General features: G+C 63.8%; 48 protein-coding genes and 1 pseudogene (1 of these 49 only partly in view). 36 read left to right on the forward strand and 13 right to left on the reverse strand.

Features of this window, described 5'->3' with window-relative positions; translation table 11 throughout:
- The 3 genes and pseudogenes from ACFMO3_RS10825 to ACFMO3_RS10835 form a co-directional block, all read right to left on the reverse strand.
- Positions 1-546 (reverse strand): annotated as a pseudogene (locus ACFMO3_RS10825) (hypothetical protein); the annotation flags it as partial.
- A 54-nt stretch (positions 547-600) separates the two neighbouring features.
- On the reverse strand, positions 601-1,746 hold the full coding sequence (locus ACFMO3_RS10830) for a response regulator (protein ID WP_376790421.1): 1,146 nt from the start codon (positions 1,744-1,746) through the stop codon (positions 601-603).
- Between the two features lie 72 nt (positions 1,747-1,818).
- Positions 1,819-3,960 (reverse strand): GAF domain-containing protein, encoded by a 2,142-nt coding sequence (locus ACFMO3_RS10835; RefSeq protein ID WP_376790422.1) that lies wholly within the window; start codon positions 3,958-3,960, stop codon positions 1,819-1,821.
- Positions 3,961-4,227: 267 nt separating this feature from the next.
- On the opposite strand from ACFMO3_RS10835, the gene ACFMO3_RS10840 reads away from it, so the two are divergent.
- The 9 genes from ACFMO3_RS10840 (at position 4,228) to ACFMO3_RS10880 (ending at position 13,795) form a co-directional block, all read left to right on the forward strand.
- Positions 4,228-5,250: an NAD(P)/FAD-dependent oxidoreductase gene (locus ACFMO3_RS10840; protein ID WP_376790423.1), complete on the forward strand. Its 1,023-nt coding sequence runs from the start codon at positions 4,228-4,230 to the stop codon at positions 5,248-5,250.
- 18 nt (positions 5,251-5,268) lie between these two features.
- A complete protein-coding gene (locus tag ACFMO3_RS10845) occupies positions 5,269-5,799 on the forward strand; it encodes a DnaJ family domain-containing protein (RefSeq protein ID WP_376790424.1) in 531 nt (176 codons plus the stop codon).
- Positions 5,800-6,099: 300 nt separating this feature from the next.
- Positions 6,100-7,395: a branched-chain amino acid ABC transporter substrate-binding protein gene (locus ACFMO3_RS10850; protein ID WP_376790425.1), complete on the forward strand. Its 1,296-nt coding sequence runs from the start codon at positions 6,100-6,102 to the stop codon at positions 7,393-7,395.
- A gap of 243 nt (positions 7,396-7,638) precedes the next feature.
- On the forward strand, positions 7,639-8,637 hold the full coding sequence (locus tag ACFMO3_RS10855; RefSeq protein ID WP_376790475.1) for a branched-chain amino acid ABC transporter permease: 999 nt from the start codon (positions 7,639-7,641) through the stop codon (positions 8,635-8,637).
- A 53-nt stretch (positions 8,638-8,690) separates the two neighbouring features.
- Positions 8,691-10,115 carry a branched-chain amino acid ABC transporter permease gene (locus ACFMO3_RS10860; protein WP_376790426.1) on the forward strand — a complete coding sequence of 475 codons (1,425 nt, stop codon included), beginning with the start codon at positions 8,691-8,693 and terminating at the stop codon, positions 10,113-10,115.
- A 41-nt stretch (positions 10,116-10,156) separates the two neighbouring features.
- Positions 10,157-10,942: an ABC transporter ATP-binding protein gene (locus ACFMO3_RS10865; RefSeq protein ID WP_376790427.1), complete on the forward strand. Its 786-nt coding sequence runs from the start codon at positions 10,157-10,159 to the stop codon at positions 10,940-10,942.
- 178 nt (positions 10,943-11,120) lie between these two features.
- Positions 11,121-11,834, forward strand: a complete 714-nt coding sequence (locus tag ACFMO3_RS10870; RefSeq protein ID WP_376790428.1) for an ABC transporter ATP-binding protein — start codon at positions 11,121-11,123, stop codon at positions 11,832-11,834.
- A gap of 91 nt (positions 11,835-11,925) precedes the next feature.
- Positions 11,926-12,735 carry a basic amino acid ABC transporter substrate-binding protein gene (locus ACFMO3_RS10875; RefSeq protein WP_376790429.1) on the forward strand — a complete coding sequence of 270 codons (810 nt, stop codon included), beginning with the start codon at positions 11,926-11,928 and terminating at the stop codon, positions 12,733-12,735.
- A gap of 208 nt (positions 12,736-12,943) precedes the next feature.
- Complete coding sequence (locus ACFMO3_RS10880) at positions 12,944-13,795, forward strand: amino acid ABC transporter permease (RefSeq protein WP_376790430.1); 852 nt, start codon at positions 12,944-12,946, stop codon at positions 13,793-13,795.
- 337 nt (positions 13,796-14,132) lie between these two features.
- Here ACFMO3_RS10880 and ACFMO3_RS10885 read toward each other — a convergent pair whose 3' ends face one another.
- Positions 14,133-16,166, reverse strand: coding sequence for a hypothetical protein (locus ACFMO3_RS10885; RefSeq protein ID WP_376790431.1), 2,034 nt, complete (start codon positions 16,164-16,166; stop codon positions 14,133-14,135).
- Between the two features lie 331 nt (positions 16,167-16,497).
- Here ACFMO3_RS10885 and ftsY point away from each other — a divergent pair, with 331 nt between their 5' ends.
- The 17 genes from ftsY (at position 16,498) to ACFMO3_RS10970 (ending at position 33,620) form a co-directional block, all read left to right on the forward strand.
- Entirely contained in the window at positions 16,498-17,436 is a 939-nt protein-coding gene (ftsY, locus tag ACFMO3_RS10890; RefSeq protein WP_376790432.1) for a signal recognition particle-docking protein FtsY, read from the forward strand.
- Positions 17,429-18,536, forward strand: a protein-coding gene (gene prfB, locus ACFMO3_RS10895) for a peptide chain release factor 2 (RefSeq protein ID WP_376790433.1) whose coding sequence is annotated in 2 segments (ribosomal slippage) — positions 17,429-17,494 and positions 17,496-18,536 — 1,107 coding nt in all. Because the reading frame shifts where the segments join, the coding sequence is not laid out codon by codon here. The genes ftsY and prfB overlap by 8 nt, the downstream gene beginning before the upstream one ends.
- 60 nt (positions 18,537-18,596) lie before the next feature.
- Positions 18,597-19,256: a helix-turn-helix domain-containing protein gene (locus ACFMO3_RS10900; protein ID WP_376790434.1), complete on the forward strand. Its 660-nt coding sequence runs from the start codon at positions 18,597-18,599 to the stop codon at positions 19,254-19,256.
- A gap of 104 nt (positions 19,257-19,360) precedes the next feature.
- Positions 19,361-19,912, forward strand: a complete 552-nt coding sequence (locus tag ACFMO3_RS10905) for a sortase (RefSeq protein ID WP_376790435.1) — start codon at positions 19,361-19,363, stop codon at positions 19,910-19,912.
- 60 nt (positions 19,913-19,972) lie between these two features.
- Positions 19,973-20,476, forward strand: coding sequence for a DUF6391 domain-containing protein (locus ACFMO3_RS10910; protein WP_376790436.1), 504 nt, complete (start codon positions 19,973-19,975; stop codon positions 20,474-20,476).
- An 87-nt stretch (positions 20,477-20,563) separates the two neighbouring features.
- The gene (gene holA, locus ACFMO3_RS10915) at positions 20,564-21,532 is read left to right on the forward strand and encodes a DNA polymerase III subunit delta (protein WP_376790437.1); all 969 of its coding nucleotides are present in this window, start codon (positions 20,564-20,566) and stop codon (positions 21,530-21,532) included.
- Positions 21,533-21,704: 172 nt separating this feature from the next.
- The gene (locus tag ACFMO3_RS10920) at positions 21,705-22,934 is read left to right on the forward strand and encodes a class I SAM-dependent rRNA methyltransferase (RefSeq protein WP_376790438.1); all 1,230 of its coding nucleotides are present in this window, start codon (positions 21,705-21,707) and stop codon (positions 22,932-22,934) included.
- Positions 22,935-23,056: 122 nt separating this feature from the next.
- Positions 23,057-23,848, forward strand: coding sequence for a hypothetical protein (locus ACFMO3_RS10925; protein WP_376790439.1), 792 nt, complete (start codon positions 23,057-23,059; stop codon positions 23,846-23,848).
- Between the two features lie 265 nt (positions 23,849-24,113).
- Positions 24,114-25,064 carry an AAA family ATPase gene (locus ACFMO3_RS10930; protein WP_376790440.1) on the forward strand — a complete coding sequence of 317 codons (951 nt, stop codon included), beginning with the start codon at positions 24,114-24,116 and terminating at the stop codon, positions 25,062-25,064.
- 245 nt (positions 25,065-25,309) lie between these two features.
- Positions 25,310-25,441 carry a hypothetical protein gene (locus ACFMO3_RS10935; RefSeq protein ID WP_376790441.1) on the forward strand — a complete coding sequence of 44 codons (132 nt, stop codon included), beginning with the start codon at positions 25,310-25,312 and terminating at the stop codon, positions 25,439-25,441.
- A complete protein-coding gene (locus ACFMO3_RS10940; protein WP_376790442.1) occupies positions 25,438-26,151 on the forward strand; it encodes a DUF6754 domain-containing protein in 714 nt (237 codons plus the stop codon). Before ACFMO3_RS10935 ends, ACFMO3_RS10940 begins: the two co-directional genes overlap by 4 nt.
- Positions 26,152-26,236: 85 nt before the next feature.
- Positions 26,237-26,860 carry a hypothetical protein gene (locus tag ACFMO3_RS10945; protein WP_376790443.1) on the forward strand — a complete coding sequence of 208 codons (624 nt, stop codon included), beginning with the start codon at positions 26,237-26,239 and terminating at the stop codon, positions 26,858-26,860.
- A 113-nt stretch (positions 26,861-26,973) separates the two neighbouring features.
- Positions 26,974-29,133 carry a zinc ribbon domain-containing protein gene (locus ACFMO3_RS10950; RefSeq protein WP_376790444.1) on the forward strand — a complete coding sequence of 720 codons (2,160 nt, stop codon included), beginning with the start codon at positions 26,974-26,976 and terminating at the stop codon, positions 29,131-29,133.
- 110 nt (positions 29,134-29,243) lie between these two features.
- Positions 29,244-29,864: a hypothetical protein gene (locus tag ACFMO3_RS10955; protein ID WP_376790445.1), complete on the forward strand. Its 621-nt coding sequence runs from the start codon at positions 29,244-29,246 to the stop codon at positions 29,862-29,864.
- 88 nt (positions 29,865-29,952) lie between these two features.
- Positions 29,953-31,704: a glutamate mutase L gene (locus ACFMO3_RS10960; protein WP_376790446.1), complete on the forward strand. Its 1,752-nt coding sequence runs from the start codon at positions 29,953-29,955 to the stop codon at positions 31,702-31,704.
- Positions 31,705-31,856: 152 nt separating this feature from the next.
- The gene (locus ACFMO3_RS10965) at positions 31,857-32,948 is read left to right on the forward strand and encodes a hypothetical protein (protein WP_376790447.1); all 1,092 of its coding nucleotides are present in this window, start codon (positions 31,857-31,859) and stop codon (positions 32,946-32,948) included.
- A gap of 204 nt (positions 32,949-33,152) precedes the next feature.
- Positions 33,153-33,620 carry a hypothetical protein gene (locus tag ACFMO3_RS10970; RefSeq protein WP_376790448.1) on the forward strand — a complete coding sequence of 156 codons (468 nt, stop codon included), beginning with the start codon at positions 33,153-33,155 and terminating at the stop codon, positions 33,618-33,620.
- A 49-nt stretch (positions 33,621-33,669) separates the two neighbouring features.
- On the opposite strand, the gene ACFMO3_RS10975 is transcribed toward ACFMO3_RS10970, so the two are convergent.
- The 7 genes from ACFMO3_RS10975 to ACFMO3_RS11005 form a co-directional block, all read right to left on the reverse strand.
- Positions 33,670-34,443: a type III pantothenate kinase gene (locus tag ACFMO3_RS10975; RefSeq protein ID WP_376790449.1), complete on the reverse strand. Its 774-nt coding sequence runs from the start codon at positions 34,441-34,443 to the stop codon at positions 33,670-33,672.
- Between the two features lie 225 nt (positions 34,444-34,668).
- On the reverse strand, positions 34,669-35,505 hold the full coding sequence (panC, locus tag ACFMO3_RS10980; protein WP_376790450.1) for a pantoate--beta-alanine ligase: 837 nt from the start codon (positions 35,503-35,505) through the stop codon (positions 34,669-34,671).
- Between the two features lie 103 nt (positions 35,506-35,608).
- Entirely contained in the window at positions 35,609-36,574 is a 966-nt protein-coding gene (locus ACFMO3_RS10985) for a ketopantoate reductase family protein (protein WP_376790451.1), read from the reverse strand.
- Positions 36,571-37,455: a 3-methyl-2-oxobutanoate hydroxymethyltransferase gene (panB, locus tag ACFMO3_RS10990; protein WP_376790452.1), complete on the reverse strand. Its 885-nt coding sequence runs from the start codon at positions 37,453-37,455 to the stop codon at positions 36,571-36,573. Before panB ends, ACFMO3_RS10985 begins: the two co-directional genes overlap by 4 nt.
- Positions 37,456-37,864: 409 nt before the next feature.
- Positions 37,865-38,617 (reverse strand): hypothetical protein, encoded by a 753-nt coding sequence (locus ACFMO3_RS10995; protein ID WP_376790453.1) that lies wholly within the window; start codon positions 38,615-38,617, stop codon positions 37,865-37,867.
- Position 38,618: 1 nt separating this feature from the next.
- Positions 38,619-39,554, reverse strand: a complete 936-nt coding sequence (fmt, locus tag ACFMO3_RS11000; protein WP_376790454.1) for a methionyl-tRNA formyltransferase — start codon at positions 39,552-39,554, stop codon at positions 38,619-38,621.
- 53 nt (positions 39,555-39,607) lie between these two features.
- Positions 39,608-39,901, reverse strand: coding sequence for a gamma-butyrobetaine hydroxylase-like domain-containing protein (locus tag ACFMO3_RS11005; RefSeq protein WP_376790455.1), 294 nt, complete (start codon positions 39,899-39,901; stop codon positions 39,608-39,610).
- 504 nt (positions 39,902-40,405) lie between these two features.
- On the opposite strand from ACFMO3_RS11005, the gene ACFMO3_RS11010 reads away from it, so the two are divergent.
- The 9 genes from ACFMO3_RS11010 to ACFMO3_RS11050 all read left to right on the forward strand — a co-directional run bounded on the left by ACFMO3_RS11010 (position 40,406) and on the right by ACFMO3_RS11050 (position 52,707).
- Complete coding sequence (locus ACFMO3_RS11010) at positions 40,406-40,819, forward strand: hypothetical protein (protein ID WP_376790456.1); 414 nt, start codon at positions 40,406-40,408, stop codon at positions 40,817-40,819.
- Between the two features lie 135 nt (positions 40,820-40,954).
- Positions 40,955-42,637, forward strand: coding sequence for a hypothetical protein (locus ACFMO3_RS11015; protein WP_376790457.1), 1,683 nt, complete (start codon positions 40,955-40,957; stop codon positions 42,635-42,637).
- A 212-nt stretch (positions 42,638-42,849) separates the two neighbouring features.
- Positions 42,850-43,863 carry a LacI family DNA-binding transcriptional regulator gene (locus ACFMO3_RS11020; RefSeq protein WP_376790458.1) on the forward strand — a complete coding sequence of 338 codons (1,014 nt, stop codon included), beginning with the start codon at positions 42,850-42,852 and terminating at the stop codon, positions 43,861-43,863.
- A gap of 40 nt (positions 43,864-43,903) precedes the next feature.
- On the forward strand, positions 43,904-45,352 hold the full coding sequence (locus ACFMO3_RS11025; protein WP_376790459.1) for an extracellular solute-binding protein: 1,449 nt from the start codon (positions 43,904-43,906) through the stop codon (positions 45,350-45,352).
- Positions 45,353-45,450: 98 nt separating this feature from the next.
- Positions 45,451-46,359, forward strand: coding sequence for a carbohydrate ABC transporter permease (locus tag ACFMO3_RS11030; RefSeq protein WP_376790460.1), 909 nt, complete (start codon positions 45,451-45,453; stop codon positions 46,357-46,359).
- Positions 46,356-47,183, forward strand: a complete 828-nt coding sequence (locus ACFMO3_RS11035; RefSeq protein ID WP_376790461.1) for a carbohydrate ABC transporter permease — start codon at positions 46,356-46,358, stop codon at positions 47,181-47,183. Before ACFMO3_RS11030 ends, ACFMO3_RS11035 begins: the two co-directional genes overlap by 4 nt.
- A gap of 107 nt (positions 47,184-47,290) precedes the next feature.
- On the forward strand, positions 47,291-48,376 hold the full coding sequence (locus tag ACFMO3_RS11040) for an ABC transporter ATP-binding protein (RefSeq protein WP_376790462.1): 1,086 nt from the start codon (positions 47,291-47,293) through the stop codon (positions 48,374-48,376).
- A gap of 36 nt (positions 48,377-48,412) precedes the next feature.
- Positions 48,413-49,846, forward strand: a complete 1,434-nt coding sequence (locus ACFMO3_RS11045) for a CehA/McbA family metallohydrolase (RefSeq protein ID WP_376790463.1) — start codon at positions 48,413-48,415, stop codon at positions 49,844-49,846.
- A 26-nt stretch (positions 49,847-49,872) separates the two neighbouring features.
- The gene (locus ACFMO3_RS11050; protein ID WP_376790464.1) at positions 49,873-52,707 is read left to right on the forward strand and encodes an alpha-mannosidase; all 2,835 of its coding nucleotides are present in this window, start codon (positions 49,873-49,875) and stop codon (positions 52,705-52,707) included.
- A 300-nt stretch (positions 52,708-53,007) separates the two neighbouring features.
- Here ACFMO3_RS11050 and ACFMO3_RS11055 read toward each other — a convergent pair whose 3' ends face one another.
- A complete protein-coding gene (locus ACFMO3_RS11055; RefSeq protein WP_376790465.1) occupies positions 53,008-53,157 on the reverse strand; it encodes a hypothetical protein in 150 nt (49 codons plus the stop codon).
- Positions 53,158-53,263: 106 nt separating this feature from the next.
- The gene (nifJ, locus tag ACFMO3_RS11060) at positions 53,264-56,851 is read right to left on the reverse strand and encodes a pyruvate:ferredoxin (flavodoxin) oxidoreductase (RefSeq protein WP_376790466.1); all 3,588 of its coding nucleotides are present in this window, start codon (positions 56,849-56,851) and stop codon (positions 53,264-53,266) included.
- A 126-nt stretch (positions 56,852-56,977) separates the two neighbouring features.
- Between nifJ and ACFMO3_RS11065 the strand changes: the two genes are divergently transcribed.
- On the forward strand, positions 56,978-57,399 hold the beginning of the coding sequence (locus ACFMO3_RS11065) for a hypothetical protein (RefSeq protein ID WP_376790467.1). It continues 1,231 nt past the right edge of the window; the window shows 422 of its 1,653 coding nt (coding positions 1-422); the start codon lies at positions 56,978-56,980; its stop codon lies off the right edge, out of view.

A 57,399-nucleotide genomic window follows, 5' to 3' on the forward strand; every position in this document is an offset into this window, starting at 1 on the left:
GCGGTCGGTTTCGGCGCGGTGGGCGGCCAGGGATTCTTCGGTGCGGCGTTGGGCTTCGGCGAGCTCGGCGAAGCGGCGGTCGGTTTCGGCGCGGTGGGCGGCCAGGGATTCTTCGGTGCGGCGTTGGGCTTCGGCGAGCTCGGCGAAGCGGCGCTCGGTTTCGGCGCGGTGGGCGGCCAGGGATTCCTCGGTGCGGCGCTGGGCTTCGGCGAGCTCGGCGAAGCGGCGGTCGGTTTCGGCGCGGTGGGCGGCCAGGGATTCCTCGGTGCGGCGTTGGGCTTCGGCGAGCTCGGCGAAGCGGCGCTCGGTCTGTGCCTGGTGGGCCAGGAACTCCTGACGATGAGCAGTGAATGTCTTGCTCAGGTCGCGGATCGACCGGGCCAGCTCGGCGAAGCGACGGTTGACCTCCTTCCGGAGCTCCTGGACTGTATCAGGAAGATTCAATAACTCATCCGTCAGGAGCAGGCGGCGTAGCTCCTTCCGCCACTCCTCATGCTGTTCCAGCAGCCGCACCAGGTCATGGAAATCGGCAACCGTGAACGCCATTCAGATCCCTCAATGGGTTCTGAGAGGATTTTATCATATCTCCGGCGGATTCGATCATGGAAGCGAGGCACGAGGGTCGTCTATGGGATCTTCCAGCAACCCGCCCAGGATGGCCTTGCGCACCGCGGCGGCACGGGTGTGGACGCCCAGCTTGCTCAGGATGCTATCGACCTGTTTCTTCACGGTATTCGGCGAGACCACCAGTCGCTCCGCGATCTCCCGGTTAGTCAGTCCGTGGGCCATCCAGCGCAGCACCTCCCGTTCCCTGGGTGTCAGGGAGGCCAGGGCGGCCTGGTCTTCCGGTGAGAGGCTCCTTGCCGGACGGGGCGTCGGGGGGGTCGGCCGGCTGCTCATGGCCTGCTGGACGAACTGAAGAAAGGTCCGCCGGTTGAATGCCGCCTTATCAAAGAAGGCAAAAACCTTCAGGTTCTGATAAGCCATTTCCACTTCCTCCGCGGAGGCCGTGGCGCTCACCGCAATCGTCGGAAGCCCACGCCGCCGGGCGACCTGCAGCAGCCGGAGGCCGTCTCGATTCCCGAAGGGGTTCATGGAGCTGGCCAATTGCAGATCGACGATCAGCATCGCAAAGCTCTCCCGCTCGAGCCAAGCCAGCGCCTCCGCATAAGAAGGAGCCGTCTCGCATGAGAGACCCAGCTCGGCGAGGAGCTCTTGATAGAGATCCTGCCAGCCCGGGTCATCCTCTACCACCAGCACCCGGGGGCCTGTCGGGGAGGCTTGCGGACGGCAGGGAGGAGGAGTCGACAGGGCGCGGCCGGTCCAGGCCCGCTCCTGCTGGAGCAGGCGGGCGACGACCTCCACAAAGGCCCGGCGCTGGAACGTTTCCTTCCGCAGGAAATCCGCAGCCCGATGGCGGGTCAGGGCCTCCACCGCCATTTCTACCGTCGCGTAGCCCGTTAGTGCGATGGCGGGGATCGGCGGCTCATGGTTCGCCAGCGCATCCAGCACCTGAAAGCCGCCCCGGTGGCGATGATCCTCGGGATCCAGAGAGACATCTACGACCGCCAGGGCATATGTTCGTTCACGCAGCATCGCGATAGCGCTCCCCGCATCCGCAACGCAATCCACAGTGAGGCCCAGATCCTCGAACACCTCAGCGAGGAGCTTCCGCCAGGCCGCGTCGTCTTCCACGATCAGCACCCGTTTCCCGATCGGAAAATCCGCTGGGAAGGACACACCCATTTTGACCCCTTCCTCACGGAGTTAGGAGCTGTTCCGACTTCCCGGCGAAGGCCAGACATACTTGGACGATCCTCAGCGATCCGGAGCACGGGGCAATCGCACGTGGAAGGCAGTGCCCTGTCCGAGAATGCTCTCCACGCGGATCTCGCCGCCGAACCGCTGGATCAGCATCTTCACCCACCATAAACCGAAGCCCAGCTTCTTGGGCGATCGCTTGGTGGAGAAATCCAGTTCGAAGATCCGCTCCTGAAGCTCCGGGGGGATCCCCGGCCCGTTGTCCCGCACGGTGAAGTGCACCGCATCGGGACGGGCGACGCCCTCCACCCGGATCCACCCGTTTTCCCCCAGCGCCTCCACCGCATTCTCCAGGAGGTTAAAGAACACCAGGGCCAGTTGCGGCTCCCCTGCCATCACCGGGGGTAGATCCTCCATGCCCACGATCTCCAGGCGAATGCCAGGCGGAATCCGGAGGTCCCGCAGCGCCATCTCCAGGCAGGAGAGAAGGGAGATCGGGCGGGGCGCCATGGGCCGCAGGTACACCATCGCCTCCCGGACGGCGTCCAAGGCGGCCCGGGCCCGGCTCTCGATCTCCTGGAACACCGAAGCCAGATAAGGGTCCTGGAAAAGATCTGGTCGCTTCTCCTGGAGTCCTTCCAGGCGGACTGGGATCAGGCCGATGTGGTTGGTCAGGCGGTGAAGCAGGTTGGCCGCGATATCGCCCACCGCAGCGAAGGCCTCGGTGATTGCCTGGCGTTCGCGGGCTGCCTGGAGGGCCTGGACGTGCTCCGTCAGCTGCACGGCCAGGGCGGCATGGTTGGCCAGGATGATCAACAAGCGCTGATCCCGCTCCGTGAAAGCACGGGGTTGGGAGGAATGAACAACGAAGACGCCGCAGACGGTTCCATCCGGTTGCAGCATGGGGACCGCCAGGGCCCATCCGCCTGACTCGAAGGAGAGAGGCCGGCGGGATCGGCTCACCGCTTCCACCAGCCCGGCGGTTCCGGCCATCGCGGGGTGAGTGGCGAAGGCCAGCTGCGGGGGCCCGGCGGGCGGGATCAGCCAGATTGCCCCATCAGAGGCCTGGATCAGCTCGCAGGCCAGCGCGACCGCTCGGGCGAAGAGCGCCTCCCGGCCGCCGTGGAGGAGCTGGCCGGTGATCTCCTGCATGCCCCGCAGCAAGCGCATTTCCTGGAGCGCGATCATCGCGCGGGCAGCCAGCATCTCCAGCAACCGCTGGTCCCCTTCCGTGAAGGCGCCGGGCTCCGGGCTCTCCAGATTCAGCACGCCTTCCACCTCGCCGCCGGCGCCGATCAATGGCACGGCGAGCTCCGATCGGATCTCATAGCCAGCCAGCCATGGTCGATAGATCGAAGCCCAGGGGGAGGCATGGAGATCATCGATGCGCAACGAGCGGCGGTGCACCGCCACCCATCCCACAATGCTGGTCTCGTCCAGCTCCAGCTCCGGAGCGATGTTCGGGAGGAGGGGGCGGCCGATCAGCGCCCCCAGCACCAGGCGCTGGCGCTGTCGATCCACCAGCCGGAGCGTGCCGAAGCGGGCTCCGGTCAGCTCCAGGGCGATCCGCAGGATTGCTTCCAGGATCTCCTGGGGATCGGCCCGGGCGCTCAAAAGATGGTCCATTCGACGCAGCTCATCCAGCTCCCGGGTCGCCCGATGGAGGTTCTGCTGAAGCCGCTCCATCACCTGGGCGCGCCGGAGCAGCAGAGCGGCCACGCGCGTGAAGAGCTCCATGGCCTCCAGTTCAAGGGCCGTGAAGGATCGCTCCTGCTGGAAGGAGAGATAGAGCACCCCGACCGGTTCCCCAGCGGCAAGCAGCGGCCAACATCCGACCATCCGGGCCCCTGCCGCCTGCTTAGCCGGATGGATCGGCATGTCGGGTTCTTCCCAGGAGAGGATCCGCCGACCTCGGGCCAAGGCTCGAGCGGCCATCCCATCCGGTCGAGGCCAGTCCGGGGCTGTCCATCCTTCGATCTCCCCCACGGCGATCCGGGAGGACGGATCCAAGCCGCGCTGTTCTGGATTATAGGAGAAAAGGATGGCGGTGGCCGCTTCTTCGAGAGCCAGCAACCGGAGCGCCTCTTCCCCGATGCGTCGCAGACACTCGGAGATGGGAGTCTCGGGAGGGAGGCTTGCCAGCCGCTCCCCCATGGTTTGGAGGCGCTGGAGGAGCCCTTCGATCTCTGCTGCCATCATAACCGGTCCTCAGCGGGTCAATCGCCTTTTTAAATAAACAATTATATGCGGAGCTGGCGAGCTCGGTAGCCGCCCCTCTCGGTTCTCCGTTCAGTCGTTGTAGCCTCTCGAAGGGCGACGGCAAGGGGGTGGGGGCTCCCATGACCTCGCGGAATATCGGATCTTCGGATTTTCTTTCTCTGACTACAGGCCGAGGGTTGTTCCATAAACATCACAAGGCTTTATAATACCAACCGCCTGGGGAATTCTCTTTGCAAGGAGGAGCGGATGGCTGCCACCTCCAGCCTTGGGAATGCCGAACCTGTGGATCTGACGATCGTTGGAGCAGGGCCTACCGGTTTGTTTGGCGCCTTTTACGCTGGCCTGCGCGGGCTCAGCGTCCGGATCATCGATGCGCTCCCCCAACCTGGAGGGCAGCTGGCTGTCCTTTACCCGGAGAAGTTCATCTACGATGTCCCGGGGCATCCCAAGATCATGGCGAAAGACCTCGTGCGCCTTCTGGTCGAGCAGGCTTCCACCTTCAATCCGATCTTCTGCCTGGGAGAGCGTGCCCTCTCATTGCGACGGGAAGATGCGCTGTGGGTGGTGGAGACCGATAAGTCGGTTTATTCATCGCGGGCTGTCCTGATCGCAGCGGGCATCGGGGCCTTTCAACCGAACCGCATGGGGAAGCCGGAGATCGACCAGTATGAAGGGCGGGGGCTTTATTATGTGGTAACCGAGCGGCGGCCCTTCCACAACAAGCGGTTGCTCATCGTGGGCGGAGGCGATACGGCAGTGGACTGGGCGTTGAACCTCCGGGATTTCGCTGCGCATATCACATTGATCCACCGCCGCGACCAGTTCCGCGCTCATCCGGGTAGCGTCGCCGAGCTGATGCGGTCGAACGTCGATATCCGCCTTTTCCATGAATTAAAGGCAATCCACCCTGGTCCGGATGGATCCGTTCGCGAGGCGGTGATCTTCAACAATCAGACGGGGGAGGAGACCGTCATCCCGGTGGATGCGATCATCATGAGCCTGGGGTTCAAGGCGGATTTGGGGCCGATCAAGAGCTGGGGCCTGGAGACGGTAGGCAACCGGTATATCAAAGTGAACGCGCGGATGGAAACCAATTTGCCAGGGGTCTACGCAGCCGGAGACATCACCGCGCCGGAAGGCGTAGAGCCGCTAAACCTTATTGTGATCGGCTTCGCTCAGGCGGCAACCGCGGTGAACTATGCAGCCACCTATATCAACCCGCAAGCGAAGGTCTTCCCTGGACATTCCAGCGAGATGCGGCTCCGGTGAAAGGAAGCGCCAGCGCAGGTGAGGCCTGAGATGGTCTATTGGGGCGAATGGCTGGAGCAGAAGATCCTGGAGGCGATGCGCCAGGGGGTGTTCGACCATCTTTCGGGCAAAGGGAAGCCGCTGCCGGTGGAGGAGAATCCCTACCTGGAGCCAGGCCTGGCCATTGCCTATCATATCCTCCGCCAGAACGACGCCCGCCCCGAGTGGATTGAGGCAGATCTGGCGATCCGACGCGGGATTGAGCTCGCCCGCCAGGATTTGCGACGGACGATGCAGTGGCGGGAGGAAGCGTTGCGAGCTCTGGAAGGGAAAACCGATCCTCGAAGCCGGGCGGAGCGGGCATGGGTGGAGGCGGAGTGGGATCGAGCCCTGCGGGCCTTCGCCCGTCGGATCGCCGAGCTCAACGAACAGGTCTTTCTCTTTAACCTGAAGGTGCCCATCTACTGGCTCCAGCGGTTCAAGTTCGATCTCTGGGAGGAACTCCAAGCACTAGGTGTGCCCGAAGCAGATATCACACGCCTGAGGCAGGGAGATCCCACGAACGGATAGGATGTGCTGATTTCTGAGAACCATCAAACAACGGGAGAATAGAAGCGGTACAGGAAGATCTGTTTTTTGTGGAATTGGAGGATTGCCAGGCTGAATCGGGCCTTGACAGATGTCTGGGCGTTCCCTAAAATTTAAAGCAAGCCTTTGTTTGGGAAAGGAGGGATATGGGGCGGAAGCGAATCGTTGAGGCCTGACTCTGGGACTGAAGGGATCCGTCGAGGGCGGATGTTGCCCTCAGAGGGTTATTCCTTGCAGATACCCCGCTCCATCGATCCACTATCCTGCTAAAAGGAGGAGGTCATGAGGTTTCCCAGGATCCTGCTAGGTCTAACGGTGTTGAGCCTGCTGCTGGCCGCCTGTGCCATGCCGGCTACTCCGACTCCCACCGTGGCGCCGGCTGCTCCGGCGTCTCCCACGCCGGCTGCTCCGGCGGCGTCTCCCACGCCGGCGGTGAAGGGCACCATTAAGATCGCCACCCAGAGCCCGCTCTCTGGCGGTCAGGCGGCCCTGGGGGAAGGTATTAAGAACGGCGCCCAGCTGGCGATCGAGCAACTGAAAGGCCCCATTGAGGCCCTCGGTTTTAAGGTGGAGCTGGTGCCCTTCGATGATCAAGCCAAGCCGGATGTGGGGGTCGCCAATGCCAAGCAGCTGGTCAACGATCCCGATATCCTGGCGGTGATCGGCCATCTCAACTCCGGCGTGGCCATCCCCTCCTCGGAGACCTACAAGGATTACGACCTGGTGATGGTCTCGCCTGCGAACACGAACCCCTGCATCACGGACCGAGGCTATCTGGTGGTGAATCGGGTCTGTGGCCGTGATGATGTGCAGGGGGCAGTGGGCGCGGAGTTCGCTTTCAACGAGCTCAAGGTTAAGACCGCCTTCGTGATCCACGACAAGACGACCTATGGCCAGGGCGTGGCGGAGTTCTTCAAGAAGCGCTTTGAGGAGCTCGGCGGCAAAGTCCTGGGCTTTGAGGGAACGGAGGAGAAGGCCAACTTCGACCCGCTGATCACGGCGATCCAGGCGGCGAACCCTGAGCTGATTTACTTCGGCGGTATCTACGATCAGGCGGGCGTCTTTTTCAAGCAGGCCCGGGAGAAGGGAGTGAAGGCGATCTTCGTGGGGCCGGACGGGATGGACTCCTCGGAGCTGGCGAAGATCGCCGGGGATGCCGTGGTGGGCATGTATTACACGACCGTGGCCGCGCCGCCGACGGTCTATGAGGGAGCCAAGAAGTTTATTCAGGATTACAAGGCCAAGTTCGGAAAGGACCCTGAGCCGTTCTCGGCCCAGGCCTACGATGCCACTGCCATTGTGTTGAAGGCCATTGAGGCAGCCATCCGGGAGGCGGGAGGTCAGAAGCCCAGCCGGAAGGCGGTGGCGCAGAAGGTGCGGGCCACCAAGGACTTCCAGGGGATCACGGGCGTGATCACATTCGATGAGCGGGGCGACCCGGTGAAGGCCAAGTATTTCGTGATCAAAGTGATCTCCGGGAAGCCGGAGGATTGGGGCAAGAACCAGCTGGTGAAGACCCTGGAGCTGGCGCCGCCGCCCTTCACACCGGAGCTGCGGGCGAAGTGCGGTGTGAAGTAAGCGGGGGATCCAGCCGGGTGGGGAGGACCTCCTGGCCTCCCCACCCGATTGTTTATGGGGACCGCAAGAAATTCTGATGGCGAGTCGGGAGAAATGCGAAGCAAACTCTCCGAATCCCTCCTATATCAGGCGCTGGTGGTCCCGCTGATCCAGCTTTTCGTCTTCGTCACGATCAGCCTCATCGTCATCGGTTCAATCATTCTATTCCTGGCTGTTCTCTTCAACCGCCCCGTGGCCGGGGGGATGACCCTCCTCCAGTTCGTGGTTCGCACGCTGCCCCAGGTGGCCATCGATGGTCTGGTGATCGGCTTCCTCTATGCGATGATCGCCCTGGGTTACACCATGGTCTATGGGGTGCTGCAGTTCATCAACTTCGCTCATAGCGAGATCTTTATGGTCGGAGCCTTCATCGGTGTGGAGTTGATGCTCGCGCTGGCGATTCCATCCACGGCGCCACTGATGCTGATCATGGTCGGGATCCTGTTAGCGGTGGCGGCCGGGATGGCCGGTAGCGGGCTGCTGGCGGTGCTGATCGAACGGGTCGCCTACCGGCCGTTGCGGGGTGCCCCTCGCCTGGTGCCACTGATCTCAGCCATCGGGGTTTCGTTCTTCCTTCAGGATGCCGTTCGAGCAATTGAAGGATTGCTGAACAACGCGTTCTATCGAAATTATCCTTCTTTCCCCGTTCTGAATCAGCAGATCCCCATTGCTTCTTTTCAGATCGCCGACCAGTCGATCCAGATGCAGATCCAGGCGAAGGTAGTTTTCATTATTATCGCATCTCTGTTGATGCTGACGGGGCTGAACTTTGTGGTGAACGCCACTCGGATGGGTCGGGCCATTCGGGCGGTGGCCCAGGACCGGCCGACAGCGGCCCTGATGGGCGTCGATGTGGATCGGATCATTATGCTGACCTTCCTCATCGGCGGAGCTCTAGGGGGAGCCACCGGTGTGCTGTTTGGAATCCGGGTCGGCCGAATCGATCCATATGTGGGGTTCATCCCCGGGATTAAAGCTTTCACGGCGGCGGTGTTAGGCGGCATTGGCAACATCACCGGGGCCATGCTGGGCGGGATCGTCCTGGGGGTCCTGGAGGGTTTCGCGGGAGCGTATCTTTCCCAGTTCACCGGTGGGGCTTTCGGGACAGAGTATAAGGATATCTTCGCGTTCCTGATCCTCATCCTCATTTTGATGTTCCGCCCGACCGGCCTGCTTGGCGAGCAGGTGGGCCAGAGGGCATGAATCCGATCGTGTAAGCCTGCCCTGATTGCATTTCTGGGACGAAGAGGTGCGGGATGCTCCGTGCCAAGACCATGGAGTGGATTACTCAGATCCGGAACGGGCGCTCGATCTATCTGGTGGGCGTGCTGGGTTACATTGGGGTTGCTCTTCTCCTCATGAACGGGCTAAGCCAGCCGGGGCTGCGGGATGCGGTCTGGTATCCTCTGGTCTCCGCTCTGGCTTTCGCGGCATTCCTGGGCTCCCTGCTGGTAATTTATTACGCCCCCCTGGCCGGGGTGGTGAAAGCCATCCTGGGTCTGGCCATCCTGTTGGTCTTCCTTCCCCTTCTGGGGATCCGGAACACATTCCTGTTGGAGGTGGCCACTCAGGTAGGGATCTTCGCGGCGATGGCATTGGGCTTGAACATTGTGGTAGGTTTCGCCGGGCTCCTGGATCTGGGATATGTGGCTTTCTACGCCGTCGGCGCGTATCTTTGGGCGATCTTCGGTTCCCCCCAGGCGAACATCGCCTTTGGGACGAATCGCTTCCCGTTGGAGCCGGAGTGGTTCTTTGTGTTCTTGTTCCTGGCGGTTGGGGTGGCGGCGCTTACCGGGATCCTGCTGGGGCTTCCGGTGTTGCGATTGCGGGGAGATTATCTGGCAATAGTCACCCTGGCCTTTGGTGAAGTGATCCGGGTGATTGTTAACAACCTGGACAAGCCGATCAACCTGACGAATGGCCCGCAAGGGATCCGCCCGGTTCAGCGTCCTCCGCTGTTCTTCAAGCCATGGCTGCATGCGCTGGGGATCCGTCTGGATGATCCCACGCTTTATGCGCTATATTTCTATTTCCTTGTTCTTTTGGTGATCGGCTTTGCCATTTGGCTGACCCGGCGCCTGGAAAACTCGTGGGTGGGACGGGCATGGACGGCCATCCGGGAAGATGAGCTGGCGGCCCAGGCCATGGGGATCCCCCTAGTGCGGATGAAGCTGGCGGCCTTCGCCACCGGGGCTTCTTTCGCCGGGGCGATGGGCATGATCTTCGCCGCGAAGCAATATTTTATCAACCCCGAGAGTTTCACCTTTATGGAATCGATCGGGGTCTTGGTGATGGTGATCGTGGGAGGTATGGGAAGCATCCCCGGCGCCATTGTGGGAGCCACGGTGGTGACCATCCTGAATCTCCAGATCCTGAAGGGCCTGTCGCTTATGCTGAACAAGTTACGCCAGGCCGGGGTGGTGATTCCGATCATTAACTTCCCGCTGAGCCAATGGCCAACCCAGTTGGAACCCGCTAAATACGAGCGGCTGGTCTTTGGGATCCTCTTGATCCTGATGATGATTTTGCGACCCCAGGGTCTCATCCCAGAGCGGCGCCATCGCATGGAGCTGGCTGAGGCCATGGGTCGGGAAGAGCCTGCGGAGCTAGAGCGGCTGCCGGCGGAGGAAGAGCTTCCACCGGTGATCTCCGCCCCTGAGATCCAGCCGACCAGGGATTAGAGGAATGGGAATGCTCGATCACAGCGCCAGGAGGCGCGGGAATGTCTGACTTGCTTGAATTAAAGAAGGTCACCAAGCGCTTTGGGGGATTGGTCGCGGTGAACCGGGTGGATTTCAACCTGGAACCGGGCCGTATTGTAAGCATTATCGGGCCTAACGGGGCAGGGAAGACCACGCTCTTCAATCTCATCACTGGGATCTATCAACCGGATGAGGGAGATATCCTGTTCGAGGGGCGCTCCCTGGTTGGGCTGCGGCCGGATCAAATCACGGCTCGAGGCATCTCCCGAACCTTTCAGAACATTCGTCTGTTTGGGAATATGACGGTGATGGAAAACATCCTGGTGGGCATGCATACCCGATTTCGTGCGAACCCGGTGGATATCCTGCTTCAAACCCCTCGCTTTCGAGAGGAGGAACGAGAGCGGCGGGAGGAAGCGCTGCGGCTGATCCGGTTCGTGGGGCTGCGGGCCTCGCCGGATGAGCTGGCCAAGAACCTGCCTTACGGTGAGCAGCGCAAGGTGGAGCTGGCCCGGGCCCTTGCGGCCCGCCCGAAGCTTATCCTTCTGGATGAGCCTACGGCCGGTATGAATCCTCAGGAGACCGCCGAGACCACCCGGCTGATCCGACGTCTGCGGGATGAGCTGGGCATCACGGTGATCCTGATCGAACATCAGATGCGCGTCGTGATGGGGATCTCCGAGCGGGTCACCGTGCTGGATTATGGGGAGAAGATCGCAGAGGGAAGCCCGGAGGAGGTTCGACGGAACCCGCGGGTCATCGAGGCGTATCTGGGCCGAGGGGTTGCGATCGGAGCGATGGCATGAGGATTTCTTGAACTTCTGTTTCCCAGAACCCAGTGGTTCCTCCTTCCGGTTAGGAGATGGCTTCGGATAGCGATTCGGCGGGGTGCAGGCCGCCCAAGTAGCCTGCTCCCCGGAGATCGGCTCGAATCGAGACCACCTCCAGGAGACTACCCCAATCTTAGATGCGGGAATGGGCGAAATGGCGCTTCTGGAGCTCATCGATGTCCATACGTATTATGGACATATTCATGCGCTGAAAGGGATTTCGTTCAAGGTGGAGCGAGGGGAGATCGTTACCCTAATCGGCGCCAACGGTGCGGGCAAGAGCACCACTCTCCGCACGATCTCCGGGTTGGTCCGCGCCCGTTATGGTCGCGTGGTGCTGAACGGGGAAGACATCACCCATCTGCCCCCTCATGAAGTCGTGGCCCGAGGTGTGGGGCATGTCCCGGAAGGGCGGCGGGTTTTCCCTCAGCTGACGGTCTGGGAGAACCTGGAGATGGGAGCTTATACGGTCAAGGATCGGCGTGAGGTGGCGAGGCGGATGGAATTTGTGTTCACCATTTTCCCGCGCTTGAAGGAGCGCCTTCATCAGAAAGGGGGGACCCTATCCGGGGGCGAGCAGCAGATGCTTGCCATTGCCCGGGCCCTGATGATGCAGCCACGCATTCTCTTGATGGATGAGCCTTCCATGGGCTTGGCCCCCATTCTCGTGGAGAGTATCTTCGAGGTCATCCGACAGCTGAACCAGCATGGCACCACCATCCTCCTGGTCGAGCAGAACGCCCATATGGCCCTCCAGGTGGCTCACCGGGGCTACGTGCTGGAGACGGGTCGCATCGTCCTGGAGGGAACGGCCCAGGAGCTGGCGAACAATCCTCAGGTCCAGGCGGCATATCTCGGAATGCATTAAGGATTCCGCGGCGGTCCTCCTCCTGGGGCCACCGCTTTCCTGAAGTGGAGCCCGACGGCGCAAGTTCTATCCCTGCGTTAAGGAGGAGACCATGAGGCGCCTGCTGTGGGGCATCTGGATCTTCGCGCTTCTGGCGGTTGCGTGTCAGCCGGCCGCCACGCCCGTTCCCACGCCAACTCCAGCTCCGGCTGCGCAGCTTCCCAACCTGGGCGGGCGGACGTTGAAGATCGCCAGCGATACTACCTATCCTCCTTTCGAATTCTCTGATCCGAAAACGAATGAGATCGTGGGTTTCGACATCGACCTGGTGAATGAGATCTGCAAGCTGCTGAACTGCAAGCCTGTGATTGTCTCCACCGCCTGGGAAGGGATCTTCGCAGGGCTGGAGCAGAGGCAGTTTGACCTCGCCGCCTCTGGCATTACCATCACAGAGGAGCGCAAAAAGAAGTTCGATTTCTCGGACTCTTACCTCCGCTACGGTCAAGTGGTCCTGGTGCGCGCCGATGAGGAGCGCATTAAGAGCAAGGATGATCTGAAAGACAAGATCGTAGGGGTTCAAATCGGGACTACTAATGAGGAGACGGCCAAGACGCTGGTGGCGGACGAGGCGAAGCAGCTGAAGCGCTATGATACTTTTGACCTAGCGGTGCGCGCGCTGCTGGCGAAGGATGTGGACGCCGTGGTGATTGATAGCCCGGCCGCCGATGGTTTCATGGCCCAGAACCCGGGCAAGCTCAAGATCGCTGGGCAACCCTTCACCAGCGAGGATCTGGGCCTCTGCTTCCCCAAGGGAAGCGATCTCGTCGGTCCCTTCAATGCCGCCCTAAAGGTCCTGAAGGAGAACGGCACACTGGATCGTCTCTATCGGAAGTGGTTTGTCGAATTTAAGCCAGGGCAATAAGCAGGAATAGATTGTTTGAGAAGATGGATGGCTGCTCCGAATGGGTCGCGGGCGATCTCGCGACCCATTCTGTTTCACGATAGCTGGACGGATTATCGGGTTAGCCCATGGGGGCTCTGGGGCCGGGCGGGTCGCCGGCGATGAATCCGCCTGGCCTCCCCGATTGGGGTTGCGAGCTGAGTCCGAATCTCCTTCAGGAGCCTGGAGAATGGCGGTCTCCGTGGAGACCCAGACGACGTCGCCTTCCGTTCCGCCTCCGCAACGGGCTGGATGGAATTGGCGAACATGGCCCTGGTGGGCGGTATTGCTGGGCACCTTTGGGCTCTGGACCGTGGTGGCCATCCTGTATTCCCCCGACTATCAGGCCACTGTTCGCTTTCTGTTTCGCGGAATCCCGGTCACTCTTCAATTAACCGTCATCGCCTATTCTATTGCTCTCATTCTGGGTCTGATCGCCGGCCTGGGTCGGGTATCTCGAAATGTGATCTTCTACAACTTGAGCACCTTATATGTGGAATTCATCCGGGGGGTTCCCCTGTTGGTCGTGTTGTTTTATGTAGCCTTCGTGGCTGCGCCTCCCGTCGGTGACGCGCTGATCGGGGCAGGCCAAGGGTGGGGGATACCTCCGCTGGTTCAGCTGGGCCGCCTGATCCGGAGTGAAATGGGGCGGGCCGTCACTGGCCTGGCAATTGGCTACGGGGCCTATCTGGCTGAGGTTTACCGGGCAGGGATCGAGTCGATCCCCAAGGGGCAGATGGAAGCGGCTCGCAGTCTGGGCATGACCTACTGGCAGGCGATGCGCTTGGTCATCCTTCCGCAGGCCATTCGGAATGTGTTGCCTCCGCTGGGGAACGACTTCATCGCGATGCTCAAGGATACTGCCCTCGCCTCAGCGATCGCGGTCCCCGAGTTGATGTATGTGGGTCGTCAACGGGCGGCGGGCACTTTCCGGTATTTTGAGGTCTACAATACCGTTGCCCTTCTCTACTTGGCCATGACCCTATTGCTCTCTCTCTTAGTCCGGACGCTGGAGCGTCGGACGGCGATTCCCCGCGGGTAATGGCCGAGGGAAATCCTGAGGCAATCGGAGACAGGCGTACGCGCTCAGGCTCGGATCGAAGGATAGGATGGGTGCCCTCAAAGCTATGAGAAAGGGAGCAAGGCATTATCGGACTCCGTGAGCGCCTGCTCTATGGAGATCCGGGGAGGCGATGTCCCCTTCCCGTTTAGCCCACTCGTGAGTCTTGGTGTACCGCTTTCCACAGGGCGAAAAAGGCCAGCACACTGACAAACGCCACCCGCAGGAGTCCCGCTTCATGCTGCCCCCTCGTCCACGGTGATGACCTCCGCGTATGGCACAGACAATGCCGCTCATTGATCCTCCATCACGAATGCACCTAACTCCGCACCGCTCGCTTTTGGCGCCTCAACCCCACCCACAACCCGGCCCCCACCAACGTTGTCATGCTGCTGATGCCCACCCCTGTCCACATGATGGTGGGCTCAAAACGCCATTCTACCGTGTGTTCGCCCGGGGGCAAAGCCACCCCTCGCAGGATGCCGTAAGCCCGCAGGGGGCGAGCGCGCACACCGTCCACGTACACCTGCCAACCGGGATACCACATCTCACTCACCACGAAGATCCCCCGCCTGGGCACAGTGACGCGAAAGGCCACCCGCTGGTGTTCAAAGGCGACCAACGTCATGCGCTCCTCCAATGGCTCTTCTACCCCGGCGGGGTTCGGGGCCTTCTCCCCGCGCCCAACGGGCCAGGTGGGCTCCTCCTCCAAAATCGCCGTCCGGAACGGGTCAAGGTCCGGTTGGGCGGTGGCCTGAATGGCCGCGGCCCGCGAGGGGACAACGCGGTACTCGTAGACGATCCAAGCGGTGCGTGCGCCGATGAAGGTCTGGTACAGGTGCTTGTCCCCCTCGCTCATCACGTGCAAAAGCCCACCGTGGGTGAGGTTGCGCCGGGTGAGCACGTGCTGCACGTTCAACATCTGCCACCACCGTATCTCCGGCACGGTGGCCACAAAGTCATCCAGCGCCTCTTGATACAGTGGCCCGCTGCCAACGACATCCCGGACGTGAAACACCAGTCCCGCGTTGGCCCCTCCGGGCAACAGCCCCTCGCTGCTCATCCGCCACGCGGGGCCGCTCACCGTGCGCACGTGCTGCACAATCGGGGAGGGAACAAAAGGTCCTTGAGGAGAAACCGGTTCCAAAATGACGCCGCTGTTTGCCCGGAAGAGATCGAAGAAAAGAAGCAGCGCCAGGCCCCAAAAAGCCCGCCGCAGCCGCGGCCACCGCTGCACACACGCCGCGTACCCGTACCCGGCCAGAATGGCCAGGGCGAACACCGTGACGAGCGCCCACCGCTCCTGCTCCCGGAACAGGGCCAGCCCAGGCCACCAGCGGTACACCCGGGGAAACAGAAAGCCATAGCGCCCCATGGCGAGCATCAACGCGACGAACCCCACCGTGGCCCAAAACCCCGTGTTCGCGCGCGGCCCGGCAACAAGGGCCCAAAGGGCCAGCATCAGGGCCGGGAGCCCCACGTACAGGGGGGACCAGACGCCCGCGTTGGGCCAGAAAAGCCCGCGCAACTCCTCCAGCCGGAAGCCGTTCGAAATGTACGCATAGTCCACGTTCGCGTGGGGTGAGAAGGGGAGCATCTGTAGGCTGGGCATCCACTGCGCGGCGCTTACCCCTAACCCAAGCCCGGCCAACAGGAGCGCGACCCGCCCCGTCACGTGCCACGGAAGGCGCAACCGCCACGTGCGCCACAGCAGGTACGCGGCCAGGGTATACGCCACGTACAGGAACGTCTGCGGGTGACCGGCCAGGATAGCCCACCCCAGGAAGAAGCCCGCCAACACAACGTGCGGCCAGGAGCGGTCCTGAAAGGCCACTTCCAGCGCCCACACCGCGGCAGGCAGCCACACAGCCGTCTGAAGGATGATGATCTGGAGCATGGGGTACGAGGTCAGGTAACCGCTGATTCCAAAGGCCAGGCCGGAGAGAAAGCCTGCCTGGGCAGAGCCGGTCAGCCGGCGCACCGCCAGAAAGGTGAACAGCCCGGCCAGCCCCGCATGCCACAGCGCTTCCACCTGCAACACCCAGTACATCCAAGTCGGAGGAAAAAGGAGTTGCCAGAGGCTCGGGGGGTAATACGTGGAAAAGAGGGAGTCGGCGACCGCGGGCTCCCCAGCAAAGGTATAAGGATCCCAAAACGGCAGGCGCGCCGAGCGCAGCTCCGAAACCACGAAGGTCCGCATGGCCACGTGCTGCTCGCTGAAATCCCCCAAGGCAAAGCCGTACTGAACCCCGTCAAAGGGCCACCAAATCTGCCAGAAGAGAAGGAAAGGCGCGATGAGCAGAAACGCGCCGTAGCAGACGCCAGCCCTGCGGCGCAGGTCGTTCATGGCCACAGTGGGGACCTCCGAGAAGGTGATGTGTTGCGTGACAGGGGATATTGTAATGAAAATGATGAGCGCTTCGCTCGGTTATGCCTTCCAAGGAACGGACGGATAGTCCTGAGCTTTCTAACATCCCCCAGCGGAAGCCCGGCGGCCGGAAGGACGGTGGGGAAGGCCTTCGCCCTGAGGGAATGCTTGGATCATACGACCTCGCGGGATTTCTTGGGAAATGACCGTAGATCCCAATCGGGAATGCGGCGGGAAGGGAAAGTTCCCGTCGGGAAGTGTTCAGCAGCCCAGTTTATAATTCATACCTGAGCCTAGCACGGAGCGGAAACCCTTGATGCGGGTGCTTCAATCATTGCGGGATGGCCTGGCGCGGACGCGCCAGGCGGCCTTCGGTCGGATCGCCCAGCTGTTGGGGGCGACCGAGATCACCGAGGCCCTGTGGGAGGACCTGGAGGCGGCGCTGATCCAGGCGGACGTGGGGGTCCGGGTGACGATGGAGCTCATGGATCGTTTGCGGGAGCGGGTTCGCCGGGAGGGGATCACCCGGGCGGATTCCCTCCGGGCGTTGCTGAAACAGGAGCTGCGGGCGATCCTAAGGGATCCTCCACCGCTGAACCTGGGCCGGAGGCCACTGGAGGTGGTGCTTGTTGTGGGGGTGAACGGTTCCGGGAAAACCACCACGGTCGCCAAGCTGGCGTATCAGTTTCAGCGGCAGGGCCGACGGGTATTGCTGGCAGCGGCGGACACCTTCCGGGCCGCAGCCGGGGAGCAGCTGGAGATCTGGGCGGAGCGGGCTGGAGTGCCCTGCATCAGCGGACAACCCGGGGCCGACCCCGGAGCCGTCCTCTTTGATACCTTGCAGGCCGCCCGCGCCCGGGGTTATGACCTCGTCCTTGCGGACACCGCGGGACGGCTTCACACCAAATACAATCTGATGCAGGAGTTGAAAAAAGTTCGGAACGTCGCCGCGAAGGTGATCCCGGACGCTCCCCACGAGGTCTGGTTGGTGCTGGACGCGACCACCGGTCAGAACGCCCTCCCGCAGGCCCGGGAGTTTCATCAGGCGGTGGGCGTCACGGGCCTGATCCTCACCAAACTGGATGGAACAGCCAAGGGCGGGGCCGTTTTCGCCATCACGCGGGAGTTGGGACTGCCGGTGCGGTTCGTCGGGGTTGGGGAGGGGCTTGAGGATTTGCTGCCGTTTGATGCAGATGCCTTTGTGGAGGGATTGTTCGATGGAACTTTTGCAAACGGAGGAGGGATCCATGAGTGAGTTGCGGGAACGGCTGGAGGCGTTGACGCTGACCCTGGAGGATCTCCTGGACCGTCTTTGACATCCCGAAGAAGCAGCTGGAGATCCAGAAGCTGGAAGAGGAAGCCGCGCGGCCAGACCTCTGGGATCAGCCAGCCCGGGCCCAGGAGCTGATGAGGCGACTGGGCCGGCTGAAAGAGGAAGTGGAAAGCTGGCTCCGCCTGCGCCATCGGATCCAGGAGGCCCGAGAGCTGTTGGATCTGGTGGAGGCGGAAGGAGAGGAAGCCCTGACAGCGGATCTGGAACGGGAGATCAGCGCCCTGGAAGAGGAGGTCCGGCGTCATCAATTCGAGGTGTGGATGTCCGGCCCCTACGATCGCAACGATGCGATCCTGGCCATCCACGCCGGAGCGGGGGGGACTGACGCTCAGGATTGGGCGGAGATGTTGTTGCGCATGTATCTCCGGTGGGCCGAACGCCGCGGATGGGAGTCCGAGCTGCTGGACAAGGTGGACGGTGAGGAGGCGGGCATCAAGAGCGCCACGGTTCTGGTGAAGGGCCCTTACGCCTATGGTTATTTGAAGGCCGAAAAGGGGGTCCACCGGCTGGTCCGCATCTCCCCCTTCGATGCAGCTCATCGCCGCCACACTTCGTTCGCCTTGGTTGAGGTGTGGCCGGATATCGGGGAAAGTCCGGAGATCATTATCCATCCGGATGATATCGTCATCGAGACTTTCCGGGCTTCCACTGCGGGCGGTCAGCACATGCAAAAGAATGAGACAGCGGTCCGCATCCGGCATATCCCAACGGGGATCGTGGTCTCGTGTCAGAACGAGCGAAGCCAGACGCAGAACAAAGAGACCGCGTTGAAGATCCTGAAGGCCCGCCTGGCGGAGCTGGAGGAGCAGAAGCGACGGGCGGAGATCGCTGCTCTGAAGGGGGAGCACGTGAGCGCCGAGTGGGGGAATCAGATCCGGTCCTATGTTCTGCATCCCTACCAGCTGGTGAAGGATCATCGCACGGATTATGAAACCAGCCAGGTCGAACGGGTACTGGACGGGGAGCTGGATGAATTCATCGAGGCCTATCTCCGGCAGGCGGTTGCCCCTTCTCGGTCGTAGAGCTTCCTAAGGGTTTTGGGCTCGCACCGGGCGCCCACTTCTGGAGGAGGGATGCGGCGAATGGCAAAACGAAGGACGCAGGATCCTGCGAGGGATACGGGGGAGTGGCTCTCCCTCAAGGCGGCGGCCGCGATGCTGGGCGTGCATCCAGCGACCCTTCGGGCCTGGGCAGACGCGGGGCGGATCCCCTCTCGCCGGACGGCTGGTGGGCATCGACGGTTCGCCCGTCAGGATCTAGAAGCGTGGCTGCGAGCGCATGGCGCGGAGCCTGGGGTGCGGATGCTGATCGCTTATACCCTGGGCCAGCTCCGGCTTGAGCTCGCCCGAGGAGCCGGGCCCCAGGCCCCTTGGTTTGAGCGGATACGGGGGGAGATTGCCCCAGCTTTCCAGGCCACGTGTTACCAATTGCTGGAGGAGCTTCAGGCCTATATCCACGATCGCGATCCCCAGCGCCCGCAGCGCGTCGGCGCCCGCTATGCGGAGCAGGCTGTCGCTGCCGGATTAGCGTTGGGGGATCTGTTGCGGGCTTTTCTGCATTTCGGGGGCTATCTCCTGGAAAGTGTGTTCCGGATGGTGGAGATGGGCGGCTCTCCAGAGCACTGGCATGAGGTCCATCGGGCGATCATGGCTTTCTACAACGAAACGTTGCTGACCATGATCGAGCGTTACTTGGAACAAGCGCCATGGCCGAAGGCTACGGCAGGCTTCTCCGCGGATTAAGCGGAATCCTGGTGGGGGCTGGTCTGGCGGCCTGGGTGGGGGGCATAGGGCTTGCCGGGCAGACACGAGTTGTTTCTCCATCACCTGAGCCCATTTCCTCCGCTATGCCGGCACCACACCTCTCGTCCCCTGATCCCATGGACGTCCCCCGGCCCATCGCTGTGCCATCCCCGCCAGTATCGGCGGGGACGGCCGAGGAGGATCCTCCCCTTCGCCTGGGGATTCCAGCGATCCGGTTGGACGCCCCGGTCATCCCGGTAGGGCTGACGACGATCCGAGAAGGAGAGCAGGAATGGATCACCTGGGCGCCGCCTGATGAGTTCGCCGCCGGCTGGCTGATCACCTCCGCCTATCCCGGCCAGCCAGGCAATGTGGTCCTGATCGGTCATCACAATATCTTTGGGAAAGTTTTTGCGAACCTCCATCGCCTGCGCGTGGGGGATCTTATCCGCCTGGAAACCCGGCGGCAAACCTATTTTTATCGGGTGGAGGCGATACATATCCTCCCGGAGAAGGGCCAGCCGTTGGAGGTCCGACAACGCAACCTGCAATGGGTTCTGCCCACACCCGATGAGCGGTTAACCCTGGTGACATGCTGGCCCGCTCATACCAACACCCATCGCCTGATTGTGGTGGCACGGCCCGTGAAGCCATAAGACGCGCCCGCTGGTGTTCGATGTCTCGGAAGGATCTCTGTTTGACCGAGGGAGGGATCGATGTCTCTTCTGGATTGGACCCCGGTGCGACGGATTCGACGCAACCACGCACTGGAGCATGCCACGATCCATCTGCTGAGCCAGCAGTTCCCTGGCCAGCCGATGGCTGGCCGCTCCACGCCCTTCGGGTTCTACATTTACGGGAACGTGCCGCTGGAAGCGGTAGCGGCGGCATCGCGGGAGGCCCTGGAGCGGTTGCGACGGGGCGAGCATTATTGGGCGATCCATCCCGGATGTGGGACGAACTATGTGGCGTCCGGCACCACCGCAGGCCTGACCGCCTTTCTGATGCTGGGGCTGGTTCCCCACCGTCGACGTCGGGATGGGCTGCCGCTGGTGATTTTGGCGACCGTGTTGGCCCTCATCGCGGCTCAGCCTCTGGGTCCATGGTTGCAGACCCACGTGACCACCCGGGCGGATCCGGGAGATCTGGAGATCGTGGGGGTGCGCGCGCTCCGGGGCGGATGGGTTCAGGGATATTTTGTGGAGACACGGGGGGGATGAATCGGCAACCCGGCCTGCTTCCCGCAGGTCTTCCGCTGGCTCCTCTGAAGGATCCGTTTCCAGGTAGCTGCTGGTGAGGCGTTTTCTATGGTTATCGTCCTGCATGGGGAGAACGAGCTGGAAATCGAAGAAGCGTTGATGGAACTCCGAGGGTTCGTAGGGGACGCCGCCGCTCAATCGATGAATGTCGTAATCCTGGACGGGCGGCGGGTGAACCCCGCCGAATTGCAGGCGGCATGCGCCGTTATGCCCTTCATGGCCGCCTGCCGTCTGATCCTCATCGAGGGCCTGTTCACGCGGGAGCGCCGTCGGGCCCGGGAGGAGGCCGCCTTTCTGGAGGTGCTGTCCGCTGTTCCCTCAACCACCTTGCTCGTCCTGGTCGAGCCTCGGACGCTCCCGGAGGACCATCCCCTATTACGCTGGATTGCGGCTCATCCCGATCAGGGGGAGGTGCGACATTTCCCCCTTCCCTCCCCCCGGGCATTGCCGGAATGGGTGATAGCTCGGGCCCAACGCTACGGTGGAACCTTTACGCCCCAGGCCGCCTCAGCCCTAGCGGCCCTTCTCACGGATCCGCGTCTCCTGGATCAAGAGATCCAGAAGCTGGTGGCCTGGGCAGCCGGTCGGCCGGTGATGCCCCAGGATGTGGAGCGGCTGGTGCCTTATGCGGCGCCCATCAGCCTGTTCGAACTGACGGAGGCGCTGGGTCGCCGGGACGTGCGCCGGGCCCTAACGGCCTTGCATCGGCTGCTTGGGGAAGGGGAACACCCATTGGGTCTGTTCGGCATGATCGTTCGCCAGTTTCGGTTCATGCTCTTGATGAAGGAGCAGCTGGAGAAAGGCCTCTCGCCCGCGGAGGCGGGAAATCGGCTGGGGCTTCATCCGTATGCGGCTCGCAAAATCGCTGAGGCGGTTGTGGCATTCTCTTTGCCGCAACTGGAGGCTTTCTATCGAAGCCTGGCCGAGCTGGATGTGGCCATCAAGACAGGTCAGGTTCCCGACGTAGTGGCGCTGGAGACCTTCATTGTCTCTGTGGGCCGGCGGGAGATGGCTTAGACCTGTATACACCATGTTGCCCCCCTAAGAGGATGGGTTTGGGGAAATGGACGGCGGGGCGGTTCGATCCCTCATCCCGATTTCTTCCCCTTACCGCAACCTCTTTCCCCTGAGATCCGATCAGTAGAACAGGAGGTAGGGAACAATCCTCTGGTCCTCAGGGGGGAGCTCCATGAAGCCGAGTGTGATTCTGAAACCGAATGCTGGGCGCAAGCTTCGCAATTTCTATCCCTGGGCTTTCCACGATGACATCGCGGACATCCAGGGTGATCCGGAGCCTGGAGCGATCGTCCTCGTTCGGGATTCCTCTGGGGCTATGATTGGGCAGGCGTTTTACAACCCGGGCGCCTCGATCCCGATACGGATGCTCACCCGGGGGGAAGAGCGCCTCGATGCTGGATGGTTCCGTCGACGCCTGATGGAGGCGGCCGCCCGCCGGCGGGAGATCCGTGAGACCAATGCGGTGCGTCTGGTCCATGGGGAAGCAGATAACCTTCCTGGCCTCATTGTGGACCGATACGGCGAAGTGCTGGTGGTGCAGATCCGGAACATGGGGATGGAGCGCTGGCGGGAAAGCATTGTGGAGGCCCTGCGGGAATTGTTTGCTCCCCGTGGGATTTACGAGCGCAGCGATGTGGAGGCCCGGGAGGATGAGGGGCTCGAGCCCCGCACAGGGCTCCTGTGGGGGGAGGCGCCGGATCCGGTCGAGGTTCTGGAGGATGGGCTGGTTTTCGAAACCAGCGTGGTGCGAGGGCAGAAGACCGGGTTTTACCTGGACCAGCGGGACAATCGGCGGCGATTGCGAGGATGGGTTCGGCCGGGCGATCAGGTGCTGGATGTTTACGGCTATATCGGGCCCTTTGCGCTTCACGCAGCGGCTGCGGGCGCTACCGCTGTGGTGATCGATAAAGATCCATGGGCGCTGGGACAGGTGGAGCGGAACGCCCTCCGTAACGGCCTGGCGGATCGCGTCACTGTCCGCCTGGGGGATGCACTGGAGATGATGGGGGCGCTGCTCGCTGAGGGCCGTCGCTTCGACTGGGTGGTGCTGGATCCCCCGGCGATGGTGAAGCGTCGAGTCGAGTGGGAGCGGGGGGTGCGACGCCGGTTTGTGGAGATGGCTCGCTTGGCCCTGGGCCTGTTGAAGGATGGTGGAGGACTATTCTTTTCGTCATGCGCTTACTGGATCCGTCTGGAGGATCTCATGGAGGCCGTCCGCCTGGCGGCCTCCGATGTGGGCTGCCGCCTAAGGGTGCGCGATGTCACCTATCAACCTCTCGATCACCCATGGATCCTCCAGATTCCGGAAACCCTCTATCTCAAAACGCTAATTGTGGAGAAGCAATCCGCCAACGGTTCGGACTTCGTTCGGCCTAGGAAAGCCGATCTTCCATGGGGATAGAGACCGCTGCGGACAAACATCACCCGAAATCCCCTCCGCCGTTGGTTTTTTAAGAGCGTATGAGCTGCGATATATTGGGTGAGGAGCGGGCTGGAAGAGGCGCCACCCCTGGAGGGACCGCCGTGGATTCTAAGGAGAAAAGCTTGCCGCCCGGAGTGCAGATGCTGGGCCCCGTGCTGATCTTGCTGGGCGCGATGTTACCGTGGGGCATATCCCCTGAAACCCGCGGTCTGGATCCATGGGGGTTGCTCGTCCTTCTGGTCGGGGTTCCCGCTTTGTTGCTGCCATGGGTGGCTTGTGAAACGGGAGGGGCATATCGGATTCTGGCCGGCCTGGCGCTGATCGCCGCGATCGGGGCCATAGGAGAATGGATAGTTGCCTGGCGAACGATTTCCCCCGATATCCCCAATCCGGCCGTTCATGTGGGGAAGGGCCCTCTCTTCACCCTGGCGGGGGCGGCCCTCACATGGGCAACCCTCCCGGGTCCGCTCAAGGGCTGGCATCGCGCGCTGGTGGCGGGGGGAGGATTCGGGCTGATGCTCGCCCTTGCGATGGCGATGTCTGTCTGGCTCTCCATAGAGAAGGAGGCGTCGGCGGCAATAGACCGCGCGGCCCCCGCGCCGGTGGGGACCCCCTGGATCATCATCGAGGTTCGCCCTTCTTCTCCCCCTCCGACGATACCGGGCGGGGAGCAACGCCCGCCAGCTTCGCCCACGCCGACCTCCCGGGTGTCCCCTTCTCAAGGGACGGGCCCCGAACCCGGACGCTTTGGTCCGCTGGAGCTTCCGACCGCGACTCCCTGGAGTGGGGGTTCAGAATCCATGGCGCCCCCTCCAGTGCCGACGGCGACGGTTCCCTTGCTGCGTTCACCCTTGCCCTCGCCGACGCCGCCATCATCACCGGTGAACCCGTAGCCTGGGCGCGTCCCCGAGCCATTGCGCGTGCAGAAGGGTACGGCTCTGGGTCGATGAAGGTAGAAGCATGGCGTGGCTACCTCCCGCACGTTGGGTTTCGGCTCAACGGGCGGATGGGGTCCCACCCATGGCCAAGCGTTCGTGAGACAACCGAGGGGCCGGTTTGGAAAACCAGCGGGACCTATGCCGTTCGGCTCCCATCGGAGAGGTGGAATATAGGGCGATGGGGAGGAAAAGACATGCTGTTCTCGCGGGAGGTTCTGGAATGACGGTGTTCGCTCAGGATGTCGCCCGCCGTCTGGTCGAGAACATCGAGCGGGTGATTTTCGGGAAGCGGGATGCAGTTGAGCTGGCGGTGATCGGTTTGCTGGCCCAAGGCCATCTTCTGATCGAGGATGTGCCAGGGGTAGGGAAAACGATGTTGGCCAAGGCCATCGCCCGCTCCATCGGGGGGACCTTTCGTCGAATTCAGTTCACCCCGGATATGCTTCCCAGCGACATCACTGGTGTTTCCATATTTAATCCCGGAACCCGTTCCTTTGAATTCCGTCCCGGACCGATTATGGCGAACATCGTCCTGGCGGATGAGATCAATCGGGCCACCCCAAAGACGCAGGCGGCGTTGCTCGAAGCGATGGAGGAGCGCCAGGTCAGCGTGGATGGTGTGACCTATGCGCTTCCCCAGCCTTTCCTGGTGCTGGCCACCCAGAACCCCATTGAATACGAAGGGACATTCCCGCTACCGGAGGCGGAGCTGGATCGTTTCATGTTGCGCATCCACCTGGGCTATCCCTCTCGAAAAGATGAGCTGGCGATCCTAGAAGCCCAGCAGTTCCGCCATCCGATCGAGACGCTGGAGCAGGTGGTGCAACTGGAGGAGCTGCGTCGGGCTCAGGAGGAGATCCGCGGCGTCTATGTGTCTGCGGAGGTGAAAGGATATCTGCTGGAGATCGTGGAGCGGACTCGAGGGCACCCGGATATCTATCTGGGCGCCAGCCCGCGCGGCGCTCTGGCGCTGTTCCGAACGGCTCAGGCCCGCGCGGTGCTGCGGGGGCGAGAATATGTGCTCCCGGATGATGTGAAGGCGCTGGTTCAGCCATGCCTGGCCCACCGGCTGATCCTGAACCCGGAAGCCCGGATGCAGGATGTCACCCCGGAGCGGATCCTCACCGAGATCGTGAGCCGGATCCCGGTGCCGGGCGCTGCCCTCGCTTGACCAGGGGGGGATCGCCGCTGGGCCAGTTGTGGGCAGGTGTCAAAACCCTTATACTCAAGACAAGGCAAATCGCCGGATCGTCTCATTGAAAAACCGAAGGGTGGGTGGGCCGCTTTGCGGCTATTCTACCCTCAAAGATCCCGAATTGAAGGTGCGTCCAGGTGGCGCGGCGGATGGAAAAGCCGGAAAGCACCCGGTATGAAGCGAGGGCTTGTCCGATAGATTTGGCTTGGATCCTGGAGGCCATGGCGCCGCTCCGCTTCCCTCTGGCCCAGGGATTATGGTTGCTGTGCCCATGGTTGGGGCCTGAGCGGATCGCCCGCTGGATCTCGAGCCTAGAGGGCCAAGCTCCGGATCATCGTAAGGAGTTTCCATGATCACTGGATGGCTGCTTCCCATTTTCGTAGTGTTGACCCTCCTGGCTGCCTGGATGGCGCGACGGATCCCGAACCCTCCCCGGGAAGTAGAGCCGTTTCGGAGGATCCCTCGACAGGTTGGGCGAGCCCTGGAGGCCGGGCAGCCCCTCCATCTCGCCCTGGGCTCTGGAGGGCTGATCGACCGGGATGCGGCATTGACGCTCAGCGGGGGGCGGATCCTGGAGCGCCTGGTAGGGGAAGCGGGGGAGATCTTCCCCTTCGTGACCGTGGCGGACCCAGTGGCGCTGCTATATGCCCGGCGGGCGCTTCAGGACGCCGCTCTGCGCCATGGCGCTTCGATCTCCCCGGATCAGGTGTGGTGGGCTGGCGCCAGCCCGATGGCCTACGCGGCAGGTCTCACCCTGCTGCTGGGCACGCAGCCTGTGGTGGCCAACATCTTGAGTGGTCGGTTTCGGGAGGAGGCGGTGCTGGCGGGGGAGCTCAGTCAACGATATGGAGCCCATTCCGTGTTCTCGATGCCCGATCCGGGCGGAGCCGCTGCCTTGTGGCCCTTCGATCCCCGCCTGGCCGTTGGCGAGGAGGCTTTCGCAGTGCCCTCTTCGGGGGAGACCCCAGGGCGTCTATCGGCGCTCCTCCTGACCCATGATCTGATCCGTTGGCTGTTGATCGCGCTCCTGGTGCTTGGAGCGCTGGGGTTGGCGTTGCATTGATCCTTCCTCGGAGGACGTGGGTTGAGCGAAGCCCCAGAGGCCTCCTCGCTCCATTACTGGAAGGATGGGGAAAGGAGCGATACGGATGGTTCGACGCGCGTTGCCGGCAGGCCTTTTGAGCCTGTTTATCATCATCACCTGGTTGCCCTATGGGTGGCCCCAGCTGACCTTTCGTCAGGCTCTGACTGAGCTGGGTTCCACTCTCCTGGCTTATGCAGCGGTGGTGGGCTTTCTCTCGTTTCTGGGGGCCCATTTTCACCGGGTGGGAGCGCGCGCCGAGGGCTGGCCATATAGCCTGGTGGCGGCTCTCACGGCGCTGGCGTTCCTTCTGCTTTCCCTTTTGGAAGGCGGCCTCAGAGGGAACGGCCTCACCGGGCCATGGACCGGATGGATATATCGATATGGATTGCTGCCCTTAGAGGCCTCCATAGGCGCTTTGCTGCCTTTCTTTATGGTTCTGGCCCTCTGGCGCCTGTCGCGCATTCGCCGTTCCGTTGATGTCCCGCTCTTCATTGCCGGCGTCCTCACTGTGCTCATCATCCATTCCGGCGGAACCCCTCTCCCTACTCTGCTCGGTTCCTTCTACGAAGCGCTGCTCTCCCCACTGGCCACGGGTGGGATCCGCGGGATCCTGATAGGAGTGGCCATCGGCGTAGTGGTTTTCATGGTGCGGGTCTTTCTGTGGATGGACCGACCGCTGGGTCGATAAAACGAAGTGCTGTTCGAACGGTTGGCGGGGATGGGCCCGCCGAAGGTATGCCCATTTCCAAACTAAATGATCGAGGAGGGCGGATTCCCTGGCAGGACGCGGGGAGGTTGGGGATGAAAGCCTGTCCAGTTTGTGGGGCTGTCAATCCGGATGACCAGGCGACCTGCAAGGAGTGCGGAGCCAGCCTGACTTCTGTCTCCATAGAGGAGGGAGTCCTGTGCCCGGTCTGCGGCTATCGGAATCCCACCGGGGTGATCTTCTGTGAGCAATGCGGTGCCCGCCTGGAGTCCGAAGGGATGGAGGGGGCGGAGAGGCCTTCCGGAGAAGAGGTGGGGATGGATTGGGTCGCGGCGTTGGAGGAGCTTTTCCCGGAGATCCCATCGGAGGACTGGCCTCCCGCTCCAGCGGCCATGCCTGCTGAGGCCGGCATCGCTGGTGTGGAGGAAGAAAAAGCGCCCGGCGCGGAGGCTCCTCTTCCCGCGCCGTGGGGGCTGGAGGAAGGGAAACCTGCCTCATCGGTGTCGGAGCCCATCCCGTTGGCGCCAGCAGGGGAGGAGATCCCCTTCGTGTTCGAACCGGAGGGTTCCTCGGAGGAGGTTGCCATCTCTCCTCCTTTTGAAGGCGTTCCGCCGGAGATCGCAGAACTATGGCCTGGGACAGAGAGCACGGAGGAGGGAGCGGGATCTTTTCCGTTTCCGGGCGTTCCGCCCATTCAGGAAGGTGAGGAACCTTCTTTCCCATGGCTGGAGACCCCTGGTGAGGCCTCGGAACCGGCTGCTGAGGCTTCCCCATTAGGGACGGCGCCGTCTATCGAATGGCCTCTGGAACTGGGAGGGGAGGTCCCCACGCCGTCCCAAGTCAGTCCTTTTGTTGAAGTCCCTCCAGAACGGACGGAGGGAAGCGAAGCAGGGTTTCCGTTTGGGCTGGAAGCGGAGGAGATTTCAGAGTGGTCGCAGGAATCGAAAGAAGCCATCGCGGAAGTGCCCCATGAGCCTTTTGAGGAATGGAAGCTGGAGGAAAGCCCCCTCATTGCGGAGGAGATTCCTTTAGAAGAGGCGCTGCCAACGCAGGCGGGCGTTTTCCTGATTCAGGCAGAGCCTCCCGCGGAAGCGCCTGCCGAAGCTCCTCCCTTCACCGATCTGGAGGCGGTGCTGGCCGAAATGCCGGAATGGCTCCAGGCCCTTCGGCCGGTTCCCGAAGAAGAGGCCCCGGCTCCCTCTGAAGCAATCCCGATGATCGAACCGACGATTGTGGAGACCCGGGGGCCGCTGGCGGGTCTGGTGGATGTGTTGCCGTTGAACGTGCGAGTGTTCGAGATCCACGGGCCGGCGGCCCGGCTTCGATCCCAACCGCCTCCTGAGCTGCTCACGCGGGCCCAGGCGTGGCGGAGCCTGCTGGATCAGGGCTTGGCTTTCCTACTCGGGGAACGAGCGGTGGAGCCTGCCCCTGCCGGCCGGGTTGCCGCACTGGAGCGCTGGCTGCTCTTCGCCCTTCTCATTGGCGCTTTGATCCTGGGGCTCTACTGGCCGCTGCCCTTCTTCCAGCCGGCGCTCCTGAGGCCTCCCGTGGATTTCCGGGCCCGTCTGGATCAAGTGCCCGCTGGAGGCATTGCCCTGATCGCGGTGGATTATGGGCCGGATCGCGCGGCAGAGCTGGAGCCTTATCTCCAGCAGATCCTCGATCGGCTCGCTGCCCGGGGGGTTCGCGTACTGACCGTGAGCCTCTCCCCATGGGGAGCGGCTCAGGCCGCTCAGGCGATTCAGGCGCGCCCGGATTACGGCGAGCGGGTGGCCCATCTGGGCTACTATCCGGGTCAGGAAGTGGGCGTCGCTCGCCTCCTCACCCGTCCCCTCCGCCAGCTGGGGATGGATTATCGGGGGCAGCCCCTGCAGGAGCTCCCCATAGCCCGGGATTTCGGGGAAGATCCCCTGGCCACTCGGGTGAATCTGGTGGTTCTGATCACTGGATCGCCGGATGTCTTGCGGGGATGGATTCAGCAGACGCAGGGAGTTCTCTCCCCGGAGGTGCCGGTGATCGCCGCGGTCGGCGCGAACCTGGCCCTCTACGTGGCCCCTTATCAGGAGAGCGGGCAGCTGCACGCGGTCGCGATCGGCCTGCGGGACGCGTTGCTGCTGGGTGGACCGGTTCCGGAGGGCAGCCCGGCCTTCTTCGACCTTCAGGCGCAGACGGCCCTTCAGGTGTTGATTATTGCGCTCCTCGGTGTGGGGCTGGGAATCCGCTTCTTTCGAAGGCCGACGGGGGTTCCAGAATAAACGGGTTGGGGAGAGATGGACAACTTCCTCCTCTGTCCTGCCCCACTGATCATCAGCCCGGGCTGTCCGAAAAAGCGCAAAACTCATACAAGGGTGTTTGGGGAAGCGCGATGGCGATGGAATCCGTGGGGACGATCGTGGCTTTGCTTCTGACCCTGATGATCATGAGCTATCTCATCGATGACACGGCGATTTACCGGCTGGCCGCCAGTATGCTGGTCGGGCTCAGCGTGGGTTATTTCATGGCCGCGATGCTCTGGAACGTCCTGATTCCCCAGTGGCGGGAGCTCATGATCCTCACCGATTCGCCGCGGCGGGTGCTGCTGTTTCTGGAGACAGGACTGGGGGTTTTGATCCTGGCTGGGGGCGTGCCTCGATTAGGGTGGGTGGGGGATCTCGGGCTGGCCATCGCCTTGGGGATCGGTTTGGGTGTGGCAGGAGCGGGAGCGTTGGGGGGGACCCTCGGGCCTCAGCTGGTGGCCGGGGCGGGACGGGGAATCTCTCTGGGGCTGGTCGCGACTATGCTGGCGGTGCTAGCGGCTCAATTCTATCGCCCCCCGGTCCAAGGCCGTGTTCTACGCTCCATCTGGACAGGGGTTCAGGCCCTGGGGCGCGCGATATGGGCGTTCACGCTCGGCACGCTGTTCGGCAGCGCGCTGATCACCGGGATCTCCCTCCTGATCGGTCGCGCGGAGTTTCTGATTCAGACATTGAGCCAGTGGTGGCGTTAGGCCGTTCGGTGGCCGGGCAGGGCACTCAGGACGCTCCGCCCAGTCCTCAAAGCTCTGGGATGGAGTGGAGATGAGCTGGAGGAGCTTGGTGACAATCGATGTGGGGAGCACACAGACCCGTGCGCATCTGTTTGCTCGGGTGGAGGATCGTTTTCGCTTTGTGGCCACTGCCAGTGCCCCTACCCATCTGCGTGGATCCCATCCTCACCTGGCTCTGGGAGGGATCCGGGCGCTGGCGCATCTCAGCGCGATTTCCAGTCGTCCTCTCCTGGATCCGCAGGGGATCCTGATTGCCCCTGAGCTCGCCACGGGGGCGGGGGTGGATGCGTGTCTGTTGACCCTGAGCGCGGCCCCTCCGATCCGGGTGATCTTAGGAGGCCTTTCATCAGAATGGAGTCTGGCCAGCCTTCGACGGGCAGCAGCCAGCGCCTACACCCAAGTTGCTGGGGTCCTCTCCGTGGTCCCCCTGGATGGGCGGCGCCAGACGGAGGAAGAGTGGCTGCAGGCTCTGATGGTGGCCGAGCCCCATCTGGTAGTGATCGCTGGGGGGATGGATGGTGGAGCAGCCCAGCCGGTTCAGGCGCTCCTGGAAACAGCAACCCTGGCGGCCCGATTGCGTCCCGAGGGGGAACGCCCGTGGATCCTCTTCGCTGGGAACGCGGCTCTGCGGGAGGCAGCGGTGGCCCTGGCCGGGCGGGAGCTTCCTCTTCGGGTGTTGCCGAATGTGCGCCCACAGCCCGATGTGGAACACATCGGCCCGGTGGTGGAGGCGATGGATCAGCGATATGTGGAGCGGGCCCTGGCGAGCCTTCCCGGTCTCTCTCTTTTGCAGAGCTGGGCCCGGGGGGAGATTGTGCCCACCGCCCGAGCGCTGGGCCATGTGGCCCGTTACCTGAGCCTGGAGGCCCCAGATCGAGGGACATTGGTGGTGGATGTGGGGGGGAATCATACCGTGGTCACGGCTGCCCACGGCGGGTTGCTGGCCCAAATCGTGCAATCGGAGAGCGGAATCGGCCAGGGGATCCTAAGCTTGTATCAACGCCGGGGATATGAGCGCATCGCCCGATGGCTTCCCCAGGAGGTCCGTCCGGAAACCATGGAAGCCTTCGTCTGGACGAAGGCGATGCATCCCCTCTCCATCCCTCAAACGATCGAAGAAATGTGGATGGAGCTGGCGTTTGCCCGCGAGGCCCTGGCGGAAGCCTGGGAACAGCTGCGAACGCTCTGGCCGGAACTGGGACGATCCCCCTGGGCCTTCGAGCCCATTCTTCTAACTGGGGGAGCCTTTGCTTCTCATGCTCGCCCCGGCGCGCTGGCCCTGATGGCGCTGGACGCCCTCCAGCCGGTGGGCCTCACCACGCTGCTTTGGGACCCCGTGGGGGTTACCCCGGCGTTGGGGGCTCTGGCGGCGATGGATGCCTTGCTGGCGGTGGAAGGGATTCATAGCCGGCCATGGATCCCCCTGGCCACGGTTTTGGCTCCTACCCTGGACGGCCCCGTGGCTCTGGATGAGTTGCTGTTCACCGTTGAAGTGCATCATCGGGGGCCGGATGGCTCTGAGTCCGTGTATGAAATTGAGGTCCGGGGGGGACGGCTGGAGGTGGTCCCCATTCCAGGGGTGGGGGAAACCGAACTGCGGCGGTTCCGGATGCGGCGCCCGGTGGATCTGGGTTGGGGACCTCGACGGGCCCCCCGGCGGATCCGGATTGTGGGCGGATGGCTGGGGCTCATCGTGGATGGCCGGGGTCGTCCGCTCCAGCTGGCGGAGGATCCCGAGGCGCGCCGGGAGCAGATCCAGCGTTGGCTCTGGGATATCGGTGCCCTGGGCGGGGGCCTTTGATGCGGTTTTCCTCTGGGGGTTTCTCGGGCCGGCCCGTTTTCTCGTGGTCTTTCGGGCTGCGGGAGAAGGACATCTGGCCTTCTCCCTCAGACCGATGGCGCGAGCTTCGAACTGAGGAACGCGGGGATCATCTCTGCTCTCGAGCATGACCCATGATGGAAGCGCTGCGTTTCTACCCGGAGGCCGTTACGTTCATACCCCTGGCGACAATCCGTCGGGAGCGTCGATTGCCGATCCCCGGGAAGGTGCGGGTGCAGCGCGGGGATGTGGTGGATGCGGCCACTGTTCTGGCCGTGGCGGAGCAACCGGCGGGGGTAGTGATCGTGGATATCGCCCGCGCCCTGAAGGTCCCGCCTCAGCGGGCCGCCGCGTATTTGCAGCGGAAGCCCGGCGCTTCGGTGCGAGCGCACGAGGTCCTGGCGAGGCGTCGGATCTGGCTGGGCCTGCGCACCCTGCGGGTGCGCTCGCCGGTGGATGGAGAGGTTGTCATGGCTGGAGGCGGGAAGGTCTTGATCCGGGCCGGGATGCGTTCCCTGGAACTCCGGGCAGGATTCCCGGGGAAGGTGGTGGAGGTCCTTCCCGCCTATGGCGCGGTGCTCGAAACCACCGGCGCCTTGATCCAGGCCTTCTGGTCCAGCGGAGTGGACTTCAATGGGATGATCCGGATCGTCACCAGCGGGGCGGAGCCGTTGCGGGCGCGGGCGATCGACCCGGTCGCTCAAGGCGCGATCGTAGTGGGAGGAGCCTGGATCGAACCCAGTGCCTTGGAGCAGGCAGAGCGGCTCCAGGTTCGAGGGATCATCGCCGGAAGCATGGAGACTTCCCTTTTGTCGATGGTGCGCGATCTTTCTTTCCCTGTCGTTTTAACCGAGGGATTCGGCCGTCTTCCGATGCATCCCGGGATCTTCCGGATCTTTTCCCTCTATCAAGGGCGGGAGGCTTTCGTGGTGCAGCCATCGCCGGGCCCAGATGGTGGGCCGGGTCGCCCGGAGATCCTCATCCCGGTTCCTACGGAGAATCCACCTCCTCTGGAGCCCGCCGGGGAGGTCGATCTCCGTCCCGGCGTCCAGGTGCGCCTGTTGCGGGAGCCGTATCGGGGACGCACAGGAACGGTATTGAGGATCTCGCCTTATCCATGGACGCTGGATAGTGGTTTGCGGAGCTGGTGCGCGGAGATTCAGCTGGACGGAGGGGAGGGAAAGGTCTGGATCCCGGTTTATAACATGGAAATCCTTCGCTCTTAAGGGTTCATCGATGGGTGGGGTCGGGGAGCGATCAAGTGGGTCGCCCCGGCCCGGAGGGAGACGAATGAGGTGGCTGGTCTGAGCCTCCAGGATGCTTCCTCCGCCTGGGTGAAATCCGCGGGGTGGGGAAAGGCGGGGCCCATACCGCGCCCTGTCTGGCGGAAGGAGAGCGAGGTTGAGGATCCTGACAAGGAGGCAATGCCCATGGCCGACATCGATCTGGAGGAGCTGCCCCCCGAGGAAGGTCAGAACCGGGCGTTCCTGGTGGGCGTGCTGGTTTTGGGCGGGCTTTTCGTAGCGCTCCTGTTCGCGATCGGCCTGTATCTGGCGCTGAGCGGCCCGGCTCGGGGGCGGCCGGCCGCGCCAGCGGGGGCGCCGACCCGCACACCGCTTCCTTCGCCGAGCCCGTTGCCGCCGACATATACGCCTACGCCGCGTCCTACCCCTACCCCGACCGCCACACCGCCTGCACCGGTGGCCGTGGCCGGCCAGCCGACCGCTACCCCAACCTCCTTGAGCGCGGCCACCCCCGTCCGTTCCACCCCTACCCCGCGGCCGGGGGGGCTGCCCCAAACCGGGGGGAGCCACCTGGGGTGGGGCTTCGGCGCGATGGGCGTGTTGTTGCTGGCTTGGCTGGCCCGATGGCTCCGGTTGCGACCCCGGGCATCCTGAGCCCTGGCGCTTCGGGAGGGGGTCCACCCCTTGCTCCAAGAGGGCTTTTCTATTTCCCCTGGCGGTTGAGCTCGAACAGGAATCGAAGCCCATGGAGGGTGAGGTGGGGATCCACCACCTGGATGGCCCGAACTTCATGGGCGATGATATCCGCTAGGCCGCCGGTGGCGATCACCCGGGCGGGCTCCTCCAGTTCCGCTTGAATCCGGCGGATCATCCCTTCCACCATGCTGGCGAACCCCAGGATCAGACCGGATTGCATGGCCTGGATCGTGTTGCGGCCGATGGCCCGGGGAGGCCGGATAAGTTCCACCTGATAGAGCTGGGCGGCTGAGGTGACCAGCGCTTCCGCGGCCACCAGGATCCCCGGGGCGATCGCCCCGCCCAGGTATTCCCCTTCCCGTGAGATCACATCGAACACCGTGGCGGTCCCGAAGGCGATCGCAATCGCCGGCCCCCCATACAACCGAAAGGTCGCCACCGCGTTCGCCACCCGATCCGCACCGACTTCCCGCGGGTTCTCCACCATCAGCCGAATCCCGGTTTTAATCCCGGGCCCCACCATGAGGGGTTCAACGCCCAGGTAATGTCGGATCATCTCTTCGAACACGGTTCGAAGAGGAGGCACCACGCAGGCGATGGCGCAGCCTCGGATTTCGTGCGGCCGGATCCTATGAAGGGCGAAGAGGTTCATGAACAGGGCGGCGTATTCATCGGCCAGGCGATGGCGCTGGGTGGAGAACCGCCAGTGGGCGATCAGGGATCCCCCATCGAAAACCCCGGCCTTGATGTTGGTGTTCCCGATGTCCAGACAAAGCAGCATTCGAATTCCTCCTGGAACAGCTGACCTCTGCCTGGCGGAGGGGCTTTCGCCCCGATGCTTCCGCTCCGACCTTCCGTCGCCGCTCACGCCCCGTGGGAAGCGGCGTGCCCTGCCTCGGCCTGTGCCGAGGCGAAGAACCTTTCGGCCGGCGCCGGCCGACCGTGGGCCGAAGGCCCTTAAGGTCGAATTCATCCGACACGTCCTGCAACGGCCCCGGGCTTCCCCTTATTCCGGGAGGAGGATGTTGTCGATCAGCCGCGTCTTCCCAATGTAGACCGCCAGCGAGAGAAGCGCTCGATCCTCCACCCGGCTCAATTCCTGTAGGGTCTCTGGATCGGCCACGCTCACATAATCCAGCCGGGCCAGCGGTTCAGCCTGGATCACCTCGCGCATGACCATCCGCAGGCGCTCCGCATCCCGTTCCCCCTCCTCATAGCGTGCTTTGGCGGCCTGGAGGGCTCGGAACAGCACCGTGGCCGCCCGCCGTTCCTCCGGGCCCAGATAGGTGTTCCGGCTGCTCATCGCCAGACCATCTGGCTCTCGAACCGTTGGGCAAACTACAATCTCCACCGGGATGTTGAGATCCTGGACCATGCGCCGGATCACCACAGTCTGCTGGGCGTCCTTCTGGCCGAAATACGCCCGCTCCGGCTGGAGGATGTTAAAGAGCTTGGTGACGACAGTGGCCACGCCCCGGAAGTGGCCGGGCCGCGCGGCGCCCTCTAAGGGCCGGCTGACCTCCTCCACCACCACCCAGGTTTGGAAGCCGGGCGGATACATTTCCTCCACTGGGGGCGCGAAGACGAGATCCACCCCCAGGGGCGTTAGCAGCTGAAGATCCCGCTCCAGATCGCGGGGATAGCGGTTGTAGTCCTCGTGGGGCCCGAACTGAGTGGGATTCACGAAGATGCTGACGGCCACATGGTCATTCTCCGCCCGGGCTCGACGGACCAGGGAGAGGTGCCCCTCGTGAAGATATCCCATCGTCGGCACGAACCCCCACGTGCCAGGAAGAGCTCGCCGGATGGCACGGGCTTCTGCAACCGTGCGAACCACTTGCATGGTCAACCTCCCCGCGATTATGGTTGTTGAAGGAGCCGGGTGAGGGGTCGAAGGCGCTGTATTCTTTACCCTCCGTGGCCTTTCAGACCCCTTCGATCTATCCTTAGGCGATGGCGGGTGGCGGCCCCTGTTCCAGCTCTGCGGGTCGCATGGCTATACCCCGCCGTTCCTCTGCCGCTTTGACCCTGCGCCAGAGCGCCTCGTTCAGCGGGGTCGGGACCCCGATTCGCCGCCCAACGGCGGCCACCGCGCCGTTCAGCGCGTCGATCTCCGTCGGGCGCCCTCGACGGAGATCCTGACGCATGGAGGAAGAATTCTCCGCTGTCTGCCGGCAGACCTCCGCGACAAAGCCCTCCGGATCCTCGAAGGGTAGGGGGATCCCCTGGGCCCGGGCGACCCCCGCGGTCTCCCGAGCGACCCCACGGGCTAGGCGCCAGAGATCCGGACGCGTGAGCAGGGCCCCGTTCGGAACGTCAAAGAGGGCCGTAATGGGGTTGATGGCCGTGTTGGCCACCAGTTTTCCCCAGATCACCCCCTGCAGGTTCTCCTGGACCTCCACCTGGAACCCCGCTCGCTTCAGGAGATCGATGATCTTCTGGATCTGCTGCCGGTTCGGAGAGGCGGCGCCCAGCCAGATCGGGCCCTCGCCCCCCAGCCGGGCGTGGCCGGGGGCCAGGAGCGTCGCCCCCATGGTGGTGACTCCCTGGAAGACCCTAGCAGCACCCAGGCGCTCGCGAAGGATCTCATAGGGCCCCAGGCCGTTCTGAAGCGTCAAGGCGACGCCATCGGGGCGGAGCACCTGCTCCGCCCACCGGGCTGCCCGTTCGGTTTGATAGGTTTTCACCAGGATGAGAGCGAGATCGCATGGGGGCACTTCCATGGGATCGGCAGCGAGGGCCACGGGGGCGGTCTCTTCCCCCTGAGGGGTTGTGAGGCGCAGGCCATGCCTCCGCGCGGCCTGCAGGGCCTCCACCCATGTGCCCAGCATCCAGACCTCCGCGATGGGGGCCAGGCGAACCCCAAAGAGGGTCCCCATAGCCCCGGTGCCCAGCAGAGCGATCCGCATCATCGAGATCCCTCCATCGGTGTAGGGGCCGGGAAGGCCTCTAGCATCGCCTGGAAGGCTGCTAGCTCCTCTGGATCCATAGAAAAGGTATGCTCCGGGGCAGGGAAACGACGGCCGCGCACGTCCTCGCAGTAGGCCTGAACCGCGCGCACGATCTCGCTATGGAGGTCGGCATACTTCTTCACGAACCGCGGCGTGAAGCGGTCGAAAAGGCCCAAGAGATCGTGGAGGACCAGCACCTGCCCATCGCAGCCGGCCCCCGCCCCGATGCCGATGGTGGGAATCCGCAGGCGCTGGGTGATGGCGGCGGCCACCGGCTCGGGGACCATCTCCAAGACGATGGCGAAGCAACCGGCGGCTTCGAGGGCCAGGGCGTCCTCCAGCAAGCGTCGGGCATCGGCGGCCGTGCGCCCCTGGAGGCGGTAGCCGCCCAGCTTGTGCAGAGATTGGGGGGTAAGGCCGATATGACCCATCACGGGGATCCCCGCTCGCACGATGGCCTCGACGGTGGGAACCACCTCCTGCCCCCCCTCCAGCTTGACGGCATCCATGCCGGCCTCCTTTAGAAACCGGCCGGCGTTCCGGATGGCCTCCGCGATATCTGCCTGGTAGGCCATGAAAGGGAGATCTCCCACCAGCAGCGCGGAAGGGTTCGCCCGGGCGACGGCTTTCGCGTGATGGAGCATTTCTTCCATCGTCACCGGAAGCGTGTTGGGGTAACCGAGAACGACCATGCCCAGAGAGTCCCCCACCAGGATCACATCGACGCCCGCCTGATCCACGGCGAGGGCGGTCGGATAATCATACGCGGTAATCATCGTGATGGGCTCGCGAGCTGCTTTCCGGGCTTGAAGAGTGTGGATAGTCACCTTTTTGCGGGCCATGGTCCCCTCCTGAGGGTTTGGGCAGGTCCTGGGGATGCAGGTGCACTAAAGAGGAAAGCCATAAAGGGGAGAGCCTTCCGCGGCTTCCCCGAAGCGGGTCGAACGCCGTGGATGGCCACGGGATGGTTGCGCTGGCTTCCCGGGGCGGGGGAGAACCCGCGGATGTAGCGAGCGGGGATAAAGGGGAAGTCGGGAGCGGATCCCTGACCGCACCGTCCCGGTCGCCCCATGGCAATCCAGGCGGTTGCAGGAGAATCATGAAACGGATGCCCTCCCACCGGCTCACCGCCCATTCCGGGTCGGTGGCATTTTCAGTATATCACGTGTGCCGTTGCCTGGCTATGCCCCATGCTACACCCGTGGGGAGTTAGAGCCCTTCGGATCTTTCACAAGGGAAGAGCCCGGGGCATTACCGGGCAGCATTCGGCTTCCCGTGGGTCATGGGGAGCAGCATGTTGAGCCCGATCAGTCCCGCTAGGATAGGGAGGTTCACCAGGAGCACAGCGGTGAGCAGGGGGATCAGCCGGGCGAGGCTTTCCATCACCAGCGCCATAAGGGCCTGGTGGAGCGAGATCGGGCCGCCGAGCAGGAAAAGGAGGGCGAGGAGACTTCCGGCGATCCCGAGCGCCGGCCATGCCACCCGATCCGAAGGGCTGGGCCACATGGCATTGCCCACCGCGAAAATCAGATAGAACCCGACCCATCCCCATTCCCGCTGCGGGAGCGATTGCAGCACCTGCCATGCGGCGCCCCACAACGCGATACCGGAAGCGGAAGCGTCCGGCCAGCGGCCGCCAACCAGAGCGATGATCATCAGCCCTGCGGCCAGGGGCGCGGCGCCGATCAGGCTCATCCGCAGGGGATCGACTTCGGCCAGCTGCACAGCGCCCAGGCGGATCTGCCCGCCGGATCGCTGAGGCCACATCGCGAAGCGATAGCGGCGGACGCCCAGGAGCATGGCGGCGAGCCAGTGGCTCAGCTCGTGGAGGAAAACCCCCGGGAACAGGAGGGCCCAGTAAAGCATCACCGCTGCATCGGGATGGCCCGTAAGGCGGTGGAGCGCGATCTGGAGATGGCGATGCAGCGCCCGCTGGACTATATAAAGCAGGATGCTGGTGATCAGGAAGACCAGGGTGATCTCGAGAGCGGCCGCCGGATCCATGCTATGCCTCCCGGCCCAGCGTAGCCCCCAGGAAATCTGGGTGCCCGTTCAGGAAGGCCTCGATGGGCATCATTCGCTTGCCTTCCAGCTGGACTTCCAGGAGCATCAGGGCACCTTCCCCCGTGCCCACCGCGGCTCCCCGATCGACCGGTATCACCCGCCCCGGCGGGGCCTGGAGATCGGGGTGAACCCGGGCGCGGCCGATTTTCAGCAAACGCCCTTTCCAAAAAGTATATGTTCCAGGCCATGGCGTAAAGGCACGGATCCGCCGCTCGATCTCCACGGCGGGCCGTCGCCAGTCGATCTCGCCGTCGGCCTTGGTGATCCGTGGGCAGTAGGTGGCCTGGGAGGGATCCTGGGGCTGGGGGATGATCTCCCCGGCCAGCCAGCGGCGGAGGGTCTCGCGCATCAGCCGGGCCCCGCGCTGGGCCAGACGTTCCCCCAGCGTTTCCGCCGTATCTTCGGGATAAATCGGTTCCCGCTCCATCGCTAAGATCGGCCCGGCATCGACTTCCTCGTTCATCAACATCACGGTCACCCCCGTCTCGGGATCGCCATTCAGGATGGCGGCCTGGATCGGCGCCGGACCTCGATAACGGGGGAGCAGGGAGGCGTGGAGGTTCAGACATCCATAGGGGGGGAGCTGCAGGACCTCCGGAGGCAGGATCAGGCCATAAGCCACCACGATGATCCCATCCGGCCGGAGATCCCGCAGCCGGGCCACCGCTTCCGGATCCCGGCGGAGGGAGCGGGGCTGGAACACCGGCAACCCTTGAGCTTCCGCCCAGATCTTCACCGGAGACGGAGTGGGCCGTAAGCCGCGGCCAGCCGGCTTATCCGGCTGCGTGAAGACCGCGGCGATCTCGTGCTCCTCCGCCAGGGCCTGGAAGGTCGGCAAGGCGAAGGCGGGAGATCCCATTAGGACCAGACGGGCCATCGGGGGAGCAAGCTCCTTTCCATCTTCTTCCCGTGACCCCGGGGGCCACAGGTCTACTCTGAATCCAGATCGCGCAGGTAGCGCCAGGTATACAGGCCGGAGGAATGGCCATCCCCCCAGAAGAAGCGCACCGCGTAATTTCCCACGTAGGTGAAATCCACCAGCGTATCATCCGGTCGGGGACGCAGGCTCAGGGGATCCCCCTGAGCCTGCTGGGCCTCCGCACGGCACAGGGCGCAGGGACGGGCGGCCCGCCATCGGGACCAGGAGAACGTTCGCCGGAAGCCATCCGGCCACTCCACGATCACCGTGCGGGTTTCCGAATCGATCCGAACACGAGCGGGCATGGCGTCTTTCCACCGGGCAGCCGAAGGCGTCAATGGGCCCTGAAAGATTGCTGTTTGGAATTATAGCCTCTTTTTCCTTTTCTCTTCCCTATGAGGGGACAGGGAAATAGCGGGAACAAAGAAGCCCGCTGACCTGGAAGGTGGATCGTGACGGAGGAGCCTTCGGAATGGCCCGGCCTGCCTCCGCCATGGATCCTATCCACCCACTTCCATGCTGTTTTCGGAAGATAAATATTCTTCTTCTTCCTTTTAATAAAAATCGGAACCCCTGGTAATCGCATTATTCACTAAATAATAAGGTTGATAATTCCCGGTTTTTCACGACAATTAATTTAGTTTTATGAATGGATGTGGGTTGTCATCGCAAGGGATCGCTGCAGTAAAATATAAACGTAGTCTCATCTCCTGTGGCCGTGGGGCGGTAGGCAGGAGAAGCGGGATCGTTGGTCTTGAGGATCTGGGTGGCCCCTATCCGGAAGGCATCCGTCATCCTGGGAGGCCTGGATGTATCCCGAAAGTGAGATCCTATTCCCACCGCGCTGTATCCCTTTGCTGGCGGAGGCCCGGGGGAAGGCCTGGAAGGCGCTGGTGCGCCGGGTGGCCCGGTTGCCGGAGGATCACCCGGATACCCTGGCGTTGTCCTTAACGGTGATCCGGCTGGCGGGATGTCTGACCTGTGATATGGACAGCTATCGGGCTTCCCTCGGTTGCGCCGCGTGCTCCCAGCGCGCGGTGGCCGGTTTCAAGGGCACCGATGAGCAATTAATTCACCGTTTCGAGGAGGCCCGGGAGGAGATCGAGGCCTATCTGAACCAGGGAACGCCTCTCTCCACCCGGCGGAAGGTGCTTTCTCGAAAAGCTCGGGCCAAGGCCTCCTCGAAGGATGTCCCATCATCCGGAACCTCCAGGAAGCGATAGGAGCTATGCCTTTCGCCTCCTCCTAAGGGCCTCTCCCCGGGTTCCTCTTAGAGAGAGGCGATTCGGCTTTCCAGAACGGAAGTCCTAGCGGTTCCTGCCGACGCGCCGCTCGTTCCTGCTGGAGGGAATCCCCGGATGCATCGACGTCGGTGGGTCATCCCCTGGATCCTTCTGCTCTTCATTCCCTCGGGAGCCCCATGGGCTTTCTCGGCGGGCATGTCCTGGGCCTATGGGGTGACTGGAGAGGAAAACCCGCTGGCCCGTCTTCGCGGGGTTCTCCATTACCTCACGAACCCCCTGCGTCCGGCGCCGCAGCTGGCCTCCGAGGGGCCCATCGCCGACACGGATGATCCCCCGTTCGGGGTGAACACCTTCCTGGAGCAGGAGGCGGAGCCTGAGAAGCGGGAGCGGACGGTACGCATGATCGCCGAGGCCGGCTTCCGCTGGATCCGCCAGGAGTTCCCGTGGGCGGACATTGAGATCCATGGGAAGGGGGATTTCGAGGACCGCCGGCATATCCCCTATCGGTCGGCCTGGGAGAAATACGATCACATTGTGGATTTGGCGGGGCGCTATGGCCTGCGCCTGATCGTGCGGCTCACCAGCCCGCCGGCTTGGTCGCGCCGCGATGGGGAAGCCCGGGGCGCTTTCGCCCCTCCAGACAACCCTGAGGATTTCGCCGATTTCGCCGAGGCGGTGGCTCGGCGCTATCGCGGGCGGGTGTTCCACTATCAGATCTGGAACGAGCCCAATATCGCCCCGGAGTGGGGATCCTGCCCGACATGCGCCGTGGATCCGGAAGCGTATACCGATTTGCTCTGTCGGACCTATCGACGGCTGAAGGCGGTGGATCCGCACATCGTGGTCATCGCGGGGGCGCTGGCGCCTACCCTCTCCCTGAACCCTTATCCGCCCAACGGGATCAATGATGTCGTTTTCCTGGAGCGGATGTATCGGGCGGGGGCGGGAGCCTGCTTCGATGCCCTCTCCGTCCAGGGATATGGCCTCTGGTCCGGCCCCACGGATCGCCGTCTCCGGCCCTACGTGATCAACATCAACCGAGCCCTCTACATCCGGGATGTCATGGTGCGCCATGGGGACGCCCGCAAGCCGATCTACATTGCGGAGATGGGCTGGAACGCGGTGCCGGACGAGGTGGGAGACAAGCGCTTCGGCCAGGTAACGGAGGAGCAGAAGGCGCGCTACCTGGTCGAAGCCTTCGAACGGATCCGGCGGGAGTGGCCGTGGGTGGCGGTGGCCAACGTGTGGTTTTTCAAGCGGGCCTCCGATCGGGAGCGAAATCAATCGTTCTACTATTTCAGCATCGTGGAGCCGGACTTTACCCCTCTTCCGGCTTATGAGGCGCTGAAGGCCTATCTCCGCCAGCCTCCACGGATGGATCCGGGGGCGCACACCGCGGCCCACTGGGCGCTGCGCTGGGAAGGCCCATGGGCTGAGAGCGGGGAAGGGGTTCGTCGGGGCCTTCCGGGAGCCCGGGTCATGTGGACATTCTATGGGGGCCGGTTGCGTCTGGAGGGGACCAGCCCGGCGGGGGGCCGCCTGCGGGTGGAGATCGACGGCGGCCCCCCTCGTTTCTTCGCCCTGAATGCCGGGAGCTGGTCGGTGGAGCTTCCCCTAACGGTCGGGGTGCACGCCGCCCGGGTGACCGTGGAGGCTGGCCCGGTGGCCCTCGCGCGCATCCGCGTGGGGCGGGGCGAGGAAGAGATGTCGCCGGCTCTCGGCCTGGGATGGCTTGCCCTGGTGATCGGATGGGCCCTCCGCCAGAACGCCCGCTCCCGTCTTCAGGATCGCATGTGACCCGCCCCGCACGGGCTTCTGCCGCAGGCCGATCTCCTGGGCGATGGCACCGGCTTACGCCGCCGTTGTCGTCGTGAAGATCCCCGGAGGCCAGAGCGCGCAGCAAAACCCCTCTCGGATCTCCGATCGCTTGAGCGAAGAAAGGGACGCTCTTGACAGGTGAACACGATTGCCATATAATCGGGTAAATTTCCGCACACGTGTGCATCCCCATGCGTGTGACGATTAAGGATATCGCCCGGGCGGCGGGGGTGAGTCACACGACGGTCTCCCGGGCGTTGCGGGATAGCGAGGAGATCCGGCCGGAGACCCGGGCGCGGATTCGGGCCATCGCTGAGGCCCTGGGGTATCGGCCCAATCCGGTGGCCCGGGCCCTCCAGGGTCGCCGCACCCAGACGCTGGGCGTGGTGGTCACCCGCCTCAGTGACCCCTTCCACACGGAGGTGGTCCAGGGCATCGAGATGGTCGCCCAGGCCCGTGGCTATGGGATCCTTCTCAGCCTGTCCCACGAGGATCCGGAGAAGGAGCGCGCTATCGTGGAGCTCCTGGCCGCCAAACAGGTGGACGGCATCATTGTGGCCGCCTCCCGCCTCGGCAGCCGTTACCTCCCCATGCTGGAAGCCCTGCAGATCCCCATTGTGTTGATCAACAGCCACCAGACGGGGCCGTATGTCTATTCGGTGGCCACGGATAACGTGCACGGCGGATATCTGGCTGTCCGTTATCTGATCGGCCTGGGCCATCGGGCCATCGCCTATATGGGCAGCCGTCGGGGTGGGCGCAGCAACCAGGATCGCTACCGCGGCTACCGGCAGGCGCTGCGGGAGGCAGGGCTGCCCCTTCGCCCGGAGTGGGTGGTGAAGGGGGACGGTCGGGTGGAGGGCGGTGAGGTGGCCATGCGCCGACTGTTGGAGACCGATCCCCGGCCCACGGCGGTGTTTTGCTACAACGACCTTACAGCCATCGGCGCGCTGAAGGCCGCCCTCCGCGCTGGCCTGCGGGTTCCCCACGATCTCTCCATCATCGGCTTCGATGGGCTGGAGGAAGGAACTTATGTGACCCCGATGCTGAGCACCGTAGCCCAGCCCCGGCGGCAGCTGGGCCGGCTGGCTGCAGAGATGCTGCTGGAGATCCTGGAGGGCCGTCCCTCTCCGAAGCATATCCTGCTGCAGGGGACGCTGATCGAACGGGAGTCGTGCGGGCCGCCGCGTGAAGCGGGGCCCTGAATCCAAAAATGGCGAGAAACTCTGTGCGAAGGAGGTGGCCATGAAACGCGCGATCGGTTCCGCCCTGTCATGGATGGCTGTGGTGGTCCTCCTGGTGGCCGCGTGTGCGCCGGCGGCCACGCCCACCACCGCCCCGCCGCCCACGCCGGCTCCCAGCCCCACCCCTGCGCCTTCCCCCACGCCGGCCCCGGTGGAGATCTCCATCACCTGCCGCTGTGTCAAGGGCGGGGTGAACGCCAATACCGTGAAGTGGCTCACTGAAACCGTTATCCCCGCTTTCGAGCAACAGATGGCCGCCAAAGGGACCCCGGTGAAGGTCCGGCTGGTGGAGTTCGGGGGCAGCGATGAGGAACTGAAGGCGCAATATGCTCTGGACCTCAAGGCCGGCAAGGGGCACGATGTGATGGCTTTCGACGGCTTCTGGACGGCAGAGTTCGTCGCTGGCGGCCTGATCAAGCCGCTGGATGAGATCGTCGGCCCGGAGGTCAACGAGTGGGAGGGCTGGTCCCATATCCCGCAGACGGTGCAGGCCCTGTTGATGCATCAAGGCAAGCGCTACGGCATCCCCACCGGCACCGACGTCCGGGTGATCTGGTATCGCAAGGATCTCTTCAAGCAGGCTGGCCTGCCGGAGAACTGGCAGCCGACCTCCTGGGAGGATATCTTCGCGGCCGCCCGGCAGATCCAGAAGGCCCTCCCCGGCGTGACCCCCATGCAGGTCAACGCCGGCACCGCGATGGGCGAGGCGACCACCATGCAGGGCTTTTACCCTGTGCTGCTCTCCGCCGGCTCCTTCATCTACGATTGGGACAAAAACAAGTGGATCGTGCGCAGCCCGGCGATGCTGGACGCCCTGAACTTCTACAAGCGAGTTTACCTCGATGAGAAGCTGGGCGACCAGCGCCTCCAGCTGATCAAGGAGGGTCGCAATCAGTCCTTTGCCCTGTTCCGGGATGGCAAGATCGCCATGCTGTGGGAGGGCGATTGGTTCTGGCGCTCGGTGCTCAACCCGGCTGCCCAGTCCGAATGGGCGATCCCCAACCGGGATGAGGTGGTGGGCTGGGCGAAGATCCCCGCGAAGGAGCCCGGCCAGGGTTACCGGGGGCAGGACTTCGTGACCATCTCCGGCGGCACTGGCTATATCCTCAACCCCAACACCCAGCATCCGAAGGAGGCCTGGGCCTTCCTCTCGTTTATGTTCAGCAAGGAGATGCTGATGGAGTTCCAGAAGATCGAGCCGCGGATCCGGGCCCGGGACGACGTGCCGGTGACGGGCGACCCGGTGATGACGGAGCTGGTGAAGCTGCTGCCGCTGACCACGGTGCGCCCCATGCTCCCGGTCTACCCGAAGGTCTCCCAGGCGGCGCAGCTGGCCACCGAGCGCGTGGTCTCCGGCGAGATGACTCCCGAGCGGGCGATGGACGCTTACGCCCGTGAGGTGACCGACCTGGTGGGCCCGGACAACGTGTTGGATCTCATGCCGCGGTGAGGATATCCAATTCGCGCGGGGCCGAGAGGGCTGTCTGGAGCGGGGCGCCCCAGGCGCCCCGCTTCCCTTTCGCCGGATTTCCCGGATAGAGGTGACGGGTGACCCAGCGCCGTCCGATCCTCTCGCTGTCGGTTGGGGTGCTGTTCCTGCTTCCCGCCATGTTCTTTGTGGCGGTTTTCCTCGTATTCCCTTCCTTCTGGGTGCTCTGGATCAGCCTGACCAACCAGACCCTGACCGGCGAGGCCGCGCTGCGGCCCCAGTTCGTCGGCCTGGCGAATTTCCAGGCCCTCTTCGATTTCGAGAACTGGATGGTCCGGGGTTATTTCGGCAATGCCCTGCGCAACAGTGTGCTCTTCGTCATTGGCTCCGCTCTGATCGGCCAGGCGGGGCTGGGGCTGGCCATCGCCTGGGCCTTCTATCGCCGGCGGGGGCTGTTGCGGGAGCTGGTGTATACCCTGGCGATCCTTGCCTGGATCATCCCCGATGTGGTGGTGGCCTTCATGTGGGTCGCCTATCTGGATCGGGATCAGGGGACGCTGAATGCCATCCTATCGGCGCTGGGCCTAGGGCGGGTCGACTGGCTGATCGAGCGGCCGTTGCTTTCGATCATCCTGTTCAACACATGGCGGGGGACGGCCTTCTCGATGCTGCTGTTTTCTTCGGCGCTGGCCACGTTGCCCCCTTCCTACCTGGAGGCAGCGGCTGTGGCGGGCGCCCGCCCATGGCAGGCCTTTCGGGACATCATCCTGCCTTCCATCCGCAGCCACATCCTCACGGATCTGGTGCTGATCACCCTCTGGACGTTCAATACATTTACGCCCTATCTGATCACCGCCGGCGGCCCGACGTTCCGCTCGGAGGTGGTTTCGATCTACACCTTCCGCATCGCCTTCCGGTATTTCGAGTTCGGCCGGGGGGCGGCCGTGGCGGTGGTGATGATGATGATCAACCTGGCCCTCGCCCTGGTCTACCTTTCCACTCTGCGCCGGGAGGCCCGCGCCCGATGAAGACGGTCCGCAGTCTGCTATCGCGCATCGGGTTTTCGCTGTTCGCCGCGCTGGTGGGGGCTTTCTTCGCCCTGCCCATGCTCTGGCTGCTGCTGGCTCCCTTCAACGCCCGGGGGACGCTGGCCGTGGAGCTGCCTCGTCCGTTCACCCTGGCGAACTTCCAAGCCGTCTTCGCCAACGCCTTCGCGATGCGTGCGCTGCTCAACAGCATGCTCCTTGCCGGGGGAACCATGCTTACCGTCACCCTCGCCGCGACCCTGGCCGCTTACGCCCTCTCCCGCGCGGAGGTGCCCTATTATGATCTGCTGACCTACGGGCTGATCCTGTTCTCCTCCGTGGTCACCGGAACGGCGGCCATGGTCCCCATCTTTCTTTTGGCCAACGCCCTGGGGCTGGTGGACACCTATGTAGGGGTGATCCTGGCGTTCACGGGGGGGCTGTTGCCCACGGCCATTTTCATCCTGCGGGACTTCGTGGAGGGCCTGCCGCGTTCTTATGAAGAATCGGCGATGGTGTGCGGAGCGACACCGTGGCAGATGGTGCGGGATGTGGTGATGCCGCTGCTGCGGCCGGGGATGATGGTGGTGGGCATCTGGGCTTTCGTGCAGGTATGGGGAGCCTTCCTCATCCCCTTTGTGCTGTTGCGGACCCCGGAGCGCATGCCCGCGGCGATCGCGATTTATTCGTTCTACACCGAGGCCGGCACGCCCATCCTCACCCTCACCTCGGCCTACGCGCTGCTTTACGCACTGCCGGTGCTGGGCCTGTATCTCTTTGTGAACGCCCGCTACGGGTTCCGGTTCTTTGGCGGGATCAAACGGTGAGGAGCCGATGGAATGGAACCACTGCCCGCTCTCCTATGGCAAAATGAATCGGCAGCATCGAATGGCGGAGGCGCCGAGCGTACCCTTCGGAGGAGGCAAGACCTGCGATGGCGCGGATCCGGCTGGAAGGCGTGACGAAGGTTTTCGGGACGGTGGTGGCGGTGGACGATCTGACGCTGACGATCGAGGATGGGGAGTTCTTCGCCTTGCTGGGGCCTTCCGGGTGCGGGAAGACCACCACACTGCGCATGGTGGCGGGTCTGGAACGTCCCACCCGCGGGCGGATCTTTATCGGCGAGCGGGATGTGACGGATCTCCCTCCGCAGGCCCGGGATATCGCGATGGTTTTTCAGGATTACGCCCTTTACCCGCACATGACGATCCTGGAGAACATCGGTTACCCCCTCAAAGTGCGCCGTTACGCCCGGTCCGAAATCCACCGTCGGGTCCGGGAGGTGGCGGAGGTGCTGCAGATCGCGGACCTCCTGGATCGGCGGCCGGGGCAATTGTCGGGCGGGCAGCAGCAGCGGGCCGCCGTCGCCCGGGCCCTGGTCTATCCGCCGCAGGCCTTCCTCTTCGATGAGCCGCTGAGCAACCTGGATGCCAAGCTCCGTCTCGAAGCGCGGAGCTTCCTCAAGCATCTCCAGAAGTCCCTGGGCATCACCACGATCTACGTGACCCACGATCAGGCGGAAGCGATGGCGCTGGCCGATCGGATCGGGGTGATGGATCGAGGGCGCCTGTTGCAGGTGGGAACGCCGATCGAGATCTACCGGCGGCCTCGCAACACCTTCGTGGCGACCTTCATCGGCAGCCCGCCGATGAATCTGCTCCGCTGCCGCTTCCAACAGGCGGAGGCAGCGCTGATCCTGGAGGATGGGCAGGTGCTCGCCCTGGGGGAGCGGGCGGAGGCCGTGCGGGAGGCTTTCCGGAATGGGGAGACGCTCTGGCTGGGCGTTCGGCCCGAACATCTCTCCCTGGCGGAAGGGCCCGGGCCGACCCATCTCGCCGCCCGGGTTTACGCCGTGGAGCCCCTGGGGGTGGAAACGCTGGTCACGGTCCAGACAGATGCCCAGCGGATCGCCATGCGCCTGGCTACGGAGGAACCGCCGGTGATGCAGGAGCAGGTATGGGTGCATGTGCCCATAGCCCGGGCCCTCTTTTTCCGGGAGAGCGGGGAGCTCGCGTTGTGAGGGTCGACGGCATACTCAGCCGCGAGGGAAGCGCCGATGAGGACGTTGCTGTGCTGGGAGGGCCAGTTCACGCCGGCCGATAAGGCGGCCTCGGATTATGTGCTGCTCCCCTTTGAGGTTCCGCCCGGGGTCGCCCGCCTGGAGGTCCGCTATGTCTTCGAGGGCCAGGGCCGGCCGGACAGCCCGAATGTGATCGACATGGGCCTGTTCGATCCGCGGGGGGCGGATTTCCTTCGGGCGGAGGGCTTCCGGGGATGGAGCGGAAGCGCGCGCAGCGAGGCCATCCTGACCCCCCGCTCCGCCACGCCGGGCTACCTGCCCGGGCCGCTCTTTCCGGGCCGCTGGTATGTGATCCTGGGGCTTTACCGGATCGCGCCGCAGGGGTGCGCCTGTCGTGTAATCGTGGAGGCCGCTGAGGAGGAAGGCGAGCTGCCCCATCCCCCTCCGCCGCATCTCGGTGGATGGATCTCCCCAGCGGCGTCGGCCAGCGCTGAGGAAGCCGGATGGTTGCGGGGGGATCTTCAGAGCCACAGCCACCACAGCGATGCCCCGGGTTCCCTGGAGGATCTGATCGAGTCGGCTCGCCGGCGCGGCCTGGATTTCCTGGCGGTGACGGAACATAACACGGTTAGTCATCTTCCGTATCTTCAAGCCTGGAGCCGGCCGGATCTCCTCCTGATCCCGGGGGAGGAGGTGACCACCTATTACGGCCACATGAACGCGTGGGGGATCTCCCGCTGGCTGGATTTCCGATGCCGGACCGCGGAACAACTGCGGGCGGTGATCGAAGCCGCCCACGCCATGGGGGCGCTGGTTTCCATCAACCATCCCAAGACGGATGGGCCGCCATGGGAATATCCCCCGGATCTCCCGGTGGATGCGGTAGAGGCGTGGCAGGGGCCGTGGCCATTGCGGAACCAGGAATCCCTGGCGTTCTGGGATCGGTTGTTGCGAGCCGGTCGCCGGGTGACGGCCGTGGGCGGCAGCGATAAGCATCAGGACCGGCCCAGTGAGGGGACGCCCTTCTATCAGGTCGGCCATCCCACCACATGGGTCTACGCGGCGGCACGGACGATTCCGGCGATCCTCGATGCCATCCGTCTCGGCCGGGTGGTGATCACCGCCGATGTGGATGCGCCATGGCTGGAGCTCACAGCGGAGCAGGGAGATCGCCGCTGGATGGTGGGCGACGAGGCGCCGCCCGGCCCCCTCCGGATCCGTTGCGTGGTGCGGGAGGGAAAGGGCCTGCATCTGCGGCTGCTCTCCCGGCTCGGTGAGCAGGCCTTCCTCGCCATCGACCGCTCGCCGTTTGAGTGGACGACGGAGCTGGACCTAAGGCCGCATGGCTATGTGCGGGCGGAGCTGCGGGGGGTTCGGCATTTTGAGGCGGAGACGCCGGACGATCTGCCGATGGTGGCGATGACCAATCCCATCTGGGGACCGGTGGGTTGGTTTGAGGAAGAGAGGTGAGAAGGCTCTACCCATCGGAGGCGTTTATGGACCCTGAAGTCTTCATCGTCACTCACACCCACTGGGATCGCGAGTGGTATCGTCCCTTCCAGGCTTTCCGCTACCGTCTGGTGGACCTGCTGGAGCAGGTCCTGGGGATCATTGAACGTGATCCGGCGTTCGCGGGGTTTCTGCTCGACGGCCAGTCGGTGCTTCTGGAGGATGTGCTGGCCATCCGTCCGGACCTGGAGCCCCGGATCCGGAAGGCGGTAGAGGCGGGCCGGCTATGGATCGGGCCGTGGTATATCCTGCCGGACGAGTTTCTAGTGAGCGGCGAGTCCCTCATCCGCAACCTGATGATCGGGATCCGGATGGCCCGCCGCCTCGGGGGATGGATGGCCGTCGGCTATACGCCGGATCCGTTCGGACATGTGGGGCAGTTGCCGCAGATCCTACGGGGGTTCGGGATCGGGACGGCGGTCTTGCAGCGGGGCCTCGACGATCAACCGACGCTGCTGTGGTGGGAAGCCCCCGATGGCACCCGCGTTTTTACGGTGTATCTCCGGGACGGTTATGGGAACGCCGCTTGGATCCCCGAGGATGCGGAGGCCCTTGCTGTCTATCTGAAGATTCAGGCCCTCTCCCTGATGCCGTATACCCCCGTTCCTCAGATTTTGCTCATGAACGGAACCGATCACCTCTTCCCGCATCCCCAACTGAGCCGCTGGCTCCTCGCGGCCCAGGCGCACCTCCCGGACCTTCGTCTGCGCCATGCCTCCCTGGAGGATTACATCAACGCGGTGCGGTCAGCCCTGGGGGAGAAGGCAGAGGGCCTTCCGGTGGTGCGGGGAGAACTGCGTTCCAGCAAGCGCCATCCGATCCTCCCCGGGGTTCTTTCCACCCGGATGTGGATCAAGCAGCGCAACGCGATGGTTCAGGTCTGGTTGGAGCGCTATGCGGAGCCGCTGCTGGCCTTCGCTTATGGGATCTGCGGCCTGGATCGGCGCCCCTTTCTCCTTGAGGCATGGCGGCTTCTCCTCCAGAACCATTTCCACGATTCGATTTGTGGGACCGGTGTGGATGAGGCCTGTGAAGACATGAAGCCGCGCTTCGATCACGCGGAACAGATCGCCCGCCTCGTTAGTCAAGAGGCGATCCGTCGCCTTCTCCAGCCGGCGCAGGTGGAGCCCCCACCGGGGTGGCTGGCTTCGGATCCGGCCTCGATGGACCAGACCCTCCTGGTTTACAATCCCATCCCCGGCTCCGCGCGGGGTCCTGTGGAGGTGGTGCTCCCCGTGCTCCCATCGGGATTAACCTATCGCCTTCTTACCGAAGAGGGGAAGGAGGTTCCTCTGTTTGAGCTGGAGCGGGAACCGGGCGATCACGACGAGTGGGTGGTGAACCCCGAGAAGTGGCCAGAGTTCCTGAACCGGCTGCTCTGGATCCATGTCGGCCGATATGCCGCGAAGCGCGTGTGGGTGGATCTACCGGGACGGCGGATTTGGGCGGAGTGGGCGGATGCTTCCGCGGATATGGATCACTCCATGGTCTCCGCGGTTTTTGAGGTCAGCCGTCGGCTCCGGGAAACACAGCCGGGGATCTCCGCGCCGTGGACGGTATCGGCGGTCATGGGGGGATCTTCCCGCTGGGTCTTCGAGGCCCCGCGGTTTCCCGGGGTGGGCTTCCAGCCCTATCGGATACAGATCGTGCCAGGCGAGCCGCGGCGGATCCCGCGACAGGCGCGGGAGGAGCCGTTCATCGAAAACGAGTTCTTCCGGCTGGCCGTCCATCCGGAGGATGGGACGTTCGATCTGGAGGATCGGAGGAGCGGCCGGCGCTGGTCCGGCCTGAATCGGCTGGAGGATGAAGGGGATGCGGGGGACGTTTATAACTACGAGCCACTGGTGGAGGATCAACGGGTGGACCGGCCAGCGGAGCCGCCATGGGCCCAGGCGTGGGAGGAAGGGCCGCTGGGGCAGTGTCTGGAGGTGAAGCTGCGGTATGAGATCCCGGCCGGTCTGCGTCCAGATCGGAGGGGGCGGTCCGGGGAAAGGATCTCCATGCCGGTTAGCCTGCGGGCCTGGCTCCGGCCGGGAGTTCCCCGGGTGGATCTGGAGACGACCGTCGAGAACATGGCCACCCATCATCGGCTGCGTGTCGCCTTTCCTACCGGGATCCGGTCGGAGGTTTGGGTCACGGACAGTGCCTTCGACGGCGTGGTTCGCCCGGTGGGCCTGGCCATCGCGCCGGATGAGACCTGGGTGGAGCAGCCGGTTCCCACCGCGCCCCAGCAGTCCTTCGCCTTCGTGGAGGAGGCATCGGGAGGATTCCTGGTGGCGAACCAGGGCCTTCCGGAGATCGAGGCGCGGAAGGATTCCGAAGGGCAGGTGGAGCTGGTCCTCACCCTGTTGCGGTGTGTGGGCTGGCTGTCGCGGGGGGATCTGCGCTCCCGGCGGGGGCATGCCGGGCCGCCGCTGCCCACGCCCTCCGCGCAGATGATCGGGCGATGGACCTTCCGTTACAGCCTGATTCCCTTCCTGGATCGCTGGGAGGCCATTCGAGAGGCTCAGCGGTTCCTGGCGCCCCCCATGGCGGTGGCCGGGCCCGGCCAGCTCCGGGAACGGCCCTTCATTCAGGTGGAACCTGCGGCCTTCATCCTGACGGCCGTGAAGGCCCCCGAGGAGGGAGAGGGATTGATCGTGCGTGGCTACAATGCCTCGGAGCAGCCCTTGGAGGTCCGCTTCACCCTTTGGCGTTCGATCCGGGAAGCCTGGCGGGCCGATTTGATGGAAACTCCGTGGGAACCGCTCCGGCCGGATGGCTCCCACCTCCGGGTTTCGGTGCGGCCGAAGGAGATCCTCACCGTGCGCTTCGTTGTGTAGCCCAGGGGATTGTTCCCCTCGCGCCGCTTGGGGTGCGGGGCTATCCCGTTGTTCCAGATCCAGCCAACCGTGCAAGTCCCGAGTTTTATGGCCGATGAAACTTCCGGTGGTGATGCCACTGGAAGGAGCGGAGCACCCCTTTCGCCCCGGCCATCATCGCCTTCAGCACATCCTCGGCCGTGTGGACGCCACCGGTGATCGCCAGGTCCAGCCGGACCTACTGAGGCCACCACATCCCGCACCAGCGGGAGGTAGCTTCCCTCTATGGCTTGGCCGGTTTCCTCCGGGGAAGTGGGCAGATCATAGAGATTGAGCTTCAGGGCAGGCGAAACTCTCCTCGCCGTAGGAGAGTCCACCATCCAGCATCTCGCTCTCCTGGGTGATCTGCTCCTCGAAGAGCGAGGGCAGCATCACAGCGGCGATCCCAGCTTCCTCTAGCCGGCGGAGCATGTCGAGATCTCCGGATCCGGCGATTTCCATTGGAGGCCGGGCCGGTCATTCTTGGTAGCCAGCCCGGCCTCAAAGAATCCGGGAGCGCCTGGGGACCGAAACATCGCTACCGGGGGGAGGGACTGCCCCCGTTGCGGCCATTGAGCTGCATCTGGGCCAGGGCCTCATAGATCCGCCAGCGGAAGCGGATATCGGCTTCTGCCTCCTCCAGCAGCTCCTCGGCGGTCTCCGGTCGACTGTGGAGCAGCATCGTGAAGCGGGTCTCGTTATACATATACTGAGACAGCGGGAGGCTCGGCGGCTTGGAGTCGATCTGGAGCGGGTTAAGGCCCTTCTGCAGCCGCCGCGGGTCGTAGCGGATCAGCGGCCAGTAGCCCGAGAGGACGGCCCGCTTTTGTTGCTCCATGCCGTAACGCAGATCGTAGCCGTGGGCGATGCAGTGGCTGTAGGCAATGATCAGGGATGGCCCCTCATAGGAGTCGGCCTCCAGGAAGGCCTTCAGGGCATGGGTGTCGTTGGCCCCCATGGCCACACGGGCCACGTAGACGTTGCCGTAGCTCATGGCCATCAGGGCGAGGTCCTTCTTGGGGCCCCGCTTGCCACCCGCGGCGAACTTGGCCACTGCCCCCCGCGGGGTGGCCTTGGACATCTGGCCCCCCGTGTTGGAGTAGACCTCAGTGTCCAGGACCAGGATGTTCACATCGTAGCCTGAGGCCAGCACGTGGTCCAGGCCGCCGTAGCCGATATCATAGGCCCAGCCGTCGCCCCCGATGATCCACACGCTCTTGCGCACCAGGGCGTCCGCCACAGCGAGCAGATCCCGAACCTCAGGGGAGTCCGGCAGCTGCTGGAGACGGGCCTTCAACCGTGCCACCCGCTCCCGTTGGGCTCGGATGCCTTCCTCGGAGGATTGATCGGCGTTCAGGAGCTCCTCGACCAGGGCCTCGCCGATCGGATCGCTGAGTCGTTTGAGGAGCTCCTCCGCGTATTCTCGCTGTTTGTCCAAGCTGAGGCGCATCCCCAGGCCGAACTCGGCGTTATCCTCAAACAGGGAGTTGGACCAGGCTGGCCCGCGCCCTTCCCGGTTGTAGGTCCACGGGGTGGTGGGGAGGTTGCCCCCATAGATGGAGGAACATCCGGTGGCGTTGGCGATCACCAGCCGATCCCCGAACAGCCGGGTGAGCAGCGAGAGGTAGGGGGTCTCCCCGCACCCGGCGCAGGCCCCGGAGAACTCGAACAATGGCTCCAGCAGCTGCACATCCTTCACCTGTGCCACGTTCACCCGCAGCCGGTCCACATCGGGGAGCTGGAGGAAGAATTCCCAATTCCGGCGCTCAGCCTCCCGAAGCGGGGCCTGGGGCCGCATGTGGATTGCCTTGCGGCGGGTATCGGACTTGTCCTTTGCTGGGCAGACCTCCACGCAGAGGGCGCAGCCGGTGCAATCCTCTGGGGACACCTGGATGGTGTAAGCCATATCCTTGAACTCCCGCCAGCGGGCCGGAGCGTGCTTGAAGGTGGGTGGGGCGTCTGCGAGCAGGGCCGGATCGTAGACCTTGGCCCGGATCACCGAGTGGGGGCAGACCATCACGCACTTGCCGCACTGGATGCACAGATCGGGCTCCCAAACCGGGATCTCCTGGGCAATGTTGCGTTTCTCCCACTTCGCGGTGCCGCTCGGCCAGGTCCCATCCGGCGGGAAGGCGCTCACCGGCAGCCGATCTCCCTCGCCGGCGATCAGGCGGGCGGTCACCCGCTGCACGAACTCCGGCGCCTCGGGCGGTACCGGCGGGCGGCGGTCGAAGGGGCTGGTCACCCGACCGGGGACCTTCACCTTATGGAGGTGCTGCAGGGCGGCGTCCACCGCGGCGAAGTTCTTCTCCACGATGGCCTCGCCTCGCTTGCCGTAGGTCTTGACGATGGCCTCCTTGATCTTCGCCACGGCCTGCTCCAGGGGCAGGATGTTTGTCAGGGCGAAGAAGCAAGTCTGCAAGATGGTGTTGATGCGCGGCCCCAGCTCGTGCTCCCGTGCGATTCGGTAGGCGTCCACCACATAGAAGCGGAGGTTCTTCTCGATGATCGCCTGCTGGACCGAGCGGGGGAGGTGATCCCAGACCTCCTCCGGTCCGTAGGGGCTGTTGAGCAGGAAGATCGCCCCGGGCTCAGCGACCTGAAGAACGTCCATGCGTTCCAGCAAGTTGAACTGATGGCAGGCCACGAAATTGGCGCGGCGGATCAGATAGGAGGAACGGATGGGTCGCGGGCCGAAGCGGAGGTGTGAGACTGTCACCGAGCCGGATTTCTTGGAGTCATACACGAAGTAGCCCTGGGCGTAGTAATCAGTCTCGTCCCCAATGATCTTGATGGAGTTCTTATTGGCGCTCACCGTGCCGTCGGCCCCCAGGCCGTAGAAGACTGCCCGCACCCTCTCCGGATCCTCCGTGGAGAAGGTAGGGTCGAACTCCAGGCTGGTGTGGGTCACATCGTCGTAGATCCCCACCGTGAAGTGGTTCTTCGGCCGCTCTTTTGCCAGCTCGTCGAAGACCGCCTTGACCATGGCCGGGGTGAACTCCTTGGAGGAGAGGCCGTAGCGCCCCCCAATGATCCGCGGCATCTGGCGGAACGGCGCGATCCCCGAGGCCATGGCCTCCGCCACCGCGGCCACCACGTCCAGGTAGAGGGGCTCCCCGGCGCTGCCTGGCTCCTTCGTCCGATCCAGGACGGCGATGGCCTTCACCGTGGGCGGCAGGGCCCGGATGAAAGCCTCGACTGAGAAAGGCCGGTAAAGTCGCACTTTGACGATCCCCACCCGCTCGCCCTCGGCGTTGAGATATTCCACCGTCTCATGCGCCACCTCCGCCCCCGAGCCCATGAGCACGATCACCCGCTCGGCCTCGGGATCCCCCACGTAGTCGAAGAGATGATAGTGGCGCCCGACCAGACGGGCGAGGCGATCCATGGCGTTCTGGACGATGGCGGGGCAGGCCAGATAGTAGGGGTTGACAGCCTCCCGGGCCTGGAAATACGTGTCGGGATTGTGAGCAGTGCCCCGAATGAAGGGTCGCTCTGGAGAGAGGGCCCGAGACCGGTGGGTGCGGATCCATTCCTCATCGATCATCGCCCGCAGATCCTCTGGGGTGAGCAGCTCGATCTTGTTGATCTCATGGGAGGTGCGGAAGCCATCGAAGAAGTGCAGGAAAGGGACGCGCGACTCCAGGGTTGCCGCGTGGGCGATAAGGGCTAGGTCCTGGGCCTCCTGAACAGAGCCGGAGGCCAGGATAGCGAAGCCGGTCTGGCGGGCGGCCATCACGTCGCTGTGGTCGCCGAAGATGGAGAGGGCGTGGGTGGCAATGGTGCGGGCGGCCACGTGAATCACCAGGGGGGTCAGCTCCCCGGCGATCTTATACATATTGGGGATCATCAGGAGCAGGCCCTGGGAGGCGGTGAAGGTGGTGGCCAGGGCGCCAGTCTGGATCGCGCCGTGAATGGCCCCGGCGGCCCCGCCCTCACTCTGCATCTCAATCACCTTCGGCACGGTCCCCCACAGGTTGGGACGTCCTTTCGCGGCCCATTCATCCGCCAGCTCCCCCATGGGGGAGGAGGGGGTGATGGGATAGATCGCAATGACCTCGCTGAGCTGATAGGCCACGTTTGCCGCGGCCTCGTTTCCGTCCACCGTGACCATCGGGCGAGCCATGAGCCAACCTCCCGCGCATCGCAAGCTGCGGAGGGCCCGAGGGCCCAGAAGGATCGTTTAGATCGATTTTCTTCATTGTAATCCGAACCCGAACGGGCAACGGGTGCCGATCTTCAGGGATTCAAGGTGATTTCGCGCATATTGTGGGCGTCCGTGGCTTTCCCGGAGGTGTACGCACCCAACCTGGCCCTCCTCAACACCACGCTCCTGCTCTTGCTCCTTTGGGCGCGCCGCCCAACCCTGCTGCGTTACGCTGCCTTTGCCCTGGCCTTTGGGCTTTCGTTGGGCACCCATCTCTCCAACCTGGGCTTTGCCCCGGCGTTTGCCCTGTTCACGGTTTTGATCCTGGCCCGGCGGGGCGTTTCCCCGCGTGACTGGGTTGCTACGGTCCTGGTGGGGGGTGGGGCTTTTGCCCTGGGCGCGGCCCAGTTTCTCTGGGTCCCCTTGCGGGCGGCTTCCTTGCCTCCCGCTCTGATTTTGGGCCAGGAAGCGCCGACCACTCTGGCCGGGCTTTACCGCTACACCCTGGGCGCTTTTTCCAACCTGCG

Origin of the sequence: Thermoflexus sp., assembly GCF_042408815.1 — a bacterium.
Taxonomy (GTDB): domain Bacteria; phylum Chloroflexota; class Anaerolineae; order Thermoflexales; family Thermoflexaceae; genus Thermoflexus.

Excerpts from the sequence above, each read along its gene's own strand:
- ACFMO3_RS10940 (WP_376790442.1), top strand. The coding sequence starts at position 25,438 with ATGATCACTGGATGGCTGCTTCCCATTTTCGTAGTGTTGACCCTCCTG.
- ACFMO3_RS11015 (WP_376790457.1), top strand. The coding sequence starts at position 40,955 with ATGCATCGACGTCGGTGGGTCATCCCCTGGATCCTTCTGCTCTTCATT.
- ACFMO3_RS10965 (WP_376790447.1), top strand. The coding sequence starts at position 31,857 with ATGATGGAAGCGCTGCGTTTCTACCCGGAGGCCGTTACGTTCATACCC.
- ACFMO3_RS10955 (WP_376790445.1), top strand. The coding sequence starts at position 29,244 with ATGGCGATGGAATCCGTGGGGACGATCGTGGCTTTGCTTCTGACCCTG.
- ACFMO3_RS10860 (WP_376790426.1), top strand. The coding sequence starts at position 8,691 with ATGCTCCGTGCCAAGACCATGGAGTGGATTACTCAGATCCGGAACGGG.
- panC (WP_376790450.1), bottom strand. The coding sequence starts at position 35,505 with ATGCAAGTGGTTCGCACGGTTGCAGAAGCCCGTGCCATCCGGCGAGCT.
- ftsY (WP_376790432.1), top strand. The coding sequence starts at position 16,498 with ATGCGGGTGCTTCAATCATTGCGGGATGGCCTGGCGCGGACGCGCCAG.
- ACFMO3_RS11005 (WP_376790455.1), bottom strand. The coding sequence starts at position 39,901 with ATGCCCGCTCGTGTTCGGATCGATTCGGAAACCCGCACGGTGATCGTG.
- panB (WP_376790452.1), bottom strand. The coding sequence starts at position 37,455 with ATGGCCCGCAAAAAGGTGACTATCCACACTCTTCAAGCCCGGAAAGCA.
- ACFMO3_RS10975 (WP_376790449.1), bottom strand. The coding sequence starts at position 34,443 with ATGCTGCTTTGTCTGGACATCGGGAACACCAACATCAAGGCCGGGGTT.
- ACFMO3_RS10930 (WP_376790440.1), top strand. The coding sequence starts at position 24,114 with ATGACGGTGTTCGCTCAGGATGTCGCCCGCCGTCTGGTCGAGAACATC.
- ACFMO3_RS10950 (WP_376790444.1), top strand. The coding sequence starts at position 26,974 with ATGAAAGCCTGTCCAGTTTGTGGGGCTGTCAATCCGGATGACCAGGCG.
- ACFMO3_RS10905 (WP_376790435.1), top strand. The coding sequence starts at position 19,361 with ATGCCGGCACCACACCTCTCGTCCCCTGATCCCATGGACGTCCCCCGG.
- holA (WP_376790437.1), top strand. The coding sequence starts at position 20,564 with ATGGTTATCGTCCTGCATGGGGAGAACGAGCTGGAAATCGAAGAAGCG.
- ACFMO3_RS11045 (WP_376790463.1), top strand. The coding sequence starts at position 48,413 with ATGAGGACGTTGCTGTGCTGGGAGGGCCAGTTCACGCCGGCCGATAAG.
- ACFMO3_RS11040 (WP_376790462.1), top strand. The coding sequence starts at position 47,291 with ATGGCGCGGATCCGGCTGGAAGGCGTGACGAAGGTTTTCGGGACGGTG.
- ACFMO3_RS10840 (WP_376790423.1), top strand. The coding sequence starts at position 4,228 with ATGGCTGCCACCTCCAGCCTTGGGAATGCCGAACCTGTGGATCTGACG.
- ACFMO3_RS10945 (WP_376790443.1), top strand. The coding sequence starts at position 26,237 with ATGGTTCGACGCGCGTTGCCGGCAGGCCTTTTGAGCCTGTTTATCATC.
- ACFMO3_RS11025 (WP_376790459.1), top strand. The coding sequence starts at position 43,904 with ATGAAACGCGCGATCGGTTCCGCCCTGTCATGGATGGCTGTGGTGGTC.
- ACFMO3_RS10850 (WP_376790425.1), top strand. The coding sequence starts at position 6,100 with ATGAGGTTTCCCAGGATCCTGCTAGGTCTAACGGTGTTGAGCCTGCTG.
- ACFMO3_RS11020 (WP_376790458.1), top strand. The coding sequence starts at position 42,850 with ATGCGTGTGACGATTAAGGATATCGCCCGGGCGGCGGGGGTGAGTCAC.
- ACFMO3_RS10880 (WP_376790430.1), top strand. The coding sequence starts at position 12,944 with ATGGCGGTCTCCGTGGAGACCCAGACGACGTCGCCTTCCGTTCCGCCT.
- ACFMO3_RS10995 (WP_376790453.1), bottom strand. The coding sequence starts at position 38,617 with ATGGATCCGGCGGCCGCTCTCGAGATCACCCTGGTCTTCCTGATCACC.
- ACFMO3_RS11035 (WP_376790461.1), top strand. The coding sequence starts at position 46,356 with ATGAAGACGGTCCGCAGTCTGCTATCGCGCATCGGGTTTTCGCTGTTC.
- ACFMO3_RS10900 (WP_376790434.1), top strand. The coding sequence starts at position 18,597 with ATGGCAAAACGAAGGACGCAGGATCCTGCGAGGGATACGGGGGAGTGG.
- ACFMO3_RS11010 (WP_376790456.1), top strand. The coding sequence starts at position 40,406 with ATGTATCCCGAAAGTGAGATCCTATTCCCACCGCGCTGTATCCCTTTG.
- ACFMO3_RS10935 (WP_376790441.1), top strand. The coding sequence starts at position 25,310 with ATGGCGCCGCTCCGCTTCCCTCTGGCCCAGGGATTATGGTTGCTGTGC.
- ACFMO3_RS11055 (WP_376790465.1), bottom strand. The coding sequence starts at position 53,157 with ATGCTCCGCCGGCTAGAGGAAGCTGGGATCGCCGCTGTGATGCTGCCC.
- ACFMO3_RS10970 (WP_376790448.1), top strand. The coding sequence starts at position 33,153 with ATGGCCGACATCGATCTGGAGGAGCTGCCCCCCGAGGAAGGTCAGAAC.
- ACFMO3_RS10865 (WP_376790427.1), top strand. The coding sequence starts at position 10,157 with ATGTCTGACTTGCTTGAATTAAAGAAGGTCACCAAGCGCTTTGGGGGA.
- ACFMO3_RS11050 (WP_376790464.1), top strand. The coding sequence starts at position 49,873 with ATGGACCCTGAAGTCTTCATCGTCACTCACACCCACTGGGATCGCGAG.
- ACFMO3_RS10870 (WP_376790428.1), top strand. The coding sequence starts at position 11,121 with ATGGCGCTTCTGGAGCTCATCGATGTCCATACGTATTATGGACATATT.
- ACFMO3_RS10910 (WP_376790436.1), top strand. The coding sequence starts at position 19,973 with ATGTCTCTTCTGGATTGGACCCCGGTGCGACGGATTCGACGCAACCAC.
- ACFMO3_RS10835 (WP_376790422.1), bottom strand. The coding sequence starts at position 3,960 with ATGATGGCAGCAGAGATCGAAGGGCTCCTCCAGCGCCTCCAAACCATG.
- ACFMO3_RS10920 (WP_376790438.1), top strand. The coding sequence starts at position 21,705 with ATGAAGCCGAGTGTGATTCTGAAACCGAATGCTGGGCGCAAGCTTCGC.
- ACFMO3_RS10855 (WP_376790475.1), top strand. The coding sequence starts at position 7,639 with ATGACCCTCCTCCAGTTCGTGGTTCGCACGCTGCCCCAGGTGGCCATC.
- ACFMO3_RS10985 (WP_376790451.1), bottom strand. The coding sequence starts at position 36,574 with ATGATGCGGATCGCTCTGCTGGGCACCGGGGCTATGGGGACCCTCTTT.
- fmt (WP_376790454.1), bottom strand. The coding sequence starts at position 39,554 with ATGGCCCGTCTGGTCCTAATGGGATCTCCCGCCTTCGCCTTGCCGACC.
- nifJ (WP_376790466.1), bottom strand. The coding sequence starts at position 56,851 with ATGGCTCGCCCGATGGTCACGGTGGACGGAAACGAGGCCGCGGCAAAC.
- ACFMO3_RS10830 (WP_376790421.1), bottom strand. The coding sequence starts at position 1,746 with ATGGGTGTGTCCTTCCCAGCGGATTTTCCGATCGGGAAACGGGTGCTG.
- ACFMO3_RS10875 (WP_376790429.1), top strand. The coding sequence starts at position 11,926 with ATGAGGCGCCTGCTGTGGGGCATCTGGATCTTCGCGCTTCTGGCGGTT.